The sequence below is a fragment of the Paraburkholderia sp. GAS334 genome (genome assembly GCF_050436625.1).
Taxonomy (GTDB): domain Bacteria; phylum Pseudomonadota; class Gammaproteobacteria; order Burkholderiales; family Burkholderiaceae; genus Paraburkholderia.
The window spans coordinates 1-48,607 of record NZ_JBNDMO010000032.1 but is presented as its reverse complement, the minus strand read 5'-3'; the positions used below and the strand labels follow the sequence as shown (position 1 = coordinate 48,607).

The following is a 48,607-nucleotide window of genomic DNA, read 5'->3' as shown; positions in this document are numbered from 1 at the left end:
GCTCCGCCTCGCGCGCGAGCTCGCACGCCACGCGCGTCGACGGTGATCCGATGCCCGCGATCACCGGCAACCTCCCGTCCGCACGCTGCACTGCGTGCCGATACAAGTGCACGTGCTCGTCGAGCGTGAGCGTTGGTCCCTCGCCTGTGGTAGACGCCACCACGATCGCATCCGTGCCCGCATTCACGTGAAGATCGATAAGCCGATCGAACGCGTCATAATCGATGCCTTCTTCCACCGACATAGGAGTTAGCAGCGCAACAATCGAACCTTGAAGAAAATCTGCACGACTCATGACATCTGCCCCATCTGAACTCCAACGTTCGCTGCACGATCAACTTCGGAGCGAAGACAAATCTCCGGCCCGCCTGATCTTGTGAGAGATCTGCGATCGCACGTCCTCATGCGTGTCCACCGATTGCTGCGCCACGAAGAGATGGGCGAGCAATGCTTGTGGCGCGATTGCCCACGCCGGCGGCGAACCTGGCGTAAAACGCCGGGAAAGGCTCACGCCATAGGCGACCAATATAGGGAAAAGGTGACGGCTTCGACAGAAGCAGATGTCGATTCTTTTGTCGAAGCAGCTTTCGGCTGGGACCTGGACGAGTCATGCTCGCGGATATTGACCTTGAGCCCTCTTACATCAATGCCAGCAGGCTTTGCAGCAAGTTGGACGAACGCGATCGCTCGTTCGAGTTGCATCGCAATCGAACGTATCGACCGGCCTGCAACCAGCGCCCGCGAAATCTCCTCGCGCTCAGTCAGCGTGAGTGCCAGGCGGGAGCGATGTCGCGGTGCCGGCCGGATGCCGCCCGTCTCGGCCAGAATCCCTTGTACCGATGAGTGATTTCGATCAAACAGCTGGGCGATCTTCTGAAGAGATTCGCCCTTCTGCCAGCGCTCCCACATCAGCGCCTTCTGGCTATCCGTGTAATAAATCCGTCGTCTCTGCTTCATCTGCAACACTCCTGCTGCTTGCGCAGGCTTAAGTGTGTTCCATCCACCGGTTGAATCCGCAGGCCGTAGCGGTCTTTCACGAAGGCAGGATTTCGCCGGTCTCACCGACGGTAGTGAAACAAATCTACAGCTATTAAGCTGACGATAAGCTTGGGCCTCTTATCCTGATGATGAACCGAAAGCAATTCGCTCACTTCCTTTTTTTGAATGGAGGCCTGACATGTTGCGTCACATTACTGCCACTACCCGAACCGTTCTTGCCATCACCACCCTGACTGGCCTCGTTGCCATCGATCAGGTCGCCACATCACACCGCAGTCCCATAAGTGCGCCCGAGCAGACGCAGACGACTATAACGGATGACGCCAGGGGATCGCCGATGGACGCGGGCAATGCGCCGCTGTCCTCGCTGCAGCTCGCGGTGTTGCTTGAAGGATTCGACTGGCAGGCGCTCAGCGATGCCGCACTCACTCCGTAATCGGCATAGGGGACGGCCATGAGGCCGTACCCCTGCCACACCACCCGGCATGCGGGTCCGCACCGGGCGGTTCGGGAAGTTGAGGTTATGAGAGTCGGGGTACACCGAGCCTGTCGAAGTAGGCGATGCTCAGCACACTGTTGAGCAGCCGCTCACTATTGCGCCACCAGCGGCGACTGTTGGCCGCCACCTGTCGCGCAACGTCAGCCGGCGCTCCCAGCGCACGCAGTTCCCGGTAGATCGTGGGACCACGGCACCAGTGTTTAAGCTGGATGGCGCGCAACCGGTGACGCATCCACTCGTCCAGCTCACGCCAGATCTTCGGTGTCTGCGCCAGCCGGAAGTACGCCTTCCACCCCTGCACATAGGACCGTAACCGTTCCACCAGCTCCTTCATGCCGCGTCCGCCACTACGACGGGTCAGTTCGCGAATGCGCTGTTTGAACGCCAGCAGCGGTTTGACCGCCACCTTGCGCTTGACCACACCGCCCGGAGCTACCCACAGGCTGTAGCCCAGAAACTTGCGACCGAACACACTCGCCACTGCGCTCTTGGTCTCGTTGACCTTCAGGCGCAGTCGACCATACAGGCGCCGCAGCAGTGCCATCACCCGCTCGCCCGCCCGACGGCTACGAACATAAACATTCGCATCGTCGGCATAGCGTGCGAAGCAGTGGCCCCGCCGCTCCAGCTCCTTGTCCACTTCATCGAGCAGTACGTTGGCCAGCAGCGGGGATAGCGGCCCGCCCTGCGGCGTGCCCTGATCCCGCTGCTGGACCACACCGCCATCCATGATGCCGCTGTTCAGGTACGCCCGGATCAGCCGGATTACCCCGGCGTCCCCAATGCGTTTCTGTAGGCGGTCGATCAGGATGTCGTGGTTGACCCGGTCAAAGAACTTCTCCAGATCAACGTCCACCACGATTCGCCGACCTGACTGCACGTACGACTGCGCGGCAAGCACCGCGTCGTGCGCCCGCCGTCCGGGTCGGAAGCCGTAGCTATGCTCGCTGAAGGTGGGGTCCAGAACTGGCTGCAGCACCTGCAGCAGTGCCTGCTGGATCAGCCGGTCCGTCACCGTCGGAATGCCAAGCTCGCGCTCGCCTCCATCCGGCTTCGGAATCGTCACCCGCCGTACCGGACTGGGCCGGTACGTCCCCTTCAGTAACTGTTCACGGATCGCAGGCCACGCCGTCACCAGATGGCGCGACGTCTGGTCGATGTCCAGACCATCTACGCCAGCGGCTCCCTTGTTAGCCCGTACCCGTTTGAACGCCTGCTTCAGGTTCTCTCTCGTCAGCACCGCTTCCAGCAGCGCTGACCCTGTGCCCCCGGATTCATGTCGCGGGCAACAGGCTTCGTCGCTCGTGGGTACACGCGCAGCTTCACCGCGCGCTACTCCCGCTCGCCCCGTTTGCACGGGCATCTGACGCACGCCCCGAAGGAAGTCCCCTCGGGGGATTGCCTGCTGCATCGACATGACGCTGGACACTCCTTCCCGTTCGGCCCTTCATCACCAGCCTCAGCCTCACCGGCCTATCCTGTGACTGCTACGGCCTCCGCTGACTTCTCGCTCCGGCTCGACGCTGTCGCCCTTTCAGGCATGAGGCGAGATCTCCCCAGGTAAGAACGCACTCCTTCGCTGCACAACCGCCGGATTTACGTCACCGCCCCTTGATCACGAGAGCTTCACGGTTACGTGCCCGCTCGCCCTGGTCGGCAACGCCTTCTATCCGGTTCTTGTCCATCGGCTCGCAGCTTCGCTCCACGCTTCCTCCCCACGCCTGGTCGCCCTCACGCAGTTGCGCTTCGCTTCGCTCGCTGTGATCAACTTACGGTGGGACTTGCACCCACGAGAGTGCGCCCATGCTGGGCGCACACGCCCAAGCATGCGGGCCATGGCCCGCATGCTTGAACCTTGCAGGCGCAGGCTGGCAATTGTCAGCCGCTCTTCAGGCTGCAGTTGTTGGTATCGTTTTTCCATGGCAACACCTTATACGAGCCAAGGTGTTGCACTTCAGATTTGAGAACTCGAGGCCTTACCTTAGCCCGGGATAGCACCTTAGATTGCTAAACATTTCCTCTCGCGCTCCGTTCGACACGTCGAATGCCGCTCATAGCGAGCGGCATCGTCCCCATTGCGCTCAGCCGCCGTGAAGCGCCTTGCTCAAGCCTGCGTCGGACAGCGCGCAAAGCGCCACCGCCGACCAGTCATGCTCGGCGCCGAGCCCTTGCGAGCGCAACGTCAGGAACCGGTCGTGGACGAGACTTGCCAGCGGCAGCGGCACGCCAAGTGCCTCAGCGGCTGCCAACATCAGGCGGTTGTCCTTCTGGCCGAGCGGCAACGAGAAGCCAGGCGGCTGGAATTGCTGCGATGCAATCAGCGAACCGTAGATCTTGTATGGCGGCGCATTGAAGTTTGCGCTCGTCAACAGCTCGACCAGACGCATCGGATCGACGCCGGCCTTGCCCGCTACGGCACAGGCTTCGCCCAGCGTTTCGATGATCACGGACAGCATGAAATTGCCGATCAGCTTCACCAGGTTGGCCTGCGAAGGATCTTCGCCGACAATGCCCACCGACTGCCCAAGCGTTTCGAGAAGCGGCACGGCAACCTTGAGGTGCTCGTCCGCTCCGGCCGCCATGATGAACAGCTTGCGCGCCGCCGCGGCATCGGGCCGGCCGAATACCGGTGCGGACACGAAGGCAAGACCCGCTTCACGGTACTTCGCTGCGTGGTCCTGCGCGGTGGCGACGCTGATCGTGCTCATCGAGATGTGCAGTGCACCCCGCTTCAGCGTGGTGGCGATGCCCGCCTCGCCGAACGTGACCGCTGCGTGCGCGGCATCGTCGGCCACCATCGTGAACACCACATCGGCCCCCTGCGCGGCCTGCGCGGGACTCGATGCGACGCTCGCCCCCGCTTCGCGCAACGGTTCGGCGCGAGCCGGACTACGGTTGAAAACCTGCACGTTGTGCCTGGCATCGATCAGGTTCTTCGCAATCGCGGCGCCCATCGAGCCAAGTCCTACAAATCCAATTTTCATAATGACATTCCAAATGACCAGCCGCGCGAATGCGGGCCTGTTCAGACTGCAAACTGATAGACCTGACGGCTCACGTCGAGCGTCACGTCACCGTGTTCGCCCAATGCCGTCATCCCGTGCTCTTCGAGCTTCGCGATCAGCGTGCCGATTGACTGGCCGCCAATCTGGTAATCGCGCAAGCGGGTTCCCACCGTCATGCGCTCGAAGAACACGCGGGTCGCCGTAATCGCCGCACTGATACGCTCGTCTTCGCTGCCCTCGGTGATGTTCCAGACGCGTTCGGCGTACTGCAGCAACTTCGCGCGCTTCGACTCGCGGCGCACGCTCAGCATGGCCGGCAGCACGATGGCGAGCGTCTGCGCGTGATCGAGTCCGTGCAGCGCCGTGATCTCATGGCCGAGCATGTGGGTCGCCCAGTCCTGCGGCACGCCGGCACCGATCAGGCCGTTCAACGCCAACGTTGCCGTCCACATCAGGTTGGCTCGCACCGCATAGTTGTGCGGCTCGGCAAGCGCGTGCGGGCCGACTTCAGTCAGCGTGATCAGCAGGCCTTCGGCGAAACGGTCCTGTACCCTGGCGCCCACCGGATAGGTCAGATACTGCTCGACGATATGAACGAACGCATCGACGACACCGTTGGCAATCTGCCGCTGCGGCAACGAATATGTCGTGGTCGGATCGAGCACCGAGAAGACCGGATAGGTCGCCTCGCTACGGAACGGCAACTTGTCGCCTTTCGCGCGGTGGCTGATAACGCCGCCGTTGTTCATCTCCGAACCGGTGGCAGGCAGCGTCAGCACGCTGCCGAAGGGCATCGCGTCGCGTATCTCGGCCTGCTTCGCCAGAATGTCCCACGGCTCGCCGTGGAACTTCACAGCGGCAGCAATGAACTTGGTGCCGTCGATCACCGAGCCGCCGCCCACCGCCAGAAGAAAATCGATGTTCTTCTCGCGGGCGAGCGCAACCGCTTCCATCAGCGTTTCGTAAGTGGGGTTCGGTTCGATGCCACCGAACACGTGCCACGCGCGGTCACCGAGCGCCGCCTGCACTTGCGCCAGTACACCGTTGCTCTTGATGCTGCCGCCGCCGCACGTAATCAGCACCCGCGCGTTGGCGGGGATCTGCGCATCGAGTGTGGCAATCTGGCCTTCGCCGAAAATGATTCGAGTGGGGTTGTGAAACGTAAAGTTCTGCATTGAATCTCTCTTCCTTACATTGAAATGACCGGTCGTCTCAAAACGGTATAAACGGCTGCCCCGAATCGAAACCCGTCGCCGCTCAAGCCAGCTACGACCGTTACTGCGGGGATTTGAAAAACAGATCGAACATTGAATGCACGCAAGCCTTCAGCGGCTCGACCGAGTCATCCAGCTTCATGCGCAACAGGCTGCCTTCCCACGCGTTCCAGAAAACGTCGGCCATTGCATCAGCCGAAAGATCGCGCCGCACGGAGCCGTATTCCTGGCCGCGCCGCAGATAATCGGCACAGCCGACACGCCATTCGTTGACCGTCCTGCGCGCAGCGACCCGGCACAGATCGCTCGACTGCGCGATCTCGCCCGCAAAGTTGCCGACCAGACAACCGTAGCGGTCGTCACAGTCTTCGTAGTCGCCAACGATGCGCGTGTAGATGCCGCGAAGCGCGAGCAGCGGATCAGGTGACGCCACTTCGAGCGAATACTGCTTCCATTCAACGGCCTGGTCCTGCGCGTAGTGGTGCAGGATCGCCGCGCCGAATGCCTCTTTGCTCTCGAAGTAGTTGTAGAACGAGCCCTTCGGCACGCCGGCACGCTCGACGATGTCTTTTACGCCGGTGCCGTGATAACCCATTTCGGCGAACAGCGCGACACCCGCTTCGAGTAGTCTTTCGCGAAAGTCTTCAGTGCGTCGTGTGTACATAAGCATTACAACTTCAACCCTAACGGCACGATGTCGCTCCGCGCGAGCGGGCGCCACCGTGCACATACATCGATTTCAAGCCGCGTCAGGCGCGGCGTGTCGCGAGTTCGGCGCCTTGACGCAGTGCTTCGAGCAGGCTGCGTTCGTCAGCGATGCCTTTGCCTGCAATATCGAACGCCGTGCCGTGATCGACCGAGGTACGGATCACATCGAGGCCGACCGTCACGTTGACGCCGGCTTCGAGGCCGAGCACCTTGACCGGACCGTGGCCCTGATCGTGGTACATCGCCACCACCAGATCGAAGTCGCCACGTCCCGCACGGAAGAACAGCGTGTCGGCAGGGAGCGGGCCCTCGATGTCCCAGCCGCGTTCACGCAAGACCTGCACGGCTGGAACGATCTTTTCCTCTTCCTCGCCATAACCGAACAGGCCGTTTTCGCCGGCATGCGGGTTGATGCCGCACACGGCGATGCGCGGATTGGCGATGCCCGCCTTCACCAGCGTCGCATGACCTCGCTCGATCGTGCGCTGCACGAGGCCCGGTTCGATCTTGCGGATCGCATCGATAATGCCGATGTGGGTGGTCACGTGGATCACGCGCAGTTTCGGCGCGACCAGCATCATCGACACCTCCTCGATGCCCGTGAGGTGCGCGAGCATTTCGGTGTGGCCAGGATACCTGTGACCGCCGGCGTGCAACGCTTCCTTGTTCAGCGGCGCCGTGCAGATCGCATCGATCTCGTCGGCCTTCGCGAGTTCGACGGCGCGCGCGATGTACTGATACGCAGCGTCGCCTGCGAGCGCCGACAGCGCGCCGAAAGGCAAGTCGGCGGGAATCAGCGCGAGGTCGATGCAGTCGATGGTGCCCCGCTCATATTGCGCATCCGCCGGCTTCGCGATGCGGCGCACTTTCGTGCTGCCGCCGACAATCCGGTTGGCCTGTTCAAGGCGCGCCGCATCGCCGATGACAAGCGGGCGGCACTGCCCGTAGACGGACTCGTGCGTCAGGCTCTTGACGACGATTTCCGGACCCACGCCCGCTGCGTCGCCCATCGTGATGCCGATGACTGGAAGATAGTTGCTCATGATGTTTTGCCTGAATGACGTTGGTTCGTTTCGCGAGCCGGTGAAGATGTCGTTGTGGCGCCCGGGTGCGTCGATCCGGACTCGCTATCGGCGAACTCCGGTGTGCGCCGCAGATGAAGGTAGGCGCCATACAGCGCGTGCTCGCTGCCGAAGGCGCCGGCTTTGGTGACGATGGTGAGCCGCGGGTTGCCGTGCGGGCGGCCCACCGCCACGCCCGGCTCGATTTCCGAAAGCAATTGCAGGCTGTCGATACCGGCTGTACCGAGCATCGCGCGCGCGGTTTCGCCGCCAGTCGCGATCAAGCCGCTCAGATGCGTGAAAAACGGTGCGACGAGCGAAGCGAGCGCTGCCGACAATTGGGCGCCCTCGGCGGGATCGAACAGATCGTCGCGACCAATTCGCACCAGCAAATCGGTGTGCTCGCTCAGATGTGCGCCGACGCGCGCTTGCCAGGCTGCCCACTCCAGATGAAGCTCACCCGCACGCAGCACGACCGGCGGCACGATCAGCTCGCCAACGCCCGCACGCTCGCGCAGCATCGCGCATTGCTGTTCCGAGACGGCCGACAGGCTGCCCACCAGAATCAGGATCGCGCCTCTCTGCTGCTCCGACTTCGGCGGCGCGTCTTGTGCTGCTTTCGCGGCAACATCGAACAGATCGCTCAGCGACGCCAGTTCGCGAGCCAGACCGCCTGAGCCCACCCAGAACAGACCTTCGCCCATCGACGCCGTCGCCTGCGCGAGGGCCCTCAAATCCGCATCCGTTTCCGCATCGACGATGAGCGCCTGTGCGCCGCTGCTCGCCACCGCGGAAATGGCATCGCGCAACGCTGCGGGATTGCCACGCAGCGCGTCGACACCCAACGGTGCGGTGCGCAAGCCGACCGCCTCGACCATGGCGTTGAGGTCTGCGGAACGCACGGCGTGTTCGAGCTTCCACGTTTCCGTGTTTTCGAGCGGCACGCCGCGCACGAATACGCGGCCCTCACGCACGGTGCGCCCGGTTGCAGGAAAGGCCGTGGCGACGATGGCGAGGCCCGCGAGCGGCTGCAACGCGGCCACTTCCGTGGCCCAGTTGCCGCGCAAGGTCGAATCGATTTTCTTGTACAGACGTCGCCCCGGCGCGCGCTGCGCCAGCCACGCGGCGCTGGTGCAGCGGGCTGCTTCGGCCGAGGGCATGCGGCGCGTGTCGGTGTCCACTGCGATCACCTCCGCCGCGCCCATCGCGCGCGACGCATTCAGCGTAACCGCCGTACTGCGCCCCGCGCCCGCAAACGCAATCGCGCAATCGGCGGCGCCGGACAGGTCGTCGGCGATGATCAGAATGCTGGTGTTGCTCACCGGGTCGCCCCCAATGCAGCAGCGCGGTTGGCGTCGGCACGCTTGCCGGCCCGCTTTGCGACGGCCGCAGTGAGGATCGGCGACACGATCGCAGTCACGACAACGCATGAGGCGACCAGCAAGGTCGCGCTTTTCGCGGCCTCTGCATAGACCGGGTTGGCCGCCGCAATCAGCGCCGGCACAGCCGCTCCGTTGCCTGCCGTGTTGGCTGCCGCCACGCCTGCGACACCCGTGCCGCCGGTCAGGCGATCGGTCAGATAGAGGGGGATGCCCGTCACGATCACCACCGCGACGCCGAGACCCATGCCGAGCAAGCCGGCCTGCCATACTTTGTGCAGATCGAGGCTCGCGCCCAGCGCCAAGGCGAAAAACGGAATCATCACAGGCACAGCGCGGCCGAGAAAGCTGCGCATCTCACGGTCCAAATTGCCGAGCAGCATGCCGGCCGCGAGCGGCAGGATGCTGCCGACCAGCGTCTGCCACGGAAACGCCGACAGCCCGGCCACGCCGAGCGTGACCATCGTAAGGAACGGACCGGATTCGAGCGACATGATCGTGTAAGCGCCGACGTCTTCAGACTTGCCATATTGACCCATCAACGCCATGTACAGGCCGCCGTTCGTGTCGTTCATCGCGGCGACCACCGCCAGCGTCGACATTCCCGCGAACAGCCCGGACGAAACCGGCTGCTCACCCAAAAAGTGGCCCAGTACGACACCCACCAGAATCGCCGACCCAACCTTCGCCGCGAACAGCGCCCCGCCCTTCTTGAGCAGATAAGGCGTCGCCTTCACATCGATCGACGAGCCCATGCACACATAGAACACGGCGAGAATCGGCAACGCGCCGGTAAACAGCGCGTTCGTGAACGAGCCGAAGAACTTCGGCATGTCCGGCAATAAGGTGGCGATCATTGCGCCGAACAGCAGCGGGACGATCATCATCCCGCCCGGAACGCGTTCGATCGCGCGCTTGATAGGAAGTTGGGCCATCATTGTCTCCTGTTTGAAAATGATCGATGCAATCATATTAATTGATTGTTTCGATCATTCAGAGTGTACGTGACGAACCGACTATGCGCAATCCGATCACTAACAAATCGTGGGGTTAATAAATTCGCCGTAATAAGCCGTTCCAGGCGGGACGCGCACTGAAATTGATCGAATCGATCAAAAATAGGCTAAAACACTTGCATACCGTGACAACGCCGCGGGTGCGGCGCGCCCCGCCCGCGGCGTTGCCCCGGCAACTGGTTTGATTACACTTACGCCCGTTGACGCCTTTCCTTTCTATGGCGCGCACCATTCGGACGACCCCTTACCCTCTATCACCATGAAAGTTACGAACCGCCGCGAGGCGATGCTGAAGGCCGTCCTGTCCGGCATGAACGACGTAGGCGCCCTGTGCGAGCATTTCGGCATGTCCGAAGCAACCGTGCGTCGCGACCTGCGCGCGCTCGCCGACGAACGGCTCATCGTGCGCACGTACGGGGGCGCGGCCGCCTCGGTCGGGATTCACGAACCCGAGGAGTCGCTCGATCTGCGGCGCGAAAGCTTCCGCGAGCAAAAGGATGCGATCGCGCAGGCCGCGGTGAGCCACGTTCAGGACGGCGACACCATCTTTCTCGACGGCGGCACCACCACCGCCGCACTGGCCCGGCTGCTGGCCGGCCGCCGCGACATTCGCGTGGTCACCAACAACCTGCTGGCAATCGGCCTGCTTGCATCGAGTGACGTGCCGGTCACACTGATCGGCGGCGACCTACGGCCCTCGAGCATGAGCACACTCGGGCCGCTCGCGCAGATCGCGTTGAACCGCCTGTCCGTCGACAAAGCCTTTCTGGGCGCGGACGGCGTAGTCGCCGGCCGTGGGCTCTGTGAGGCGACCGCCGAGCAGGCCTATCTGAAGGAATGCATCATCAGGCAGGCGGCCAACATCTTCGTGCTGGTGACGTCGCACAAACTGGATCGCGCGAGCCAGCAGCACTGGACACCAATCGAGCGCAACTGGACCCTGGTGACCGATGCTCAACCGGGCGCGCCGGAATTGGCAACTTTCCTGCTGCACGGCGAAGTGACGATCGAAACCGCGTCGCAGCAGGCGCTCCAGCCTCTGCCTCACGGGAAGTCATAGTGTCCTTAAGGGGGGCGGCGCCGCGCGGTCCTTACAGACCACGCAGTCGCACAGGACAGCCGCGAGGCTTCACACGCGCGCAGCGCCAAACGCCTTCACGACGTTCACCCAATACGACGCACCGGTAGCCAATGCGTCGTCGTTGAAGTCGTAGTGCGGGTTGTGAAGCGGAGCGCCAGGCTTGGGCCCGTCGACGCCCATCCCGACATACGCACCCGGCTTGGCCTGTGCCATGAACGCGAAGTCTTCCGAGGCCATCGACGGCTTACAGCCCAACGTCACCTTCGCCGCGCCGACGGTCGCACGCGCCGCATCGAGCGCGACGTCGGCTTCGGCCGGCGCATTGATCGTTGCCGGATAGCCGTAGCGGTAAGACAGCGTCGCTTTCGCGCCATGCGCCTCCGCGGTCAGCGTGCCGATTTCATCCAGCAAGCTCCGTACGCGCTCCTGCACGTTGGCATCGAAGCAGCGTACGGTGCCGCGAATCACGGCGCGGTCGGGCAACACATTCCAGGCCTCGCCGCCATGAACCTGCGTGACGCTAACGACGCATGCTTCTTTCGGCGAGACGCGCCGGCTCACGATAGTCTGCAGCGCGATCACAACATGGCTCGCGCAAACCAGCGCATCGATCCCCTCTTCCGGCATCGCGGCGTGCAAGCCTTTGCCGTCCACCAGAATCTCGAAGGTATCGAACGAGGCCATCATCGGGCCACGGTTGATCGCGAAATGGCCGAGCGGCAAGCCGGGCCAGTTGTGCAGACCGAATACCGCGTCACACGGGAAACGCTCGAAGAGTCCATCTTCGACCATTACGCGCCCGCCTCCCGCCACCTCTTCGGCGGGCTGGAAGATCACGTGCACCGTACCGTGCCAACCGGTATCGCGGCTTAACGAAGCAGCGGCGCCCAGCAGCATCGCGGTGTGACCGTCGTGACCACACGCGTGCATTTTCCCGCGGTGTTGCGAACGCAAGCCAGCCCGCGTCGGCCCACTCGGGCAGCCAGTCGTCGGAAACCCACAGCACGTCGATCGGCGCCTGCCCGACGAACTTCGTCACCATCGCCTCGCGATACTGTGCGAACGGGAGGTTGTTGTAGTTGACGTTCAGCCCCGATTCCTTCTGAAACGGTACGAGCATGCACTTCACCGTATCGACGCCGGCCGACCAAGTATGGAGATTCACGCTGTCGGCAGCGAAGGCCCGTGACATCCCACCCATCAAACCGGAAGCAGCGAGCCCCGCGCCCGCCGACACTGTAGAAATCGACGACGATCGTTCCCGAATCTATTGACCTTACTCATGGTTCGCTCCGACCGCCTGCGCGGCGCTGTTCACACGTGGCGTAGCCGCTGATTCGGCTACCTCTTGGGAAGCGAAGATATCTCCGAGAAAATAAATCGTCAACTGACGACATATAATTCTTTCAAAAAATTTTTAACCTGCAGATGGCTGCAGACCTGCTGAGCACATCCCACTGTTTCATCGGACCTTTCCAGCCATTTAATCAGATGAATTTCTCGACTCAATCGCGCGGGTTTGCGCGTTCAGCCTGTGCTCCCCGAAATATTCGGCAGCCTTGGCCAGCACGCGTGCCTGACACTCGGCACGCGGCAAGCGCTGTGGCGCCTTTTTCACCGGCCGTTTGACCGGGGCCCGAGCTTCCCCGGCCCCGCGACCGGATTCCGCAACATCCTTTGGCTTGGCCTTCGCGACTCTCCCGCGCCTATCATTTGACAAATACATCTTCACATGACGACTTATGTTTTTGATAGAATATATCGTCACGGCGTAAAAAGCAGCGCCGCCTGCCACCTGGCATAGCCAAGTCCGTCTCAGGCTGTCGCGAAGCGAGCCTCATCTTTGACTGCTGACGGCTGCATGCACGTCAACCGGCGCACCGCATCCGCAAAGGACAATTCGACTTTGTGGAACTGGGCTTCACGGAAACCGTGGTGCCCGCCGTCTTGAGATGCCCTCCTTACTGCACGATGAAGTGACTTACCGACAGGCCGCTTCTCACATAGACCAGATATTTGAACCGGAACCTTCCATTCATGTACTTCCTCGCTACCTTCATCTCCAAACTCGCCACCGGGCACGCCTTCACTCGTGTGGAGTCGAGCACCACAGCAACGCGCAGAAAGAAATCGCGCTTTCCCTGGCTTTAGTCGTTGATAGCGTTTCCGCTCGCGACGATGCGTGATATTAGTTTGCTTTCCTAATCAATAAGCATGAGTTGGATCAGCCGCGGCTAAACGTTTTTAGGGCGCAACCAACTTGCCGCAGGCGTGACGATCTTGCTGTCGGGCATCGTCGGGAAAGACACGCGTTGGACGAATGCCTGGCGCCCGCGTCAACCTCTTTTGCAAGCGCGCTTCTTCCGGTGTTTTCGCAAGACTTTCATAGTGCTGCTAAGTCTCGTGATAAATGGAGAGATAAGACTGCGGCCACGCAACCAGTTCATCGACGCCACGCGCCTCTGAGTGAAGGACCGCCTGGTCGAGCGTGGCGCGCACAATCGTCAGGTGGCGTAGATGCGCGCCCAACGCTTTCGCGCTCGCAGTCGGCATGGCGACGCTACGGCGAGTTGCGTTGCAACCGCCATCAATGCACCCATCGACTAGCGCAGTGGCTGGCCGGTCACTGTGTCAAGAAACAACTTGGAGTTCTGATGCGAGCCGAAGTCGAACATGTTATTAATTGCGCCGGCCATGACATCGAATGAACCTTGCCCAACGCGCACCTCGGTCAGCCAGTTGTCTTCGATGAAGCGAAGAATAGAAGTTTGGTCGGTCAGCGTATGATCGACGTAGTTTGCCTTCGCGTACGGCGAGACCACAAGCAGCGGGAGACGCGGACCATACCCGCAACGGCCCTGCACCGGTACACCTGTTAGCCCATCGAGCGGCGTGCCTCGGCCGCAAGTATTCGGACCGTTGAGCGCGTCCTGCGTGCTTGTCGATCCGTTGACGACGTGAGATACATGGTCATACCAGCCGTCCGAATCGTCGTAGGCGAGCACGACCGCCGTGCTCTTCCAGTCGTCCTGTTGCTGGAGAAAGTTGATTACCTTCGTCACGAACGCCTGCTCATCGAGGGGGTCCGAATTGCCCGCGTGCGCATCCTGGTACGCCGGCGCCTTAAGAAAACTGACGGCAGGAAAATTCCCCGCGCTTACCGCCGCGTAGAAGTCGTCGATGTCGTATTGATGGTTTGCGCCGCCGTCGCTGCTGGTGCCGATTGCCGCAACGGACGCGGGACGCTCGTGCTTCGGATTAGCGGTGGACGCGTAATACTGGAACGGCTGATGGTGCGGCACGTAGTCGACCTTATAGCCCTGCACCACCGGCGAATATGAGCTGCGCGCGCAGCCTGTCGTTCCGTTCGCATTTTTCGCGCTGAGGTCGAAGCCACCTTCAAACCAGCCCCACGAGATATTCTTCGCGTTCAGCAGGTCGCCGACATTCTTCCCCTGCATACTGATTGTCGTGCCCTTGGAGCAGACGTCGCCCGTCGGATCGAGGTCACCGACGACTGTCAGGCCGCCGGCGCCGTCGCTGACGATGTTCCGATTGTTCGTATTCGTGGGTGCCACCGTCGCCCCATTCGTCTGCCCGGAGATCAGGTTCAGCGCGCCAGGCGTGGATGGGCCAAACGTCGTGTCGAACGAATTGTCGTTTAGCGCGAAGTGTTGCGCATAGTTCCACAGCGCGGTAACGGTGTTGCCGTCGTAATACCCCATCACGAGCCCCTTTGTGTACAAGGCACTCGAGCCGCCGGTTGCCGAGGTGCGGCCGGTGTATTTCGGAAACAGGTCCATCGCGCCATTATCGAATGCCAATTGCTCCGGCTTGTAGGCGTGATCTTGTGACGCCGTAAGCGCCTGCGAGCGATCGAGACGGAATGGATCTGCAGCGCCGGAGCCGTTGGCGGCGTTCGTCGAATTCGGATTGGACCTGAGTAGCCCGTCCAGTAGCCCGTTGATCCGTCGCGTATTGGGCAATGTGCTGAAGGTCGGCTCACCGGCCGGGTTCAGCGCATTCGGATATGTTCCAAAGTAGTGATCGAACGAAACGTTCTCGCCAAATATCACGACAAGATGTTTGATCGGGGTAGCCGTCTGCACTCCATCCTGGGGCCGCGGTACCGAGGCAGTTGCGACGCTCGATGTGACGCCGGCTTCACCATACGCTGCGAGCGAGATAGACAGGCAAAACGCTAGTGCAGTTGCCAAGAGAAATTGCCGACGAACCAACATCATGTCTATGTCTACCTATTGAAGTGTTTCCCAATACATCGCATTGCGAACGGAACACGCCCATTCTCGCTTGCATCGGTGTCGTGCCTGTTAAGCGACGATTACGAGTTCGTCATCTTCCATCGGAGCCGTCATCTCAGCGTGACTGAGATGACGTGTGACCCACGCTACAAATGCATATCCACACCTTCCTCTCGCAAGCATATGCGTGATGAGAACACGGCGGCGCCTAAGCTTTCGTCGAACCCCCGGTTACCATCCGTCGGCTCAATCTATGATCGTCATTTGACGATATATATCGTACACCGTTATGCGCATATCATGTTGAAGTCACATCAAAACGACATCCAATCACCGTTTTTAAGGGACATCTCGCCAGCAAACATCGGTGCAAAAGTATGTCGTCGCTTGACGACTACATTTCCACTTTCATTGTTCATGATGACACGCTCGCGTCACAGTAGTTCCGTAAAACGTCTCCCGCGTCGAAGGTGAGCGCGTCGGACATGCGATTCATGATGTCGATCCGATCAACGTCGATGAGTACCTGCGCTAGTTAGTCTGATTGGACCTTTTTTAGTCATCCTATCTAGTTGTTTACACGGCGCAATTTTCAAGAAGGTGCCGAAATTTTCACAGTCCTGACACTACGAACGTGGGTAACCAGTCGGGATGTTTGCAACGGATTGATGGAGAATCAACATGCCGCACAGGCATATGGCAGGGTTGTTGGTGGGATTGATGAGTAGCACAATTATGACCGTCGCACATGCAGCGGACACGGCGACTTTGCAGGGTCACGTGTTGGCAAGCGCGGACAAGCGTCCGCTTGCCGGCGCTCGAGTTCAGATTCGCGAGACGGGGACAAGTACCACCACCTCGGCTGACGGCGCCTTTCGTTTCACCGGACTTCCGATGGGCAGATACACACTGGTCGTCACGCCCAGTCGCTCATCCGCGGTCGAACGGACTGTAGTGGCGCGCGCAGACAACACCACAAACGACGACTTCATCGTGGACGCACCCGTTGCCTCGCTCGACCACGTGACCGTCGCGTCGCAGCGCACCGCGAACGTCGTCGCACGTGCGACTCAGCAGAGCGCTCCGAACATGGTGACCATCCGGACCGCCGACGACATCCGCAAGGCCCCCGACGTGAGCGCCGCTGAAGCCGTTGCGCGTATGCCGGGCGTGTCGCTCGAGACGGACTCCGGCGAAGGCCGCTATGTCAACATCCGCGGCCTCGACACCAACCTGAACAGCACCACCTTCGGCGGCATCCATTTGCCGCCGACCAACCCGGCTTCGGCCCAGAACGGGGGGCGTGCGGTCGCGCTCGATACGATTCCGGCCGGCATGATCGGGAAGATCGTCGTGACCGACACCAACACGCCCGAACAGGATGCCGATGCGCTCGGCGGCACGATCGACATTTCGCCTCGCACGTTGCCCCCTTCGGGCAAGCCGTTTTTGGACGCCAAGCTCGGTTCAGGTGTCGAGACGCTGCGCGGTAGCACAACTCAGGACGTCGAGGTGACAGCGGGTGCGCGCTTCGGCGCGCACGGCATTGCCGGTCTCGGTTCCGGCATCACGTCATATTCCGACGCACCGTTCACCTTCATCGGTACCTTTGCCTACAACCAGGACCACCGCGGCGTCGACGACGAAGAAAACGCCTATGTCGATGCGGCTGGCGTACCGAACAAGGCCTACGCGCAAACCGACCCGCGTTACTACAATTATCATCGCAAGCGCCTTGGCTACGGCGGCGAACTGGACTTTCAGCCTAACGCCGACAACAAGTGGTATTTCCGCTACTACAACTTCGGCTATACGGAGAACGTGAACCGGCAAGACCTCCAGACCAACTTCACTGGCAATCCGGTCCAGAATGCAAACGGCACGCTCACGGATACGGCGACCTATGCGAAGGGGTTGCGCGACGAGAAGGAGACGCTGCGAACGCAACTCTTTGCGCTGGGCGGTGAAAACAAGATCGGCCCGGGCAAGATCGATTATCGCGCCGGCTTCACTAGTGGAACCTACGACAAACCGTATGACCTGAATTCGACGTTCAACAACGGCGCGCCGGCCACGGTGACGTATTACCCCGGCTCTGACTACGCGACGCAATCGATCGTGTCCGGCCCGAACCCGGCTAATCCCGCCGGCTACACGCTGGGCCAGATCGTCAATTCGTCGCAGTATGTCAAGACCAATGAGTGGTCGGCCAACGTCAACTACACGCTGCCGACTCACTTCACGAGTGCCGATGACGAACAGTTCAAGTTCGGCGCTGGCCTGCGCCGAATGACCTTCGCCAGCGCGCAGAGCAACTACACGTACTCGCCGGCCGCGGGAATCCCGCTGTCGCAGGCGGTGTTCGGCGCGCCGAACGTTTTCTACAACGGCATGTACAACATCGGGCCGTCCATCAGCGATGGCGTCATGAGCGGCATTTATGGCGCCGCTGCGGCCAACGGCAACCTAACGGGTAACCCGTTGAAGGACGCCGCTGCGTTCTCGGCTATCAACGAGAACATCTACAGCATGTACGGCCAGTATCAGTTCGGCTGGGGACGCCTGGGCGTGCTGGCGGGTCTGCGCGGCGAATGGACGCAGGATGCGTTCAGCGGCAATCTGGTCAACGGCAGCTCCGTCACGCCAAACCGGACGGCGAACAACTACTTCAACCTGTTTCCGTCGCTGCAGTTGCGCTACGATTTCACGCCGACGCTGGTGGGTCGCGCGATCTATTCGAGCACGATCGCGCGTCCGGGCTTTGCCCAGAGCAGTGCGTCGGTCATGGCCGATCCGGGAACGGGAATTGTGACCACCGGCAACCCGAACCTGAAGCCGACCACTTCACAGAACTTCGATATTCAGTTCGAGAAGTATTTGCCGCATGGCGGAATTATATCGCTCGGCGCGTTCGACAAGTCGATGTCCGACTACGTCGTTGGCGAGACATCCACCGTCTTCAGCTCGCCTTATCTCCCGGGGTATTCGGGCCCCATCAAGCTCGTAAGCTTTGCCAATATCTCATCGGCACGTGTACGCGGTATCACCGCCAACTATGAGCAGCACTTCACGCAGTTGCCGGGGTTCCTGAGCGGCCTGGGCGCAGGCGCTAACTGGACCTGGACCAATTCACACCTGGACATTCGCCCGGGTGAAGACCACACGCTGCCATCCGGTCCGCGCAATTCGTATAACGCCAGCGTGTTCTACGAGCGTGGTCCGTTGGACATGCGCCTGTCGGCCTCCTATGTGGGCAAGAGCCTGTGGGCAGTGGGCAGTTCTGCTGCAACCGACGTCTACACCGCGTCGCGCTTCTCGCTCGACTTCGGCGGCAGCTACCAGATCAGAAAAGATGTGGGCATCTATCTCGATGTGCGCAACATCCTGAACACGCCGTTGAAGTTCTACGAGGGCTCGCCGGACCGTCCGATCCAGCGCGAGTTCTACGGCCCGACCGTGATGGTCGGCGTGACGATCAACGAATAACTTTCTTCACACGGTTGAGAATAATGAAACTTAAAACATTTGTGCAATCTGCAATGGCAGTCGGTCTTTCGTCGACGTTGTTGTGCGGCGCGCTGCACGCCGCCCCGGTCGCCGAGCACGCGCAGTTCGAAGTCGCGAAGCACTATACGTTGGGTGGCACCGACGGCTGGGACTACGTTGGGTATGACCCGGTTCGCCATCACCTGTTTATCAGCCGCGCCAGCCATGTCCAGGTCGTTGATACCGACACGGGCAGGCTGGTCGGCGAGATCGAAAACACCGATGGCGTGCATGGCTTCGCGTTTGTCCAGGACCAGAAGCTCGGCTTCATCACCAACGGCCGTGCCGACACCATTACGGTGGTCGACCTCGACACGTTGCGAACCGTCGACACGATCAAAGCGGGTGGACCGGACCCCGACGGCATCATGTATGCGCTCAACTTGAAGCGCCTCTATGTCAGCAATGGCCATGACAACAGTGTCAGCGCCATCGACCCCGCCACTCGCAAGGTCGTCGCTACGATGCCTGTTGGCGGCAAGCCTGAATCGCTCGCGGTTGACAACGACGGTCGAATCTTCGTCAACGTCGAAGACAAGGGCGAGATCGTGGCAATGGACGGCAAAGCGAACAAGGTGCTCGCTCATTGGTCGATCGCGCCTTGCGAAGGGCCGTCCGGACTGGCAATCGATACGAAGGCCGAACGGCTGTTCACCGTCTGCGCCAACAACCGGATGATGGTGATCGATGCTCGCTCGGGGCATCAGGTGGCCCAGTTGCCGATCGGCGGCCATCCAGATGCCGCCGCCTTCGACCCGGTGCTCAAAACCGCGTTCAGTTCGAACGGCGCGGATGGAACGCTGACCGTGGTGCATGAAGACGACGCGGATCACTACACCGTGCTGCAGAACGTGCCGACACAAGTGGGCGCGAAGTCGATGGCGCTCGACGACGACACTCACCGCGTATACCTGGTGTCTTCGAAATTCGGTTCGGTCCCTGCTGCGACGGCCGGCAATCCGCATCCGCATGCGAGCATCGTGCCCGACACATTCAACGTACTGGTCGCACAACGCAAGCCGCAGGGCGCCGGCAACTAACGTATAGCCACTGCCTCAACCGCGCCACCGGCGGCATCGCAACGGCGATACCGCCGGTAACGTCGGAAGGTGACACATTCAAGACACAACGTAGAGGGTAGCACCATGCTTCGCAGCATTATCGATTCATCGGTTCAGTCATTCGGCTTGTTGCCTTTGATGGCACTGATCTTTCTGGCCGCGCTCACCATCATCATCGAGCGCCTGATTTTCTTTAGCACCTCCGTACGCAGAGGCAGCAGCCTGGAATACGACCTCAAGCAGGTCGGCCGGGCAAGGGCCGACGACGTCCAGAAACTGATTCACCATTACCAGGGATCGGTACAAAGCGAACTGATGAAGTCCGCGATCGAATTGCAGGGCCAACCGGCCGAACACTTCGAGCGCGAAGTCGAAGAAAGCATCATGTTCCAGATGAGAAAGCTCGACCGCAATCTGTGGGTGCTGGATACCGCTGTGACGCTCGGGCCGTTGCTGGGCCTGCTGGGCACCATCATCGGCATGATCGGTTCGTTCAACATTCTGGGCGCGTCGGGAACCAGCGACCCGATGGCTGTGTCCGGCGGCATTGCCCACGCACTGATCGCCACTGCCTGTGGCCTGACGATCGCTCTCGTGGGCGTCGTGGCGCTGAACTACCTGAACAAGCGGGTACGGATGGTTCTTCTGCAGATGGATCTGATCAAGTCCATGCTCGTCTCGCGGCTCGCCGCGTGAACCGCGACCACCCCACATACCGGAGAACACCGTGAGGAACCATCGGGCTCACTACTTTGGCAATGACGAAAAACCGCGGATCGAGATCATTCCGATGATCGACATTATGATGTTCCTGCTGGTCTTCTTCATGCTGGTCATGCTCAGGATGATCCAGGGCACTGGCCTCAAACTGGAATTGCCGCAATCGTCCACGGCTGCGCGGCTCGACACGGTCACCGTGACTGTCGGCGTGGAGAAGGACGGAGAATTGCACCTCGACCGGAATGACATCTCTGCGCCGCAACTGACAGCACGCCTTAAGGACATGGAGGCCACAAAGCAGGTCAATGTCACGATCGCAGGCGACAAGGGGGTCGAATATGAAACTATCATCAAAACCATGGATCTGGTGCGCTCTGCGGGGATCAGTTCAGTCGCGCTCGCGACCGATGTGGACTAGCCTCCGGAGTCAATCAGAATGAACATGAGTATCCCCGGAAAAGCCCGTGGCGCGCTGTGGCCGACCGAGACGTCACGGCCACGGACCAGCAACGCGATGTCGATCGCGATTGTCGCTGCGCTTGCGATCGAGGGCTCGCTAGTAGCGGCCGTGATGTCGATGCGGGTGCCGACGCCTACACCAGCACCCGCGACGCCCGTTATGCAAATGCGGTTCGTAAAAGCCGTTACACCGCCTCCGCCCCCCCCACCGCCGCCAGTCATCAAGAAGATCGTGAGGCAGCAATCGGAGGTGCCGGCGCCCAGACCCATTGCACGACCGGCCGCGCCAGCACAACGGCACGTTGCTTCGCCGACCGTCGCACCGGTCGCGGTCGCAACGCAGGACGCGCCCTCCAATACGCAGGCTGCGCCAAGCATGCCCGGCCCCACAGCCGCGGCGTCCGGCAGCACGACGGCTGCTCCTGCGGAGCCGGCCGACATTGCAATCGTTTGCCCCGTCCAGGCCAAGCCGGAAATGCCGCCGCGTGCGCTCGCTGAGGGAATTGTCGGCGCAGTAACGGCGCGCGCCACGATCAAAGGCGGCAAGATCGTCCGTGTCGACATCGTCAAGTCGACGCCCCCGGGGGTTTTTGACGCGTCGGTACGACGCGCGATGACTCAGTACCAATGCAAGGTCGACGGCAACGATCCGGTTGTCGTCGAACAGTCCTTTGATTTCACCCAGACGGACTAGAAAATCGCGTCCTGCGTTTGGAACATGAACTTCGACAGCGACACTAACGTGGTCGAAGTCGCCACTCGACGGCTGCGGACAAAACTTGACGACAATTATCCCGTGAAGCTGATCTATTCTGTACGCAGGGCCGGTTACGTGCTCGAGTCGAAGGACGCGACCTGATGCGGGGCCGCTCGCTTACCGCGATGCTCTCTCTCGCGTTCGGCGGCACGACGCTCGCGGTGTTCGTGCTGGTGGGCAGCTTTGTGTATATTGCGCTCGATCGTCAGGTCAAGGCGCAGGACGATCTCGATATCGTGCTCGCCGCGCGTCACGCGCGACGACTCGCGCAGGAAATCGACACCATCGCTGGCATCCGCGAGCATGCCGATCGCCTGTCCAGCATCGTGCTCGGGAATCAGGCGATGGCGATGGAGATGAAAGACTCCAGTGGACGGGTCCTGATCGAACACAACACAGCGGACACGATCGGCGCTGCAGCAGCATCGACAGCGCGCGGCAGCGCGGCCGCCAACGTCAAGCGAGTCCCGGCGTCGGAGCGCATCACCGATGGGGCGATCGCCGAATGGCATGCCCGCAACGGAGAGCCGATTCGCGGAGTGGTCGCGGACGTACTGTTGCGCGACGGCGAAGTAGCGACCGTGCTCGTCGCGCGCAACATGAGGGACCGCCGGCTTCTGCTGGATCACTATCGTGACAACCTCCACGTCGCCGGCACCTTGGGTGTGCTACTGGTCTTTGTCTTGAGCTATCTGCTGATCCGCGCCTTGTTGCGACCGCTGCGCGACATCGCGGCGAGTGCGGGCCGGGTGACCGTCGACCGCCTGGATACCCGGATTGCCGCCGAATCCGTGCCGCAGGAACTCGAGACGCTAGTGGCTTCGCTGAACGCGATGCTCGCGCGGCTGGACAGCGGCTTCCGGCATCTGTCCCAGTTCACGGCAGATCTTGCCCACGATATGCGCACGCCGCTCGGCAATATGCGTGGCGCGACCGAGGTCGCGCTCGCGCGGCCACGATCGAGCGACGAATATCAGACGCTGCTCGAGTCGAACCTCGAGGAATGCGACCGCCTGTCTCGGATGATCGAAAACGTGCTCTTTCTCGCGCGCGCGGAGCATCCGCAGTTCGTCAAGAATACGCGCGTGTTCAACGTCGGGCAGGAGTTGACGCGCATCGCCGAATACTTCGAAGGCCCCGCCGAAGACGCAGGTGTTATCGTGCGGGTGGTCGGCGGCGGCCGGCTGATTGCCGACATCGAACTGTTCCGGCGCGCGGTCAGCAATCTGCTCGCCAACGCATTGCGCTATACGCCGCGCGGCGGCGAGATCGTGCTCGAAGCCAAGGATGCAAACGACGAACTGCGCGTCCTCGTCGCGAACCAGGGGACGCCCATCGATGCCACACATCTCGAGCGGATCTTCGACCGCTTCTATCGGGTCGACCCGTCGCGCACCAATCCGCCGCAATCGCCGGGGTCGGGCTGCTACAGCGGATCGGCCGGACTTGGGCTCGCGATCGTTCGCACGGTCATGGAACTGCATGGCGGCACCGTTCACGCCAAAAGCGACGCAAACGGTACGCGTTTCATCCTGACGTTTTTGCGGTGTGGTGGGGATTTTCACGGACACGCAGCGCCCTCGCTGTGTACCTCGGGATGAGCAAGGCGCCGAGCGAACGCTGGTATCGAGCTTCTGACGGGGGCCTTTCATGAAACCTCAAATGCAGCGCCGCGGCACGGCCACTACCGACGAATCCTCGCTGCCTTCGACACCTCATGTCGCCCGTGTCAGCGGACGCTGAGCACCTGTAGTCCGGCCTCCGCTGCCTGGGGGCTCTTCGTGTGAACGACGTACAACCTCTGCAGCGACGGAACATAGATCGAGGTCTTGCCACCGAGAGTGTCGATATGCTGTTCAATGGCGTAATGGTTCGAATCGACCTGTTTAACGACATCGAGGCCGCCGGCGCCAGTCACGTAGAGGCGATGATGCAGCGCGTCGAACGTCATGTCGTCCGAGATGTCCACGATATCGAGAGACTGTATGACCGAGCCGTTACTTGCGTCCATGACGAACAGCTTGCCGGGGTTACGAGAGCCGATGAACAGGCGCCTGGTTTTCGGATCGAATGCCATGGCCGAATTGAGGCTTGGACCGGGAACATGCCAGATACTCGCCAATTTGCGGGTATTCAGTTCGATAACGCCGATTTCGTTTTTCTCGCGCATGTTCACGAACAGGCGGTGGGTGGAACGGTCGATGACCATCGCCTTCAGTTGTCCCGCAGGAACATCGATTCTCCCGACGACGGAATCGTCGGCAAGCGAAATCAAGCTGATGTAGGCATTGCCCTTATGCGATTGCACACCTCCGTTGCCGACGTAGAAAATGCCGCTCTGTCGATCCCCGATGCCGGAATCCGGCTGCGGCTCGAGCGGAACGACTTTCTTGACCTTGAAGGTTTTCGTGTCGACAACCTTGACGTTCGCGTCGCCCGCATCCGCTATAAGCAGTTCCTTACCGTCGTTCGCCAATACTATCTTGTGCGGAGCCCTCGCGACCGTCTTTACACTTGCAAGGTGCTGGCCGTCCGGCAATCTGAAAACCTCAATGGACCCATAGTTCTCGGCTGACACGTACAGACGGGAATGAGCTAGATCGACCGCAAAGTGGTCGAAGTCGCCGCCGGTGACGTCTGGCAGCGGCGTGGTCGAGAGAACCGCCAGGGGGCTGGCCGAAGGTCTTGCTGCAAAGGATATCGACGCAAAGCAGAGGCATGCAAGGGCAAGTAGACGGGCGGTGATCGGCATCATTTTGTCGGGTAGGTAGGGAGCGGAATTCAAAATGACACGCTACCGCACAGCTCCCAACCACACGGTGACGAATGGATTACCAACTTGAAATATTGGTCCGCTACCCAAGCGTTCGCAAGCAACCCTTGAGCGCGCCCGCGACGAAAACGTCCCGCCCGTGATGCGCGCACTGCGTATCACAGACACCTTGTGTCTACAGCCATGCCGCAGATCGTGACGCAATTGGGTGGCCTGCACCTTTATAGCTGGGTCTTCTCTTCCTTTCTACTCACGCAGACCGCGATGAACGTCGTATTCGGCAAGCTTGCCGACCTGTACGGTCGTAAGCCCACCATGCTCGTTGGCATCGCCATCTTTCTGGTGGGATCAGTGCTCGCGGGTTTTGCACGGTCCATGCCCGCAATGATCGCGTTTCGACTGATTCAAGGTGTCGGCGCTGGTGCGATCCAGCCTGTTTAGCCAAATACCTGAGCGCCTTCGTCTATGCGACTTGCGCCAAAGTGTTGCCAACGAGAGTCACCCGCCTAACGCGGCCTTCGCCATCATCCCGAGCGCCACGCAGATCAACACCCCCGCGAAACCCACCTGCACATGCAGCGCGGAGAGACGGTGTGAGACCAGCCGCCCGGTCACCATGCCGGCGGCCGTCGCCAGGCTGAACCAGAGCGTCAGCTCGAGCGGCGGCGGCGCGCCGTGCAGGACCGTCGCGACAACACCGCCGCTGCCGACCAGAGCGATCACCATCAGCGACGTGGCGACGATCCCATGCATCGACACGTTGGTCAGCTTGCGCAGCATGGGCACGATGATGAAGCCGCCGCCCACCCCGAGCAGTCCCGTCATCAGCCCGGTCAACGCGCCGGTCGCCGCAAGTGCGGCCCCGGTCGTCCACGACCAGATCAGCCGCCCGGTGTCGGGATTGATGTGGCCGACGCAAAACCGCGAGTCCGCACGGTCCGGGCGTCCGCGCCGCAAAGCCTGTGATAACAGCCTTCCGGCCACCGCCAGCATGACGGCGGCAAACAGCGCCAATAGCACGCGTTGCGGCATCGCGTGGGCAAGGCGCACGCCGAGCGAGGTCAGCGGCACACCCGCTGCGGCCATGAACAGCGCAGCGCGGTAACGGACGAGCCGCTGCCGGAATGCTTCAAGCGCGCCGATCGCAGCGCTGCCCGCCACGGCAACCAGCGCAACCGGCGTCGCCTGCTGCATCGGCCAGCCCATGCCGGCCACCAGTGCCGGAACTGCGAGGATGCCGCCACCCGCGCCGGTCAGGCCGAGCACCGCGCCAACGATGGCGCCGAGGATAAGTGAAGTTAGCATGAGGAATCCGACAGGTTGTGAGCCACCACTGCGTTAGCCCACGAGTTCAGGCTGCGCCATCCACTCGCGCCCCTTGAGCATCCCCTGCCAGTAAAGCGGCGGCAGGATGCGCTCCTTCAGCAACCACGCGAGGCGCGACGGGTGCTTGCCGTCAATCAGCCAGGTCGGCAGCGTCGGCGCGACCTTCCCGCCATAGAGGAATTCCGCGAGCACGATCTTGCCGCGTTCGACGGTCAGCGGGCATGATCCATAACCGTCGTATGCTGCCTCGCCCCGGACCTTCCCGAGGGCGGCAAGCACGTTGTGGGCGACGACTGGTGCCTGCTTGCGCGCGGCGGCGGCGGTTTTTGCATTTGGCGTGTTCGCGGCATCGCCGAGCGCGAAGACGTTTGAGTAGGTCTTGTGGCGCAGCGTCGCCTGGTCGACGTCGACCCAGCCCGCCTTATCGGCCAGCGAACTGACGCGGATGAAGTCCGGTGCCTTCTGTGGTGGTACCACGTGGATCATGTCGAACTCACTGGTCACCGATTCCACGCTGCCGTTTTCGAGTGTGCGCCTGAATATCGCGCGCTTGCTGGGGCCGTCTATCGCACTCAGGTTGAAACCGAAGTTCAGCGCGATGTCGTAACGCCTGACGTACTCCATCAATGCCGGGACATAGTCGGCCACGCCGAACAACACAGCCCCGGCATTGAAGAACTGGACATCTATCTGCTCGAGCCGGCCTGAACGCCGCCAGTGATCCGAGGACAGATACATCGCCTTTTGCGGCGCCCCGGCGCATTTGATCGGCATCGGCGGCTGGGTGAACAGCGCGCGGCCACCCCTGAGCTCGCGCACGAGCTGCCAGGTATAGGGAGCAAGATCGTAGCGATAGTTGGACGTCACGCCGTTCTGGCCAAGGGTTTCCGGCAACCCGTCGATAGCATGCCAGTCCAGCTTCAGTCCCGGACAAACGATGAGCTGCCTGTAGCTCACCACCCGGCATCCTTCGAGAACAACCGAATTCTTTTCCGGCTCGAACGCAGCCACCGCGGCCTTGATCCAGTGCACCTTGCGCGGCAGCACGGCGGCCATCTCGCGGGCGGTGGTCTCGGGATCGAACACACCGGCTCCGACCATGGTCCAACCTGGCTGGTAATAGTGGACGTCGGCGGGGTCGATGATGGCGATGTCGACGTTGCGGTCGCGCGCGAGCAAGCTCGCGGCTGCCGCCACGCCGGCGGCGCCTGCGCCGATGATCACAATGTCGTGACTGGCCACGGCGACTTCGACGGGCACCTTGCCGCCGTTGGCAATACGCCGCGCCAGCGCAGACAGATCATAGCCTGCTGCCTTGGCAGCGGCGACGATGTCCGGCAACGCCCGGCGGGGCGCTTCGGACAGCGCCCACAGCGTCGCGGCACGCATCCCGGTGCGGCAATAGGCGAGCACCGGCTTCGGCAGTGCCTGCATCAGTTCGCCGAACTGTGCAGCCTCGCCATCGCCGACCTTGCCGGACTCGATTGGCAGGTAGTGGGTCTCGATACCCTGTTCACGGGCCGCCGCCTCGATCTCGCTAAAGTTGGGCTGGTCGGAACCTTCGCCGTCGGGGCGATTGCAGACGACGGCGCGAAAGCCAGCGTCCGCGATCGCACGCAGGTCGGATGCGGCAATCTGTTGTGATACTGCCAGTTCAGCCGTCAGTTTCTTGATGTCCATCGACTTCTCCTGTTGCTTCTACTAACTACGTGCACCGGCTCAGATTGCGTTGAGGGGAATCTTGAGATACGGCACTCCGTTATCTTCCGGATCGGGCATATGTCCGGCGCGCATGTTGACCTGCACCGACGGCAGCATCAGCACCGGCATGTTGAGCGTCGCGTCGCGCGCGGTGCGCATCGCAACGAAGGATTCCTCGCTGATACCGTTGCGTATATGGACGTTGTGTTCGCGTTCCTCGGCTACCGTGCTGACAAACTGCAAAGGCCGCCCGCCGGGCTGGTAGTCGTGGCACATGTACAGCTTCGTGTCCGCCGGCAGGCTCAACACCTTGTTGATTGACCGGTAGAGCGTACGGGCGTCGCCGCCGGGAAAGTCGCAGCGCGCGGTGCCGTAGTCGGGCATGAACAGGGTGTCCCCGACAAAGGCTGCGGTCTGCACGCCGTCGCTGACCACAAAGGTCACGCAGGCCGGCGTATGGCCCGGGGTATGGATGGCGCGCGCCTGCAACGCTCCGACGGCGAATGTTTCGCCGTCGGAGAGCAGGTGATCGAACTGGCTGCCATCGTGCGCGAATCTCGAGCCGGCGTTGAAAAGCTTGCCGAACACGTCTTGTACGTGCGTTACCTGCGCGCCGATCGCAATCGTTCCGCCGAGTCTTTCCTTGAGGTAGGGCGCGGCGGACAGATGGTCGGCGTGCACGTGGGTTTCGAGAAGCCACTGGACCTTCACGCCAAGCTCGTGGACGCGAGAGACGAGTTTGTCGGCGGTCGTCGTGGAGGTACGGCCTGACTTCGGGTCATAGTCGAGGACGCTGTCGATCAGTGCACAGTCGCCGGTGCGGACATCCAGCAACAGGTAGCTGATCGTCCAGGTACCGGGGTCGAAGAAACCTTCGACCAGCATGGGGCTCGTGGTATTCAACATCCTCTCCTCAAACGAATGGATCTTGCGAAGCGGCAAGGCCGGCCAATCAACACAAGAACCGTGCCATCGCAGTCTTATTTGATTTCTGTTACATAACACTTTGATTTTTATAAAAAGTTCCGTCCTGCCGGGTTGAATCGCACACCCTCGCCAGGACGTCCGGGAACGAAGGCTGCCATTTCTGGCAGTCAGGTGGCAGTTGTGGCAGTGCCGACGTATAGTGAGGTCTACTGGAGCCGCCACCGTGAAATCCCCAAAGCCGTCCATACCCATCACACCCGTCGCAACGACCTCGGTCGGGTCGCCTCAAGCGCCGGATGTCGACGCCCTCGTGTCGTATCTGGAGCACGACGCTCAACCGATGATCGTGCTCGATCCCGAGTACCGCATCCTTGCCGCCAACACCGCTTATCAACGTCAGTTCGGCGTCGCCAGCCAGCCTCATGTCGGACGCAAGTGCTACCAGGTCTCGCATCACTACGACGTGCCGTGCGACCAGGCGGGCGAGCACTGCCCAATGAGGCGGGCGTTTGAACTGCGCGGCCCCGACCGCGTGCTCCACATTCATCACACGCCTCGCGGGCCTGAGCATGTCGATGTCGAGTTGCGGCCAATATTCAATGCGCAGCAGGAGGTGGTGGCTTACGTCGAGCGGCTCTCCACGGTGCGCGGCGCGTCCGCCAAGCCGAGCGAGGAAGGTCTGGTCGGGCGTTCGACGGCGTTCAACGCAGCGATCTCGGCGCTGCATCGCGTCGCGCCTTCGATGCTGCCGGTCCTGCTGCTCGGAGAATCTGGAACTGGCAAGGAACTGTTCGCGCGCGCCGTTCATGAGGCAAGCGAGCGCGCGCAACACCCTTTTGTCGTCGTCGACTGCTCCGGCATCACGGAGACCTTGTTCGAGAGCGAACTCTTCGGCTATGAAAAGGGCGCGTTCACGGGCGCAGCCGCGCGCAAACCCGGTCTGGTCGAGACCGCGCAAGGGGGAACGCTGTTTCTCGACGAAATCGGCGATGTGCCACTGTCGATGCAGGTCAAGCTGCTACGCCTCATCGAATCCGGCACGTTCCGCCGGGTCGGCGGCATTGAGACCTTACGCGCGGATTTCCGACTGGTGGCGGCGACGCACAAACCCGTGCGGGAAATGATCGACGACGGCCGATTCCGCCAGGACCTCTACTACCGCATCAGCGCATTTCCGATTCACTTGCCGGCGGTGCGCGAGCGCCCAGATGACATCGCGCTGCTCGTCGACTCGATACTGCAGCGTATTGGTAGCGCGCGAGGTGCGGCAGGCAGCGCGGTAGGCCGCAAGTTCAGCGTTACGCCGGAAGCTCTCGCGAGGCTCCATGCCTATTCCTGGCCGGGCAATATCCGGGAACTGCGCAACGTGCTCGACCGGGCGTGCCTGCTGGCCGGCGACGGGGTGATCCGGATCGAACATCTGCCAGGTGACATGGTGGCGGAAGAGTCGGCGCGTCCGGAAAGCAGCGCGGGCTCGACGTCGCTTTCGGTGCCCGGCGAGCTCACCGATCGTGAGCTTGTACGGCTGGTGGAGGGATTTACAGGGACACGCAGCGCGCTCGCTGCGTACCTCGGGATGAGTGAGCGCACGCTGTATCGTCGACTGAAGACGCTAAGGCGAGTGCGCGTCGGGAGGTAGCCTGGGTTTCCATGGCCGGTGACAGCGGGGGGGAAATGTTGGCGGCAAGCACTTATGCCGCGTCGACCATCAGCAGACCAAGTGATCGCGATACCCGCACAACCTGGCCCTTATCCCCTGTGCTGATCACGCCCGCTTCAATAGCGCGCTATCGACCGGCAACGCCCGAATCCGCGTGCCTGTCACATTGAAAATCGCGTTGCAGATCGCAGCCGTTGTCGGCGGCACACCCGGTTCGCCAACACCGCCGGGCGGCGCAGCGCTCGGCACGATATACACGTGAGTTTCCGGCACGGAGTCGATGCGGGCGACCCGGTAGTCGGTGAAGTTCGACTGCTCGGCCGCACCCTGACTGAACGTCAGTTCGCTGTATAGCGTGTTGCCGAGCGCCATCACCACCGCCCCTTCGAACTGCGCGATCACGCGATCGGGATTGACGATGCGCCCGCAGTCGACCGCCAGATCGACACGCGTCACTCGCACTGCGCCATCGTCGGCCACCTGCACCTGCGCGACCGCCGCGACGTACGTCAGAAAGCTGCGGTGGACAGCGATCCCGCGCCCATGGCGAGCGGGCAACGCTGCGGACAGTTCGAACGCACCGCCGCCGCGCGGACCACCGCCGCATAGCGTGCAGTATCGATCGGGTACTCGTCGATCGACGCGCCGTAGTTCGGATAATCGCCCCCCGGCGCATGCAGATCGACACGGCGCGGACTGCCCAGCAGCGCGAGCAGATGCTGCACCGGATCCTGTCGCGCGGCAGCGGCAAGTTCGTCGACGAACGAGCCCAGCGCGAAGCCGTGCGGAATGTTGTACACCGAGCGATACCAGCCGATACGTGTATGCGCCGGCGCCGCTCCGTTCTCGCACTGCACATTGGCAATTTCATAAGGCATATCGGTCACACCCTGACCGAGTTCGCCCGCCGAGCCATAAATCACGTTCGGCGTGAACGTCGAACCGATCGACGGAAACACGCTCCGGTGCAACCACGCAATCGTCTTGCCCTGCGCATCGAGTCCGCCTTCCATGTGCTGCGCACACACGGCATGGAAGTAGTCGTTACGTATGTCGTCCTCGCGTGTCCACGTCGGTTTGACGGGTGCGCCAACTTCGCGCGCCAGAAACGCGGCCTCGGCCACATAGTCCGGCTTCGACTTGCGGCCGAAGCCACCGCCGAGCAACGTGACGTTGATTGTCACAGCCTCCGCGAGCGCGCCGTATGAAAGACGCCGCCCGCTCGCCGAATGCACCACGTGGCCGGGTTCGGTCCGGCAACTCGCCGGGCTCACGCGCCACTGCGCAGCGGCGGCCGCCACCAGCATCTGCCGCGCGGAGCCGCCCGCCTCGCGCAGTGGCTGGAAGAACTGACGGATGCTGCGCGAGCCATCGGTATTCTGGTCGCCGTACTTCGCATCGCCTTGCGCCTGCACAACCTTGACGGTCTTCCAGTCGGCATCGAGTTCGTCGGCGAGAATCATCGCGAGACTGGTGCGGATGCCGGTGCCCATCTCGGAGCGATGCACGACCAGCACGATCTCGCCGGACGGCGCGATCGCCACATAGACGTTCGGCGCAAACACCGCTTTGACGCCGCTCGACGAGGTGAGCGGGCTTGCCCTGTACATCCCGCAAGCGACGTGACGCACGAGCGCACTGCCACGCCATCCAGATGGACGGTGCACGCGCCGCATGCGCCCACGCCGCAACCGAACTCGGTGCCATGCAGTCCCAACAGGTCCCGCACCGCCCACAGCAGCGGCATGTTCGCGTCGGCGTCGACGTTGTGATGCACGCCATTCACAATCAGTTCCATCCGTTCAATCCTTGTTGTCGACGCACGCCACACCTGCCGGCGCTGCCTGGTGATCGCCTTACCTGCGCACGCCGTTCATGCTCTTGCCTGATAGGCCTTGCACCATCCCGCACCGCTCACCTGCTCTGCGCCGAACAGCGCACAGAGCGCGTTGGCGTCGGCTGGCTTACCTTCGTAGAACTGGCAGTTCGCGCAGCGCTGGTTGTTGCTGAAATGGGGGTATTTCGTGTGGTCGACCTGAGTTGCATCGGCCTTGTACCCGGGCGCCTGCGCAGCGGGATCGCTCTCCTGAAGCTGCGGGGGTGCCGCCCAGACGGAGCGTCCGGTGATCGCAAGCGCAGCGGCGCCGATTGAATGGATCATGAAGGTGCGTCGATGGGTTCGCATGTTCAATGGCTCCCTGTCACGCTACGAACACGCGTTGCGGCGGCGCCATGAACTCCGGCCCCACGGGATCCTTGACGAACTGCGCGACAATCGCGTCGATCTGCTCGAACGCCTTCTCGTCGAGGCGCCAGCCGAACACATCTTCGATCCCGTCCAGCTGCGCCGGACGACGTGCGCCCCAAAGTGCGATCGTCGGGCCGCGATCGAGCACCCAGCGCACCGCCAGCGCGAGCACCGATTTGTCGAAGTTATCGCGCGCGAACACGTTCAGCGCTTTCACGGCCCCGACATATTGCTCGCGACGCGGCTCGCGAAACTTCGGATCGCGCTGGCGCAGATCGTCGCCCTCGAAGCGCGTCTCGACGCCAATGCGCCCCGCCAGCAGTCCGCGGCACAGCGCCCCATAGGCAAGTGCGACGAGCCCATGCTGTTTTGCGTACGGCAGCACGTCACAGTCGATATCGCGCTCGAACAGGTTGTACGGCGGTTGCGTGGCCGACAGCGGCGCCACACGCCGGAACGCATCCATTTGCGAAGGCGAGAAGTTGCTGACGCCCAGCGCCCGCACCTTGCCCTCCTTGCGCAGATCGTCGAGCACCGCAGCGGTCTCTTCGATCGGCACCAACGGGTCGGGCCAATGGACCTGATACAGATCGATGTAATCTGTCCGCAAGCGCCGCAGCGTATTCTCTACTTCCTGACGAATGCGCTCCGGCGACGAATTGCGAAATACCGCGCCGTCGTGCCATTCCAGTGCGACCTTGGTTGCGATGACCGCCTTGTGCCGATACCCATCGGCCAGCGCCTTGCCAACGATTTCCTCCGAGGCGCCGAAGCCGTACACCGGCGCTGTATCGATCAGATTGACACCGCTGTCGAGCGCCCGGCGGATCACCGCGATCGAGTCTTTCTCGTCGGTGCCACCCCACATCCATCCGCCGATTGCCCAGGTGCCAAGGCCGATGCGTGAGACGGGGGTCGTTAAACCTTCAATTGCGATTGTTTCAATAGTCATGTGAAGCTCTCTAATCAAAGCGCTACATCAAGCACCGCATCCGGGTCGAATGCGATCTGACAAACGGCGACGTGCCCATAGGACGGGCAGGCGAGCCGATTATTTCAGCGGCATTCGGCGATCACAAGAAGGCACCTGACGGTTTCATACTTTCCCCATGGAAACTAATTGCTACGACGGCGCTTACGCGCACGACAACCCGCAAAAAAAGACCGACGACCTGGCGCGCAACATCATCGAGCAGATCGCGGACAAGTGGACGATCCTCGTCATCGATGCGCTCGGCACGCACGGCGAGATGCGTTTTTCGCGGCTGCGCGAAGTGGTTGAGGGCGTGAGCCAGAAAATGCTCACCAAGACGTTGCGGCAGCTCGAGCGTGACGGCCTCGTTACGCGCTACGTGCATCCGGTGATCCCGCCGCGGGTCGACTATCAGCTGACGCCACTGGGGCGTAGCCTGCTCGCCAAGATCTGCGGAATATGGGACTGGGTCGAAGTCCACATGAGCGAAATGGAACAGGCGCGACGCGAGTTCGACCACGGCGAAAAGCGGATCGATCATCTGCATCCGCGTAATGTGCCCGTAGCCGCCACCACGTGAGGTCGACGCTGACCGCCACCATCGAGCAGCCAGCAGAGCTGTGAGAAATTGCCCATAATCGCCCGCAGTCTTCGAGCAACCGTTGGGACTTTTGATGAAAGCAGCTTCTGACGCATCACAATCCCCGATCGCATTTCTGGCTGTAGCGTTGGCGTTCGCGATCAACATGATGGGTACAACGCTACCGACGGCAATCTATCGGTACTACCAACTGCAGTATGGTTTTACACCGACCGTCATCACCGTGATCTACGCCTCCTATGCAATCGGGGTGCTGGGTGCGCTGCTGCTGATCGGCAACTGGTCCGATCAGCTAGGCCGTCGTCGCATGTTGCTGGCGGGCCTGTGTGCGTCGGCCGCGTCGGCGTTGACGTTCCTGCTCAGTGACGGGTTGGCGCTTCTGATGCTGGGCCGCCTGCTGTCGGGAGTTTCTGCCGGCATCTTCACAGGAACCGCCACCGTAGCCGTGATCGAACTCGCACCGCCTACACGGCGCGGCAAAGCCATGCTCGCGGCTACCGCGTCCAATATGCTCGGGCTGGGTTGCGGTCCTTTGCTAAGCGGCATCCTGGTCGAACTATTTCCCTGGCCGACGCAGTTGCCCTATGCGGTGCATCTGGCGCTTGTCGGCGTCGCCGCACTCGCCGTCCTCGGCGTGCCGGAGACCGCCACGATTCCCGCGCGGGTGAAGCTCGGCATCCAGAGAATTTCGCTTCCTGTCGAGGTACGCCATGCGTTCATTCCTGCCGCGCTAGCGGGGTTTGCCGGTTTCGTCGTGGTGGGCTTCTTTGCGGCGGTCGCCCCTCAACTGATTCGGGTCGTGCTCGGCTTTCACAGCGGCATCGTGACCGGCTCTATTGTGTTCCTGCTGTTCGCGTGCTCCGCCCTCGGGCAGATCGTGCAGACGATCATTGCTGCCCGGTGGCGGCAGGCGGCCGGCTGCATTGGACTCGTCGTGGGACTAATGTGTGTCGGCCTGTGCGTGCCGGAGCGCTCGCTCGGCGCGCTTTTGCTCGGCACTGCCCTGGCAGGAATCGGGCAAGGCATCAGCTTCCGCGCCGGGTTGGGCGAGATCGCGTCCGCGGCGCCCGTGCACCGGCGAGCGGAAGTCACGTCCAGCTTTTTCGTCGTGCTTTATGTGGCAATCTCACTACCTGTGATCTGCCTTGGCATCGCCGTGCAACTCGCGGACATTCAACGCGCGACGCTGCTCTTTGTCGGCTTGACGATAGTCCTTGTTCTTATCGCGCTGCTCCTGCTGATGCGCGGGCAAGCGAACCGGGAGCAGGACGCCGAAGCAATCGGTGACTGAACAAGAAACCCCTTGCGGCTCAAGCGCAGCACCCGCTTGAAGAAGCGTCGGCGGCGACCGCCTGGAAACCAGTTGATGGATTCCGGGCGACTTCGGTCAATTCGTACCGTGCGGCGAAGCGGTCCACGACGCGCGCGTTCGCGCGTCGGTTGATGGTTATCTTCCGCGCTGGACGAGGCCGCCAGCGCCTCACGCTCAGGAGCCTTCCAGCGCCGGAAGCAGCGCTGGCGCGCTCGTGAGGAAGGCGCGCACGTGCATCGCAATCACCGCGTCGCTGGGCGTTGTGTTGTCGTTCGAATAAATACGGCGGCGAATCGCAAGGTGGGATACCGCGCCGTGCAGCAGCCAGCCCACCTCGGTCAGATGAGCCGGATCGGCCGGTACGCCGCGTCCCAATTCGTGCGCCGTCTCGATGACAATGATCTCAAGCGCATGCGTCACGACGGCATTCGTGTACGTCGGCGCCATTTGCAGATCTTCAAGCGAAGAGTAGAGGAACAGGCGAAGCCACTGCCGCGTCAGCAGGGTGTCGTAGTACTCGCGATAAAAAGTATTGAGCCTGCTTTCGATGGGCACACTGCGGTCTTTCAGTTGAACAAACCACATCGCCTTGAAGGTCCCCACAATTTCGCGCTTGTAAACTTCGTCGATCAACGCAGCCTTGCTAGGGAACAGGCTATACAGCAAACGTTGCGACACGCCACAAGCCTCGGCAATTGCGCGAGTCTGCGCGTTCAGGCCGTGCTCGGCGAAATATTCGGCGGCCTTCTCCAGCACGCGCGCCTGACGCTCGGCGCGTGGCAGACGCTGCGGTGCTTTCTTCATCGGCCGCTTGATCGGCGCGCGACCCGCTACGGTCTTGCTGCCCGGCTCTGCAACATCCATAGGTTTGGCCTTCATGACGCTCCTGTATCCATCGATTTTAAAAATACGTCTTCACATGACGACTTATGGTTTGGTAGAATATATCGTCCGGGTACGAGGAAGAGTCTCGCCAGGCACCGGGCGCAGCCATTCATTATCTCAGGCTACCGCGAAGCGAGCCCCATTTTTGATTGCCACCGACTGCAAACGCCTCAATCTGAAGCGTTTGAGGGCCTGTCGCACAACCCGAATTCCATTCTCCGCCCATGTCTTTGTCAAGCCGCCAGCCAGTCATCATCGCGCTGCACGCTGCGGTCCTGGTTCATGGAAATCACGCACAGCTCTCACTGGCTGATTTCCGGGTCGCTTTCCTGCTAGTGGCTGTGCTGGTGCTGATCTCGGTCCTCTACTTTATCGGCATAGAACCGGATGCAGGCCGGGAGGTGAGCGGTCATACGCGGACCGCATCGCGATAGCGCGAAATTGAACCGGGCGAATTCGCATGTCCTGATGGACATAACCGTGGAAATTGAACAGAGAGACAGTCTGTGCAGGAAAAGAGCGGTACCCCGTCCGCAGCACGACCGGCCGCCTCGGCCGGTGTCGTGCCAACAGTAGACGTAGCACCCCCCCGTAGCACCTCGCAACAGATGCTGATCCTCGTGGGCATTTGCATCGCAGTGCTCGTGCTGCCGCTAAATTTCGGCGGTGCGGCCGTGTCCGCGCCGACCATCGGCACCGCCTTGGGAGGGAGCCCAGTGGCGGTCAACTGGATTCTCAATGCCTTTATGCTGAGCTTCGGCAGCAGTCTGATGGCCTCGGGAGCGCTTGCCGATCTGTTCGGACGAAAGCGTGTATTCGCCATAGGCGTGGTGCTCTTCGCGCTGACGTCACTTGGAATCGCCGCGGCGCCGACTCTGTTGTGGGTCGATTTTCAGCGCGCACTACAGGGCATTGCCGCCGCATTAGTCCTGGCCGGCGCGTCGGCAGCGCTCGCACAGGAGTTCGACGGACATGGGCGCGCCCGCGCGTTCAGCATGCTCGGCACCACCTTCGGCCTCGGCTTGGCGCTTGGCCCACTACTCGCCGGATTTCTCACGGAGACGTTCGGTTGGCGTTCGTTCTTCCTGGTGGATGCCGCAATCGGCTTGACCGGGTTTGCACTCGGAGTTCCGAAGCTAAGAGAATCGTACGACCCCAATGCCATGGGTCTCGATTGGCCTGGCGCCGCCAGCTTTACCGCCGCGCTGACACTCTTCACATTCGGGCTGTTGCAGGGGCCGGAAAGCGGCTGGAACAGCCCTCTCATCATTGGACTGTTCTCGGGCGCCGTAGCGATGTTCATCGCGTTCGGCTGGATCGAGAAACGTGCTTCCCGGCCAATGCTCGACCTGTCGCTGTTTCGCTATCCGCGCTTCGTTGGTGTGCAGGTGCTCCCGCTAGCGACGGCATTTTGTTACGTTACCCTGCTTCTGGTCTTGCCCACGCGATTCATCGGAATTGAAGGACATTCTGCGATTGACGCCGGCTTGATGATGGTCTCGCTATCGGCGCCGATGCTCTTTGTGCCCATTACGGCTGCATTTCTCACGAGATGGATATCGGCCGGTGTCATTTCAGCGGTCGGCCTCGTCATAGCGGCCGTTGGTATGCTTTGGTTCAGTGGCATCGCGCGTGACGCGCCATCCGGTGCCCTGACGCTGTCGCTCTTCGTCATCGGAGTCGGAGCCGGCCTGCCGTGGGGCCTGATGGATGGCTTGTCAGTCAGCGTCGTTCCAAAGGAACGCGCGGGCATGGCAACCGGGATCTTCAGCACGACGCGTGTAGCCGGAGAGGGCATGACGCTCGCAATCGCTGGTGCGATATTGGCGGTCCTCACACGTCTAAGGCTATCCGATGCACTCGCAGCGTTCCCGCTCGCTTCGCGCGATGCCGCCGCGGAAGCCGCCCAGCGCGTGGCAACCGGCGATCTGCCACATGCCGTCGCTCTTCTGCCCGCGCTGGGGCAGCCCATTCTCGCGCAGGCGTACGATGGCGCGTTCCGCATCCTGCTCCATATTCTTGTGGCAATCACGCTGGCCTCCGCGCTCGTCGTGCTTGGGTTTCTCGGCCGCACGCCATCCACTGCCAGCCCGAACGATACCGGCCCCACGCTTTTGGGCGGCGAAGGGGCGGTTGACTGAGAACACGTCCGGGGCGAATTGGTGATCGGTAAGGGGCCCGCCCCGATCTGTGACGGTTTCTCACAAAGTCAATATTTTTCGTGCATTGTCGTACCCCTGGTCAGGGCGCTTAATCATCCTCGATGAGCATTCCGTAACGCGTAAATCTGGAGGAAGCCATGGATCTCGGACCGCCCATACCAGCCGCATGCTCGCGTCCACATCGACGTTGTGGTGAACGCCATTCACTATCCTTTCTATTCGTGTCCAGATGCGCTGGACGACGCGCCCCCCCCACAGCTCGATCGTTGGGTCGGTGATCCAGCACTCAGCGCACGGCGAGCGCGAGCACGGCTTTGCCGAAGGTGTCCTGAGCAAATACGTCGAGCGCCCGCCGGATCACTGCGATCGATTTCCTTTCATTGGCGCCACCCCACTTCCCTTCGCAGATAGCACGCGTCAGAGGCCGAGGCGCTAAACAGGTGTACATAAAAATTCAATCGCAAGTGTTTCGATAGTCATGCGATACTCGTTGTTTGACAAACCGCACCCGTATCGGATTCTGTCCGAGGAACTGAGGCATGCTGATTGAGCAAGCATGCTGACGATTATTTCAGCCACATCAGGCGACCACAAGCAGACACCTCGCGGCCCCATACTTTCCCCATGGAAACAAGTTGCGACGATGCGCTTTGTGCCGACTACAACGCGCAAAAAAAACCGATGATCTTGCGCGCGACATCATTGGGCAGATCGCCGATACGTGGACCATCCTGGTGATCGATGCACTTGGGACTGACGGCGAGATGCGTTTTTCGCGCCTACGCGAACACATCGGTGGCGTCAGTCAGAAGATGCTCACGAAGACGTTGCGCCAACTTGAGCGCGACGGCTTGGTTTCGCGCCACGTGCACCCAGTGATACCGCCGCGCGTCGACTATCGGCTGACACCGCTCGGAAGCAGCCTTCTGGACAAAATCTGCGGAATTTGGGATTGGGCCGAAAGTCACATGACTGAAATGGAAGCGGCGCGGCTGCAGTTCGATCGTGGAGAAAAGCGGGCCGACACCTCACGGTCACCCGACGGGGCGACTCTTTAGACGGCAAGGTTGAAGCTTGCGAGTTGCGAATGCATGCGGCAGTTCGATGCCCACAAGGGTGACCGAAGCTCTATACGAGCGGATCAATCACGCTCCGTTGGCAACGAACCGCGTATCCGGAAAGCGCCGACTGCGCTGCGCAACGCAAAGGCCTGCTCTTCCAGTGATCGCGTAGCCGCCGATGCCTGTTCAACCAGTGCGGCATTTTGTTGCGTCGCTTCGTCCATTTGCACGATTGCCTGTCCGACCTGTTCGATGCCGATGCTCTGCTCTTCCGACGCCGCGGCGATCTCGGCCATGATCTCGTTGACCTGCCGTACCGATTGCAAAATCACACTTCCGCGGAATGCAATCGCATAGGTTTCCTTGACACTGTTAATGTCGTTGATTGTCGTGAGGCTCGCATTGATCTTGTTGACTCGCGTGATCCCTACAATCGTTAGCGCGACGAGCGCAAACAGAATCAGCCCAAATCCCACGGCGACCCGCGTGCCGGTGCGAACATTCTGAAGTTTCAACATCGCCCCCTATGCGATCACTCTCACTAACTTGTGTACCTGCTTGCTAACGACGAACGCGCCCGAGCTTTGCGAACGGCCGACTCACGACCTTATCGCCCGCCAAAGAAGTCCCGCACGACGGTAAGCGCAGCCTCGACGGCGTCCGCGGAGACGTCGAGGTGCGTAACCCAGCGCTGCTGCGTCGTGCCATACACAGACGTGACGCCAATACCGTGTGCAGCCAGGTGAGTGGAAAACACCCCTGCTATCTCTTCGGCGACATTTACGAAGACGATATTCGTGTCGGGCGCTGACACGGTCAAGCCAGGGAATGTCGACAAACCCTGCGCGAGAATCCTGGCATTGGTGTGGTCAACCTCTAACCGATCGACGTTGTGCTCAAGCGCATACAGTCCGGCTGCCGCCATGATGCCGGCCTGCCGCATGCCTCCGCCGAGCATCTTGCGCAGCCGCCGCGCCCGCGAGATAAAAGGGAACGAACCGGCAAGCACCGACCCGATAGGCGCCCCCAATCCCTTTGACAGGCAGACGGATGCGGAGTCGAACGGTGCGACCAGCGTCGCCGCCGGGACGCCCAGTACGGCGGCCGCATTGAACACACGCGCGCCGTCGAGATGGCATGAAAGGCCATGCCGGCGGGCAAGTGAAGTGGCGGCGTCGACGTAGGCCAAAGACAGGACCTTCCCGCCGATTGTGTTCTCGAGCGCAAGCAGACGCGTGCGAGCGAAATGTGGATCATCTGGCTTAACGGCCAGTTTGATATCAGCGAGCGACAGCGTCCCATCGGGCTGATTGGTCAACGGCTGCGGCTGAATACTCCCGAGTGCGGCGGCCCCACCGGCTTCCCAGCGATAGCAGTGGGCTTTCTGGCCGACGATATACTCGTCGCCGCGCTCGCAATGCGACATGAGTGCGATAAGATTGGCCTGCGTGCCCGACGGCACAAGCAGGGCAGATTCCTTGCCGAGCATGTCGCAGACTGTTGCTTCCAGCCGATTTACGGTCGGATCGTCTCCGAGAACGTCGTCGCCCACTTCGGCCGCTGCCATTGCGGCACGCATTTGAGGGCCGGGTCGGGTAACGGTGTCGCTGCGGAAGTCGTAGCAGATTGCGGGGCTCATCGGATTTCCTTCAAAGAGCAGCGATCTTGGCATTCCGATTGCGTTAGGCCAATACACAGTAAAGGCGAATCTGTTAGATAACAGATTCGCGGCGATGAATTGCACAGCATGCAGGCAACTAAATTAGTTTTGCCACGATATAAACGACTCGCCCAGCAATTGTGGGAGGGAATCGTCCACGCGGGACTGTGCGAAGGCAGTCGCATACTGTCCGTGCGTACGCTGGCAGTGCAACACGACGTGAGCCTCACTACCGCAGTGCAAGCCCTGCGCTGGCTGGAAACGCAGGGTCATATCGAGGCTCGCCCCCGATCCGGTTATTTTGTCGCCAGGCGACCGGAGCACTCGTGCCCCGCGCGAGCAACAGGGTGGCCCAACCCGCCTCCAGAACTCGATGCCCAGGCCCGTGATCACCTTGCGATGGTAGGTGCGCCGTGTGCGGTTCGTTTGGACCTCGCTGTCGGGGAGCCGTCGCTGTATCCGGTCGACAGGCTGAGCGTCCTGCTACGCCGCCGTGCGTACCAGCAACCGGACCTGCTCGGTGCACATGCGCGGGGGGCGGGACACCCTGACCTGCGGCGAGAGATCGCTCGTCAGGCGATGCAGTATCGCTGCGAACTCGCCCCGGACGAGCTGGTTGTTACCAACGGCTGTATCGAAGCGCTGAATCTTGCGCTCAGGGCCGCGACGCGACCCGGCGATGTCGTGGCAGTCGAGTCGCCGACTTATTTCGTGTTGCTGCAAATGTTGGGCGCCCTCGAACTGCGGGTCCTGCCGATCCCGTGCCGAACCGACACCGGGATGGATCTCGACGCGCTGAAAAGTGCGCTCAATGAAACGCGTATCAATGCGGTCGTCACGATCGCAAACGCCAACAACCCGGTTGGCAGCATCGCGTCAGATGCGGACAAGGCTGCGCTCGTGAGGCTGCTACAAGCGCGCAACATCCCTTTGATCGAGGACGACATTTTCGGAGACGTCTGCTATGACGAGCTGCGGCCGCGTCCAGCACGGGCCTTCGATACGTCCGGCAATGTGCTTCTATGCGGCGGCTTCTCGAAGAGTCTGTGTCCCGGCTTGCGCCTTGGCTGGATTGCGGCGGGAAAGTTTAGCGACAAAGTTCGGGCACTGAAATACACCACCAGCATGGCCACGGCCGAATTGCAGCAGACCGCAGTCGCCGGGATGCTCTCCAGTAGTGGTTTCGCTTTGCACCTGAGACGGCTCAAAGGTGCGCTGCAGGACCAGCAGAGTGAACTACGCGATGCCGTCCTCCGTCACTTTCCCGACGGCACAGAAATGAGCCACCCACGCGGCGGATTCGTTCTCTGGCTAAAGTTGCCCGCCACCGGCCACCTTCGCGTCAGCACGCGCCCTATGTTTGAGCAGGCACGCACCGAGGGTATCGGTTTTGCCCCAGGACATCTGTTCGGCCAGGGCGGCGCCTACGACGATTGCCTGCGATTGAACGCCGGTTATCGGTGGACGAACAACCTGGAAAAAGCGGTCGAGCGTCTCGGCGCGCTAGCACGGATCGCCGTCGCCGCGTCGGAATAGGCAGCGCGCGACAGAAAACACTGGCAGCTGGCCCTAGCTGGTTTTGTCGCGATAAGGAAGGCGAGTCAAATAAATGTCGATATGATGAGGACTACTCATGCAACAAGCGAGTAAAACTGCTGGGCGGGGGTTTGCGCGACGCCCCCGTCTTTCATCTGGCCTTTGACGATCATGTGCATGAACTCGATGCCGCCCAGAATGATACGTGCACAACGAAAATTCTTGAAGCCCAACATCGGTCGGGTGCGACGCTTGATGGCACGGTGGTCCTGCTCGACGACGTTGTTCAAGTACTTCTTCTGGCGGATCCTGATCGGCGCCTCACGTTGAGCGTTGAGCGCCTGTAGCGCCGCCAGATTTGATCCGCTTTTATCAATCGTCACGGTCTCCGGTTCGCCGTGCTGGGCGATCACCTTTTCGAAGTAGCGCCGGGCCGCAACCTTGTCACGATGGGCTCGCAGCAGGAAATCGATCGTGTTGCCAGCCTTGTCCACGGCGCGATACAGATATTTCCATTCGCCCCTGACCCGAATGTACGGGTGAATAGACCCAGGGAATTTCACCCGGAGTCTCTCGCAGAACCGTGCGTAAACCTCTCGATTTACACGGCTGCCGGGTCGGCCGGTGGAATTTCACCACCAGCCGCCCACAGAACCGTGCGTAAACCTCTCGATTTACACGGCTCGTCCCAGCCATTCTTCCGCCATCTCGCGATGACAGATCGACGCGGAAGGTAGATGCTCATCCCAGTTTCCCGGTTGGCGGCAACCTTCTCTGAGCTGAGTCATCCCCTTCGCTCCACTCGCATTACACGAGTTTCAACACTAATACGGGATGATCCGCCCCCTTCATGTGCATCGGTACTTTCCCCCTTCGTGGGTCCCACTTATAAGGTTTTCCCTTGGCATCACATGAAGAGTTCCCAAGTTCCGCACCCGAGCCCGGATTCGATTCGCGCCGCCTATACACCGGACACCACGTGGCCACTAAGCAGGTTGCCGCCACGCTGATCCCGGGAGTAACGGGCGCCCCCAGTTTTGATGTCGTCTAAGTTGGTTTCGATGCGTCGTCAGCGGTTCACTTTCGTTCGTCTCTCTAATCCATACATGACGTGTTTGATCACGCCTTTTGACCGTAACGTTCACCACCGCAGCGTTTCCGACTGAAGCAGCTTACGGCTGTTGTTGAGTAGACCCGGGGAGTTTCACCCCGAGTCTCTCGCAGATCCGTACGTGAGACTCTCGCCTCATACGGCTCCTGTCATCCAACCCCGCCTCCCTATACCTGCCGGTAGTGAAACATCCGTGGACATTTATTCTTCATCTTGCTGAGCCACTCCGCACTGCGCTGCTTGTGCCGCAACAGTGTTTTGTATTTTCTTCTAGCCCATTGCTCAAGCCGACGATCCAGATACAGAACGGCTTGTGCATTACCGTCTGATAGAACGCGCCATAGTAGTTCCACCACCCCCGGGTCGTTGAGTTGCATTGCTGCGCCAAATCGGCAAGCGCTTTCGGCGTTTGTCGATGAAGCTTCCACCCCCGCACTGTCTGCCGCATACGTTTCAAGGCATCCTTGCTCACTCCCGGCAGGAAGCTGGTAAATAGCCGGCCTTGCTTGCTCTGAGCCCTCCTCGGCCTAAAGGTAAAGCCGAGAAACGTGAACTGCACATGCGGATAGACTTCGGTGCGACTCCCGTCTTTGCAATACACGATCTTTGATTTCTCAGGATGCATCGTCAATCCACACTCCTCCAGCCTCGATGCGATAGATTGCATCACGAATTCCGCCTGCTTCTGGTTGCGGCAGTGAACCACCGCATCGTCGGCATAGCGGGCAAAAGGATATTGAGGATAGGTGCGCTGCATCCAGCGGTCGAACGTATAATGCATAAACAGATTCATCAGGATTGGGCTGACCACTCCGCCTTGCGGAACGCCCCGCGCCCGTGGCAACCGGGTTCCGTCTGCAGTCTCGAACGGCGCAGTCAGCCACCGCTCGATGTACAGCAGGATCCAGTCTTCCCTGACATGGCTTCGCACTGCTTTCATCAACAATGCGTGATCGATCTGGTCGAACGCCGCCTTGATGTCAAACTCAACAACCCAGTCGTACTGCCAGCAACGCTTGCGCGTCACGGCAATCGCCTGTTTCGCCGACTTTCCCGGCCGGTATCCATAGGAATCCGGATGAAACACCGGATCGAGTGTCGGCTCGATCATGAGCTTGACCACGGTCTGCGCGATTCTGTCAGACACAGTGGGAATTCCCAACTTTCTCGTGCCACCCTTGGCCTTCGGAATTTCCACCTGCTTCACCGGTGGCGGGAAGTACGACCCCGATGACATCCGGTTCCACAGTTTGTACAGATTTCCCGATAGATTCTGCTCGAACATGGCGATGGTTTCATTGTCCACGCCGGCAGCGCCACGGTTGGCCTTCGCCAGCTGATATGCTTCCCACACCACACGCTTCGCAATGCAATAGGATTTTGTTGATGTCATGTCACTCATCCCCGCAATGCAGGTTGGTGACCTTCGTCAACCGGATAACGCTGCCCCTTCGCTCCATTCTCATTACAAGAGCTTCAACACTACTACGAGCAGCTCCGCCCCTCGTTCTGGCATCGGTATTCTTTCTCATGGTGTCTGCCATTCGTCATTTCCCTTCACATCCAGAACAAGGTTCTCACGTTCCATACCAGAGCCTGTGTTGAGCTCATGCCGCCTATACACCGACTGCCATCGGGCCCGTAAACAGGTGTCGTCCCGACTGATCCCGGAGTTACTTCACGCCCCCGGTTTTGACAGTTCTTTGGAGCTAACGATGCGTCATCGGACGGTTTGCTTGCGCTCATCTTCTCAACACGTACCTGACGTCTTAATGACGCCTTTTCCACAGTCGCTCACGACCACGTCTTTTGGACGCAGCCGCACTGGGCGGTTTGATATCTGCTCCTGCAAGCCGATTTCGGGAGGCCAACTCCCATCTCTGGTACAGCATCGCAGGCTCACGCCTGCGTTCGTGACACACTGAAGCCTGCTCCTGCAAGCCGGCTTCGGGAGGCCTACTCCCATCTTCAGTACAGCACCACAAGCTTTCGCCTGTGTTCGTGACACACTTTCGTCCATACGCCAGCTCTTGCCGACCGCCCGCTTGCAGCGTCGGAACGCTTTCTCCAGCACCGGCAACAGTTTGAGCGCCCAGCGATGCACGGTCGAATGGTCAACCGAAATTCCTCGCTCGGCCATCATCTGCTCGAGGTGGCGCAGACTCAGCGGATACGCAACATACCAGCGCACGCAGAGAAGGATTACATCAAGCGGATGGTGCAGACGCTTGAGCACCTTCGCCACAGCCGGATTCAGGTTCTGCTTCATCGATCAGATCGTTTTCGTTCTCGAGACTTCAGCATAGCAGGTCCCTTATTGCGACAAAGCCCGGAAACGCGCCCCCCGAAAAACGCAGCATGCGACTTTCACGGCACTGCGCTCGCGCACAGTATTAAGCATCTTACTGACGCCGGCCGTGCCGCACTCCACACGACCTTCGTACGCGTCACATCGTTGATTCACCTTGTCACCAAGGCGGGGGACGCTGAACCGTAGTCTTACCGGTCTCTCGCAAGGCTGCCCTTCGTCGAACCTCAAATGCTGGCCTACGACAACTGCACCACGCGGAAGTCTGCACCCTTTCAGGTCAGGGTAAATCTCGAACCCCTATGCGGCCCATTGAAGGCCACCATTCGCTTTTTCCGCATTCTCATGCCCGCTCCCTCGACAGCTTCCGTTGCGAGTCACCTGCCACCGCGGCCCAAACGACAGGGCACAGTGGCGAGGAGTCGGGTTTTCCACGTTCCCATCCGCCGACCCAAATGCACCTGGGCCTGTCCGTTTAGCGCCTGTCTTTCCCCCGGCAGCGCTGATGACGATGTGCCTGCTTTGTTGACGCAAGCAACCGGCTGCATACCTTTTGGTTAGAGCCCGACAGCACGCTTTGGCTCATCTGTCATTACGGGGTTTAGCAACAGTTCACGTCCGTTGCGCATGCGGAAATTGCCTGGCACCTCGCACCGCACGGCGGCTGGCAGTGTCGATCTCTTCCTCGTCACCGAGGTAAACCGTCAATCGAGAGGCACGTTGTCTCCAGAGCTTCACACCCAACCGTTACCGGTTACGCATGTCCGGATAGGCAACTGCTGGTCGTACAGCAGGTCACGGCACCGCGATCAATGTTCCGAACTCAGAGCGTGACAAGGCAAAGAAGAGCTTTACCGCCTACTTCATGCCGCATAACGCGCGGCTGACGGCGACACGTGTCGCACCAACAAGTTGACAATACCTAACCGACCAGATCGGGGACGTGACAGCGCGGGCCGAAGCCCTGCACTCCTGTGCCTCGCGACCTCGCCTATCGCGACTCCGTCATTCGCCTTGCTGGGCCGAAGGCACGTGACGCAGGCGCACTCCGACGATGCGCCGCGCACAGGCCACCGCGCCGCATACCAACACGACGTCGATCGCGAACCCCATATGGATCGCATGCACGACAGCGGCCTGACCGCCGGCGAGCGCGCCATTGCCGGCGCCTGCGACGACACCTGCCAAGCTGCGCGAGACGAGCGTGCCGATCGTGGCCGTCCCCAGCATACCGCCCACCATCCGCGTCGACTGGATCAGCGCGGTCGTGATGCCGAAACGTGTGCGCCCACTCAACTCCTGCGCAAAAACGTTGAGGTTGTTGAAGATGAAGCCGAGGCCGACGCCTACCGCGCCCATCGACAACGCGCCCAACGCATGAGGGCTTGTGCTGTCGAGCATCGACGTACCGACGCAACCTGCGCCGATCAAGGCGAAGCCAACCGTGACGATCGTCATCGGGAAGCGCAAACGCGTGACGATGCGCGTATTCGCCAGGCTGCCGAGAGCCAGGCACACCGGCAGCGGCGTCACCGCGATGCCTGCCGCCTGTGGCGTCATGCCGAAGCCCGTTTGCAGCAGCAATGGCGTGAAGAACAGCAGCGAAAACATCGCGAAACCGGCGACGAACGAGAGCACGAAGAGCAGCACGAGATTGCGGTCGGCGAACAGGTCGATCGGCAGAATCGGCTGCGCGTGGCGTTTTTCCCACTTGTACAGCAGGACGCACGATCCGATCGCAAGCGCGACAAGCGTCAGCGTCGACGACGCAAGCCCTTTGGTGGGCAGCCGCTCGATGCCCATTTGCAGCGACGCGAGCATGACCGACAGTAACGCTGCGCCTGTCCAGTCGATCGTCGTGCGTTGCCTGCGGTCATGCTCGATATGAGGCAAATACCGGATCACGCAATAGAGGCCGGCGAGCCCGACCGGCAGGTTGATGAGGAACGTCGCGCGCCAGCCATAGACCGCGCTCAGGAATCCGCCGAGAAACGGCCCGGCTGCGGTGGCGATTCCGTAGGAACCCGCCATCACGACCTGCCAGCGTACACGGGCGTGCGGATCGGGAAACAGATCGGGGATCGCGGCGAATGCCGTGCCGACCATCATCCCGCCGCCGATCCCCTGCAGGGCCCGCGCGAATACCAGCATTGCCACGTTCGGCGCGAGTCCGCATAGCGCAGAGGCGACCGTGAACGTGATGATCGACACGATGACGAACCGCTTGCGGCCGAAGTAGTCGCCGAGCCGGCCGAAGATGGGGACCGAGACGACGGATGCCAGCAGGTAAACGCTCGCAATCCAAGCGTAGTATTCGGCGCCCTTCAGATCGGCGACGATGGAAGGCAGTGCGGTGCTGACAACCGTCTGATCGAGTGCGACGAGCATGTTGACGAGGCCGATGCCAAGCATCGCCAACAGCGAATCGCGGAACGAACGGGTAGCGGCTGCGTCATGCCGTACAGAATGATCTTCAACGTGCGCCATCAGTGCCTCCACGCGGCGTTGTCAGGTTGTTTGTGTCGGTTGCGTAAGATGACGTGATGAAGAAATCGAAATCGCTCTATCACGGTCACCGTTTTCCAGCCGGAGTCAT

The 48,607-nt window shown here is 61.1% G+C and carries 37 protein-coding genes and 9 pseudogenes; 16 read left to right on the top strand and 30 right to left on the bottom strand.

The window, feature by feature from the left end:
* Both P3T21_RS32925 and P3T21_RS32920 read right to left on the bottom strand, forming a co-directional pair.
* Positions 1 to 295: dihydrodipicolinate synthase family protein (locus P3T21_RS32925; protein WP_429260116.1), on the bottom strand; the 295-nt coding region annotated here is incomplete at its 3' end.
* Between the two features lie 385 nt (positions 296 to 680).
* Positions 681 to 957 (bottom strand): annotated as a pseudogene (locus tag P3T21_RS32920) (IS30 family transposase); the annotation flags it as partial.
* 220 nt (positions 958 to 1,177) lie between these two features.
* Between P3T21_RS32920 and P3T21_RS32915 the strand changes: the two are divergent.
* Positions 1,178 to 1,435: a hypothetical protein gene (locus P3T21_RS32915; RefSeq protein ID WP_429260115.1), complete on the top strand. Its 258-nt coding sequence runs from the start codon at positions 1,178 to 1,180 to the stop codon at positions 1,433 to 1,435.
* Positions 1,436 to 1,520: 85 nt separating this feature from the next.
* Here the strand turns inward: P3T21_RS32915 and ltrA (P3T21_RS32910) are convergent, their stop codons facing one another.
* The 8 genes and pseudogenes from ltrA (P3T21_RS32910) to P3T21_RS32875 form a co-directional block, all read right to left on the bottom strand.
* Complete coding sequence (ltrA, locus tag P3T21_RS32910; RefSeq protein WP_429260114.1) at positions 1,521 to 2,915, bottom strand: group II intron reverse transcriptase/maturase; 1,395 nt, start codon at positions 2,913 to 2,915, stop codon at positions 1,521 to 1,523.
* Positions 2,916 to 3,314: 399 nt separating this feature from the next.
* Positions 3,315 to 3,419 (bottom strand): annotated as a pseudogene (locus P3T21_RS32905) (helix-turn-helix domain-containing protein); the annotation flags it as partial.
* 160 nt (positions 3,420 to 3,579) lie between these two features.
* Complete coding sequence (locus P3T21_RS32900) at positions 3,580 to 4,482, bottom strand: NAD(P)-dependent oxidoreductase (protein WP_429260113.1); 903 nt, start codon at positions 4,480 to 4,482, stop codon at positions 3,580 to 3,582.
* A 41-nt stretch (positions 4,483 to 4,523) separates the two neighbouring features.
* A complete protein-coding gene (gene yqhD / locus P3T21_RS32895; RefSeq protein WP_429260112.1) occupies positions 4,524 to 5,678 on the bottom strand; it encodes an alcohol dehydrogenase in 1,155 nt (384 codons plus the stop codon).
* Positions 5,679 to 5,778: 100 nt separating this feature from the next.
* Entirely contained in the window at positions 5,779 to 6,387 is a 609-nt protein-coding gene (locus P3T21_RS32890) for a TetR/AcrR family transcriptional regulator (RefSeq protein WP_429260111.1), read from the bottom strand.
* Between the two features lie 79 nt (positions 6,388 to 6,466).
* Positions 6,467 to 7,468: a 4-hydroxythreonine-4-phosphate dehydrogenase PdxA gene (gene pdxA, locus P3T21_RS32885; protein WP_429260110.1), complete on the bottom strand. Its 1,002-nt coding sequence runs from the start codon at positions 7,466 to 7,468 to the stop codon at positions 6,467 to 6,469.
* Entirely contained in the window at positions 7,465 to 8,808 is a 1,344-nt protein-coding gene (locus P3T21_RS32880; protein WP_429260109.1) for a four-carbon acid sugar kinase family protein, read from the bottom strand. Before P3T21_RS32880 ends, pdxA begins: the two co-directional genes overlap by 4 nt.
* A complete protein-coding gene (locus P3T21_RS32875; RefSeq protein WP_429260108.1) occupies positions 8,805 to 9,800 on the bottom strand; it encodes a 2-keto-3-deoxygluconate permease in 996 nt (331 codons plus the stop codon). The genes P3T21_RS32880 and P3T21_RS32875 overlap by 4 nt, the downstream gene beginning before the upstream one ends.
* A 340-nt stretch (positions 9,801 to 10,140) precedes the next feature.
* Between P3T21_RS32875 and P3T21_RS32870 the strand changes: the two genes are divergently transcribed.
* Complete coding sequence (locus P3T21_RS32870; protein WP_429260107.1) at positions 10,141 to 10,941, top strand: DeoR/GlpR family DNA-binding transcription regulator; 801 nt, start codon at positions 10,141 to 10,143, stop codon at positions 10,939 to 10,941.
* A 69-nt stretch (positions 10,942 to 11,010) separates the two neighbouring features.
* Here the strand turns inward: P3T21_RS32870 and P3T21_RS32865 are convergent, their stop codons facing one another.
* From P3T21_RS32865 to P3T21_RS32850, 4 genes and pseudogenes are all read right to left on the bottom strand, one after another.
* Complete coding sequence (locus tag P3T21_RS32865; RefSeq protein WP_429260106.1) at positions 11,011 to 11,916, bottom strand: amidohydrolase; 906 nt, start codon at positions 11,914 to 11,916, stop codon at positions 11,011 to 11,013.
* 55 nt (positions 11,917 to 11,971) lie between these two features.
* Positions 11,972 to 12,082 (bottom strand): annotated as a pseudogene (locus P3T21_RS32860) (hypothetical protein); the annotation flags it as partial.
* A 1,274-nt stretch (positions 12,083 to 13,356) separates the two neighbouring features.
* Positions 13,357 to 13,515 (bottom strand): hypothetical protein, encoded by a 159-nt coding sequence (locus P3T21_RS32855; protein WP_429260105.1) that lies wholly within the window; start codon positions 13,513 to 13,515, stop codon positions 13,357 to 13,359.
* A gap of 50 nt (positions 13,516 to 13,565) precedes the next feature.
* Entirely contained in the window at positions 13,566 to 15,203 is a 1,638-nt protein-coding gene (locus P3T21_RS32850) for a phospholipase C (RefSeq protein ID WP_429260120.1), read from the bottom strand.
* A gap of 741 nt (positions 15,204 to 15,944) precedes the next feature.
* Between P3T21_RS32850 and P3T21_RS32845 the strand changes: the two genes are divergently transcribed.
* The 7 genes and pseudogenes from P3T21_RS32845 to P3T21_RS32815 all read left to right on the top strand — a co-directional run bounded on the left by P3T21_RS32845 (position 15,945) and on the right by P3T21_RS32815 (position 23,368).
* Complete coding sequence (locus P3T21_RS32845) at positions 15,945 to 18,710, top strand: TonB-dependent receptor (protein ID WP_429260104.1); 2,766 nt, start codon at positions 15,945 to 15,947, stop codon at positions 18,708 to 18,710.
* 53 nt (positions 18,711 to 18,763) lie between these two features.
* On the top strand, positions 18,764 to 19,810 hold the full coding sequence (locus P3T21_RS32840; RefSeq protein WP_429260103.1) for a YncE family protein: 1,047 nt from the start codon (positions 18,764 to 18,766) through the stop codon (positions 19,808 to 19,810).
* A gap of 105 nt (positions 19,811 to 19,915) precedes the next feature.
* Positions 19,916 to 20,527: a MotA/TolQ/ExbB proton channel family protein gene (locus P3T21_RS32835; RefSeq protein WP_429260102.1), complete on the top strand. Its 612-nt coding sequence runs from the start codon at positions 19,916 to 19,918 to the stop codon at positions 20,525 to 20,527.
* 31 nt (positions 20,528 to 20,558) lie between these two features.
* Positions 20,559 to 20,969 (top strand): ExbD/TolR family protein, encoded by a 411-nt coding sequence (locus P3T21_RS32830; protein ID WP_429260101.1) that lies wholly within the window; start codon positions 20,559 to 20,561, stop codon positions 20,967 to 20,969.
* 18 nt (positions 20,970 to 20,987) lie between these two features.
* Positions 20,988 to 21,704: a hypothetical protein gene (locus tag P3T21_RS32825; RefSeq protein WP_429260100.1), complete on the top strand. Its 717-nt coding sequence runs from the start codon at positions 20,988 to 20,990 to the stop codon at positions 21,702 to 21,704.
* Positions 21,705 to 21,869 (top strand): annotated as a pseudogene (locus tag P3T21_RS32820) (winged helix-turn-helix domain-containing protein); the annotation flags it as partial.
* A complete protein-coding gene (locus tag P3T21_RS32815; protein ID WP_429260099.1) occupies positions 21,869 to 23,368 on the top strand; it encodes a heavy metal sensor histidine kinase in 1,500 nt (499 codons plus the stop codon). The pseudogene P3T21_RS32820 and the gene P3T21_RS32815, both read left to right, overlap by 1 nt.
* A 128-nt stretch (positions 23,369 to 23,496) precedes the next feature.
* Here the strand turns inward: P3T21_RS32815 and P3T21_RS32810 are convergent, their stop codons facing one another.
* The gene (locus P3T21_RS32810) at positions 23,497 to 24,519 is read right to left on the bottom strand and encodes a YncE family protein (protein ID WP_429260098.1); all 1,023 of its coding nucleotides are present in this window, start codon (positions 24,517 to 24,519) and stop codon (positions 23,497 to 23,499) included.
* A 138-nt stretch (positions 24,520 to 24,657) separates the two neighbouring features.
* Here P3T21_RS32810 and P3T21_RS32805 point away from each other — a divergent pair.
* Positions 24,658 to 24,978 (top strand): annotated as a pseudogene (locus tag P3T21_RS32805) (MFS transporter); the annotation flags it as partial.
* 60 nt (positions 24,979 to 25,038) lie between these two features.
* Here the strand turns inward: P3T21_RS32805 and P3T21_RS32800 are convergent.
* From P3T21_RS32800 to P3T21_RS32790, 3 genes are read right to left on the bottom strand one after another with little or no spacing between them, the layout of a single operon-like run.
* The gene (locus P3T21_RS32800) at positions 25,039 to 25,845 is read right to left on the bottom strand and encodes a sulfite exporter TauE/SafE family protein (protein WP_429260097.1); all 807 of its coding nucleotides are present in this window, start codon (positions 25,843 to 25,845) and stop codon (positions 25,039 to 25,041) included.
* Between the two features lie 33 nt (positions 25,846 to 25,878).
* On the bottom strand, positions 25,879 to 27,546 hold the full coding sequence (locus tag P3T21_RS32795) for a TIGR01244 family sulfur transferase (RefSeq protein ID WP_429260096.1): 1,668 nt from the start codon (positions 27,544 to 27,546) through the stop codon (positions 25,879 to 25,881).
* A gap of 39 nt (positions 27,547 to 27,585) precedes the next feature.
* Positions 27,586 to 28,473: an MBL fold metallo-hydrolase gene (locus tag P3T21_RS32790; RefSeq protein WP_429260095.1), complete on the bottom strand. Its 888-nt coding sequence runs from the start codon at positions 28,471 to 28,473 to the stop codon at positions 27,586 to 27,588.
* Positions 28,474 to 28,834: 361 nt separating this feature from the next.
* Between P3T21_RS32790 and P3T21_RS32785 the strand changes: the two genes are divergently transcribed.
* Positions 28,835 to 30,133 (top strand): sigma-54 interaction domain-containing protein, encoded by a 1,299-nt coding sequence (locus P3T21_RS32785; RefSeq protein WP_429260119.1) that lies wholly within the window; start codon positions 28,835 to 28,837, stop codon positions 30,131 to 30,133.
* Between the two features lie 126 nt (positions 30,134 to 30,259).
* Here P3T21_RS32785 and P3T21_RS32780 read toward each other — a convergent pair whose 3' ends face one another.
* The 5 genes and pseudogenes from P3T21_RS32780 to P3T21_RS32760 all read right to left on the bottom strand — a co-directional run bounded on the left by P3T21_RS32780 (position 30,260) and on the right by P3T21_RS32760 (position 33,354).
* Complete coding sequence (locus P3T21_RS32780; RefSeq protein WP_429260094.1) at positions 30,260 to 30,634, bottom strand: molybdopterin cofactor-binding domain-containing protein; 375 nt, start codon at positions 30,632 to 30,634, stop codon at positions 30,260 to 30,262.
* Positions 30,635 to 30,663: 29 nt separating this feature from the next.
* Complete coding sequence (locus P3T21_RS32775) at positions 30,664 to 31,764, bottom strand: molybdopterin cofactor-binding domain-containing protein (protein WP_429260093.1); 1,101 nt, start codon at positions 31,762 to 31,764, stop codon at positions 30,664 to 30,666.
* Positions 31,752 to 31,952 (bottom strand): annotated as a pseudogene (locus P3T21_RS32770) ((2Fe-2S)-binding protein); the annotation flags it as partial. The pseudogene P3T21_RS32770 and the gene P3T21_RS32775, both read right to left, overlap by 13 nt.
* A 75-nt stretch (positions 31,953 to 32,027) precedes the next feature.
* Positions 32,028 to 32,339 carry a high-potential iron-sulfur protein gene (locus tag P3T21_RS32765; protein WP_429260092.1) on the bottom strand — a complete coding sequence of 104 codons (312 nt, stop codon included), beginning with the start codon at positions 32,337 to 32,339 and terminating at the stop codon, positions 32,028 to 32,030.
* A 16-nt stretch (positions 32,340 to 32,355) separates the two neighbouring features.
* On the bottom strand, positions 32,356 to 33,354 hold the full coding sequence (locus P3T21_RS32760; protein ID WP_429260091.1) for an aldo/keto reductase: 999 nt from the start codon (positions 33,352 to 33,354) through the stop codon (positions 32,356 to 32,358).
* 157 nt (positions 33,355 to 33,511) lie between these two features.
* Here P3T21_RS32760 and P3T21_RS32755 point away from each other — a divergent pair, with 157 nt between their 5' ends.
* The gene (locus tag P3T21_RS32755) at positions 33,512 to 33,955 is read left to right on the top strand and encodes a winged helix-turn-helix transcriptional regulator (protein ID WP_429260090.1); all 444 of its coding nucleotides are present in this window, start codon (positions 33,512 to 33,514) and stop codon (positions 33,953 to 33,955) included.
* Positions 33,956 to 34,049: 94 nt separating this feature from the next.
* The gene (locus P3T21_RS32750; RefSeq protein ID WP_429260089.1) at positions 34,050 to 35,267 is read left to right on the top strand and encodes an MFS transporter; all 1,218 of its coding nucleotides are present in this window, start codon (positions 34,050 to 34,052) and stop codon (positions 35,265 to 35,267) included.
* 195 nt (positions 35,268 to 35,462) lie between these two features.
* Here P3T21_RS32750 and P3T21_RS32745 read toward each other — a convergent pair whose 3' ends face one another.
* Positions 35,463 to 36,167 carry a TetR/AcrR family transcriptional regulator gene (locus P3T21_RS32745; protein WP_429260088.1) on the bottom strand — a complete coding sequence of 235 codons (705 nt, stop codon included), beginning with the start codon at positions 36,165 to 36,167 and terminating at the stop codon, positions 35,463 to 35,465.
* Between the two features lie 614 nt (positions 36,168 to 36,781).
* Here P3T21_RS32745 and P3T21_RS32740 point away from each other — a divergent pair.
* A complete protein-coding gene (locus P3T21_RS32740; protein WP_429260087.1) occupies positions 36,782 to 38,314 on the top strand; it encodes an MFS transporter in 1,533 nt (510 codons plus the stop codon).
* Between the two features lie 671 nt (positions 38,315 to 38,985).
* Positions 38,986 to 39,393 carry a winged helix-turn-helix transcriptional regulator gene (locus P3T21_RS32735; protein ID WP_429260086.1) on the top strand — a complete coding sequence of 136 codons (408 nt, stop codon included), beginning with the start codon at positions 38,986 to 38,988 and terminating at the stop codon, positions 39,391 to 39,393.
* Positions 39,394 to 39,476: 83 nt separating this feature from the next.
* Here the strand turns inward: P3T21_RS32735 and P3T21_RS32730 are convergent.
* Both P3T21_RS32730 and ltaE read right to left on the bottom strand, forming a co-directional pair.
* A pseudogene (locus P3T21_RS32730) lies at positions 39,477 to 39,725 on the bottom strand (hypothetical protein); the annotation flags it as partial.
* Positions 39,726 to 40,003: 278 nt separating this feature from the next.
* Positions 40,004 to 41,035: a low-specificity L-threonine aldolase gene (gene ltaE, locus P3T21_RS32725; RefSeq protein ID WP_429260085.1), complete on the bottom strand. Its 1,032-nt coding sequence runs from the start codon at positions 41,033 to 41,035 to the stop codon at positions 40,004 to 40,006.
* Positions 41,036 to 41,143: 108 nt separating this feature from the next.
* Here ltaE and P3T21_RS32720 point away from each other — a divergent pair, with 108 nt between their 5' ends.
* Positions 41,144 to 42,592 (top strand): PLP-dependent aminotransferase family protein, encoded by a 1,449-nt coding sequence (locus tag P3T21_RS32720; protein WP_429260118.1) that lies wholly within the window; start codon positions 41,144 to 41,146, stop codon positions 42,590 to 42,592.
* Positions 42,593 to 42,687: 95 nt separating this feature from the next.
* Here the strand turns inward: P3T21_RS32720 and P3T21_RS32715 are convergent.
* The 4 genes and pseudogenes from P3T21_RS32715 to P3T21_RS32700 form a co-directional block, all read right to left on the bottom strand.
* Positions 42,688 to 43,128 (bottom strand): annotated as a pseudogene (locus P3T21_RS32715) (IS6 family transposase); the annotation flags it as partial.
* A gap of 783 nt (positions 43,129 to 43,911) precedes the next feature.
* On the bottom strand, positions 43,912 to 45,096 hold the full coding sequence (ltrA, locus tag P3T21_RS32710) for a group II intron reverse transcriptase/maturase (RefSeq protein ID WP_429260084.1): 1,185 nt from the start codon (positions 45,094 to 45,096) through the stop codon (positions 43,912 to 43,914).
* A gap of 606 nt (positions 45,097 to 45,702) precedes the next feature.
* A pseudogene (locus P3T21_RS32705) lies at positions 45,703 to 45,972 on the bottom strand (IS6 family transposase); the annotation flags it as partial.
* A gap of 1,044 nt (positions 45,973 to 47,016) precedes the next feature.
* Positions 47,017 to 48,423 (bottom strand): MFS transporter, encoded by a 1,407-nt coding sequence (locus tag P3T21_RS32700; protein WP_429260117.1) that lies wholly within the window; start codon positions 48,421 to 48,423, stop codon positions 47,017 to 47,019.
* Between the last annotated feature and the right edge of the window lie 184 nt (positions 48,424 to 48,607).

Bases quoted from the DNA above. Each gene is read 5' to 3' on its own strand.
- P3T21_RS32775 (WP_429260093.1), bottom strand. From the start codon at position 31,764: ATGTACAGGGCAAGCCCGCTCACCTCGTCGAGCGGCGTCAAAGCGGTG.
- P3T21_RS32810 (WP_429260098.1), bottom strand. From the start codon at position 24,519: ATGCCGATCACCGCCCGTCTACTTGCCCTTGCATGCCTCTGCTTTGCG.
- P3T21_RS32900 (WP_429260113.1), bottom strand. From the start codon at position 4,482: ATGAAAATTGGATTTGTAGGACTTGGCTCGATGGGCGCCGCGATTGCG.
- P3T21_RS32760 (WP_429260091.1), bottom strand. From the start codon at position 33,354: ATGACTATTGAAACAATCGCAATTGAAGGTTTAACGACCCCCGTCTCA.
- P3T21_RS32700 (WP_429260117.1), bottom strand. From the start codon at position 48,423: ATGCTTGGCATCGGCCTCGTCAACATGCTCGTCGCACTCGATCAGACG.
- P3T21_RS32915 (WP_429260115.1), top strand. From the start codon at position 1,178: ATGTTGCGTCACATTACTGCCACTACCCGAACCGTTCTTGCCATCACC.
- P3T21_RS32815 (WP_429260099.1), top strand. From the start codon at position 21,869: ATGCGGGGCCGCTCGCTTACCGCGATGCTCTCTCTCGCGTTCGGCGGC.
- P3T21_RS32855 (WP_429260105.1), bottom strand. From the start codon at position 13,515: ATGCCGACTGCGAGCGCGAAAGCGTTGGGCGCGCATCTACGCCACCTG.
- P3T21_RS32790 (WP_429260095.1), bottom strand. From the start codon at position 28,473: ATGTTGAATACCACGAGCCCCATGCTGGTCGAAGGTTTCTTCGACCCC.
- P3T21_RS32750 (WP_429260089.1), top strand. From the start codon at position 34,050: ATGAAAGCAGCTTCTGACGCATCACAATCCCCGATCGCATTTCTGGCT.
- P3T21_RS32840 (WP_429260103.1), top strand. From the start codon at position 18,764: ATGGCAGTCGGTCTTTCGTCGACGTTGTTGTGCGGCGCGCTGCACGCC.
- P3T21_RS32845 (WP_429260104.1), top strand. From the start codon at position 15,945: ATGAGTAGCACAATTATGACCGTCGCACATGCAGCGGACACGGCGACT.
- P3T21_RS32745 (WP_429260088.1), bottom strand. From the start codon at position 36,167: ATGAAGGCCAAACCTATGGATGTTGCAGAGCCGGGCAGCAAGACCGTA.
- P3T21_RS32870 (WP_429260107.1), top strand. From the start codon at position 10,141: ATGAAAGTTACGAACCGCCGCGAGGCGATGCTGAAGGCCGTCCTGTCC.
- ltrA (WP_429260114.1), bottom strand. From the start codon at position 2,915: ATGTCGATGCAGCAGGCAATCCCCCGAGGGGACTTCCTTCGGGGCGTG.
- P3T21_RS32795 (WP_429260096.1), bottom strand. From the start codon at position 27,546: ATGGACATCAAGAAACTGACGGCTGAACTGGCAGTATCACAACAGATT.
- P3T21_RS32785 (WP_429260119.1), top strand. From the start codon at position 28,835: ATGATCGTGCTCGATCCCGAGTACCGCATCCTTGCCGCCAACACCGCT.
- P3T21_RS32875 (WP_429260108.1), bottom strand. From the start codon at position 9,800: ATGGCCCAACTTCCTATCAAGCGCGCGATCGAACGCGTTCCGGGCGGG.
- P3T21_RS32755 (WP_429260090.1), top strand. From the start codon at position 33,512: ATGGAAACTAATTGCTACGACGGCGCTTACGCGCACGACAACCCGCAA.
- yqhD (WP_429260112.1), bottom strand. From the start codon at position 5,678: ATGCAGAACTTTACGTTTCACAACCCCACTCGAATCATTTTCGGCGAA.
- P3T21_RS32720 (WP_429260118.1), top strand. From the start codon at position 41,144: ATGCAGGCAACTAAATTAGTTTTGCCACGATATAAACGACTCGCCCAG.
- P3T21_RS32740 (WP_429260087.1), top strand. From the start codon at position 36,782: ATGCTGATCCTCGTGGGCATTTGCATCGCAGTGCTCGTGCTGCCGCTA.
- P3T21_RS32850 (WP_429260120.1), bottom strand. From the start codon at position 15,203: ATGTTGGTTCGTCGGCAATTTCTCTTGGCAACTGCACTAGCGTTTTGC.
- pdxA (WP_429260110.1), bottom strand. From the start codon at position 7,468: ATGAGCAACTATCTTCCAGTCATCGGCATCACGATGGGCGACGCAGCG.
- P3T21_RS32765 (WP_429260092.1), bottom strand. From the start codon at position 32,339: ATGCGAACCCATCGACGCACCTTCATGATCCATTCAATCGGCGCCGCT.
- P3T21_RS32825 (WP_429260100.1), top strand. From the start codon at position 20,988: ATGAACATGAGTATCCCCGGAAAAGCCCGTGGCGCGCTGTGGCCGACC.
- P3T21_RS32890 (WP_429260111.1), bottom strand. From the start codon at position 6,387: ATGCTTATGTACACACGACGCACTGAAGACTTTCGCGAAAGACTACTC.
- P3T21_RS32800 (WP_429260097.1), bottom strand. From the start codon at position 25,845: ATGCTAACTTCACTTATCCTCGGCGCCATCGTTGGCGCGGTGCTCGGC.
- P3T21_RS32835 (WP_429260102.1), top strand. From the start codon at position 19,916: ATGCTTCGCAGCATTATCGATTCATCGGTTCAGTCATTCGGCTTGTTG.
- ltrA (WP_429260084.1), bottom strand. From the start codon at position 45,096: ATGACATCAACAAAATCCTATTGCATTGCGAAGCGTGTGGTGTGGGAA.
- ltaE (WP_429260085.1), bottom strand. From the start codon at position 41,035: ATGAGCCCCGCAATCTGCTACGACTTCCGCAGCGACACCGTTACCCGA.